This is a genomic window from Novosphingobium profundi, from assembly GCF_018491765.1.
GTDB lineage: Bacteria > Pseudomonadota > Alphaproteobacteria > Sphingomonadales > Sphingomonadaceae > Novosphingobium > Novosphingobium profundi.
In genome coordinates, this window is the sequence record NZ_JABWCU010000016.1 from 56926 (window position 1) to 113113 (window position 56188).

Genomic DNA, 56188 nt, shown 5'->3' on the forward strand with positions numbered 1-56188 from the left:
CCGGGGATTCGATCCCGCCGATCGCCCAGAGAGAGGCATGTGGAGTGAGTAGGATGATCCAATCTTTCGGCCAGACCAAACGGGCGCACCCGGCCGGCGCCTCCTTTGCCCGCATACGCATGGCACTTGCCGCGCTGATGCTGGTGGCGGTCGCGGCCTGCGCCGCCCCGTTCAACGCCGACGTCTCGCGCTTCCAGTCCCAGCTTCCCGCGCCCGCGGGCCAGTCCTTCGCCATCGTCGCCGACGATCCGGAACTGGCCGGTGGCCTTGAATTCGCGCAATACGCCAGCCTCGTCGCCAAGCACATGAACGAGCTGGGCTACACCGCCGCAAGCAGCCCCTCGAACGCCGATCTCATCGTGCGCTTCGACTACGGTGTCGACAATGGGCGCGAACGCATCCAGTCGCGCTCGCCCTACTTCGACCCCTGGTACGGTTATGGCCGCTACGGCCGGTTCGGCGGATTTGGTGGGTTCGGCGGCTACTACGGCGGCCCCTGGCGCTATGGCTTCTACGATCCCTATTTTGCGGGCGGGATCGATTCCTACACCGTTTACACCAGCGGCATCAAACTGAAGATCGACCGCGCCAAGGACGGCCAGCGCCTCTTCGAAGGCAAGGCACAGGCCCTTTCGACCTCCAATCGCCTGCAATATCTGGTTCCCAATCTCGTCGATGCGATGTTTACCGATTTCCCCGGGAACTCGGGCGAGACCGTGCGCATTACAGTGGCACCGGAAGGCAAGTAACACTGCCGAACACCCGATATTGACAGGCTCCCCCTTGAAGAGGGAGACACCGAGGGGCGGGCTCGTCGCAAGGCGGGCTCGCCCTAAGGCTATATGAAATGCCCTGTTATACGAGCGCAACCCTCAGGGCGCACACCCCGCCAGCGCCAGCCTTCGTAATGAGGGGCTTGCCAACTCGACACCGGACGCGGGATACCCCGAGACGATGAACACCTTCATGGCCATCATGTCGCAGCTCTTCTGGGGCGTGACGATCGGCGCGCTCGAGGCGGCCTTCGCCACGGTAGCGCGCGGCGCGATCGCGGCGATCGGCCTTGGTGGCGCGGGGTGGTGGGTGGTCAGGCGCCGCCGCGCCAAGCGCGCCGACAAGGACTGAGGCGCACCTACCAGGGCAGCGGCGCCAGATCCGGCTCCACCCAGGTGCGCCGCGCCGCGACACCGAAGAGGACGTCCCGGCTCCAGTAGGCCAATAGCCAGTCGGCCCGTCCCAATGGCGAGGCCATCAGCCCCTTCAGGATTTCGTCGAGCGACGCACGCTCCCCTGCCACGTCAAGTTGCGCGCGCACCCCGCGCATCGAGGCACGCGTGATCGTATGGTGGTACCCCGAGGTGTCGCTGTTCGCCGTACCCGTCGCCATGTTGTAGCGCGTGATGAGAGCACGCAAGGCATCCGGCGCGGTCAGCTCGTGGCGATGGCGGGCGAGCCACAAGGCCAGGGCGAAATGCGCCTCGTGGGTCCACTGCGCCTTGGGCAAGGTGCACGCGATCATCGCCAGCGCCAGCCGCTCGATCGCCGCCTCGCCGTCCAGTGTCGAGGCCATCGGGCCCGCTCAGTTGCCGAGCGCGGTGACCCCGCCGGTCGAGCCGAAGCCACCTTCCCCGCGCACGGTCTCATCGAGTTCCTCGACCTCGAGCCAGCTGGCCTGGATCACCGGGGCGAGCACGAGCTGCGCAACGCGGTCGCCGCGCACGATCGAGAATGGCTCGCTGCCGTGATTGATAAGAATCACCTTCAGTTCGCCGCGGTAGTCCGAATCGATCGTGCCCGGCGTGTTGGGCACGGTGATCGCGTGCTTGAGCGCGAGGCCCGAACGCGGGCGCACCTGGATCTCGAAGCCTTCGGGGATCGCCATGGCCAGCCCCGTCGCCACCGCGTGGCGCGCGCCCGGCGCGATCGTCACGTCCTCGGCCGAAACCACGTCCATGCCCGCAGCCCCCGCGGTGGCATAGGCGGGTAGCGGAAGGCCCCTGCCGTGGGGCAGGACCTTGAGGGGCACGGGAACGTTAGCTGGCGAATGCATCGATCATCCTTTCCACGAGAAGGTTCGCGACCTCCTCCTTGGGCATTTCGGGTAGCGAGATCACGTCCTCGCCGCGCACGATGTGGACTGCGTTGGCATCGCCGCCCATGACATCGCCCGACACGTCGTTGGCGATGATCCAGTCGGCGCCCTTGCGCTTGCGCTTGTCCTTTGCGTACTTGATCACGTCGTTGGTCTCGGCCGCGAAGCCGATCAGGAGCGGCGGGCGATCGGGGCGCGAGGCGACGGTCGCGAGAATGTCGGGGTTTTCGGTCAGGATCAGCGCGGGCGGGGCCGAACCGCGCTTCTTGAGCTTCTGACCGGCTGCGCTCACCGGGCGCCAGTCGGCCACCGCAGCCACCATCACCCCGATGTCGGCGGGCAGCGCCTGCTTGACCGCCTCGGCCATGTCGAGCGCGCTCTCCACGTCGACCCGGTCGACCCCGATGGGCGTCGGCAGATGGACCGGCCCGGCGACCAGCGTCACGCGCGCGCCCGCGCGCGCAGCCGCGGCAGCGATCGCGAAGCCCTGCTTGCCCGAAGAGCGGTTGGCGATGTAGCGCACCGGGTCGATCGGCTCCCAGGTCGGGCCGGCCGTCACCAGCACGTGACGTCCGGCAAGCGGCCCTTCGCCGGGCATGAATGGCGTATCGAGGGCCGAACCAACGCCCATCGTGGGATGGGCGAAGGGATCCTCACCGGGCAGCGGATCGGGGCGCACGGCATCGCCATGCACCGAAAGAAGATGGTTGATGGCCTCCGGATCGGTCGGCGGGGCTGCGCGCGCACCGCCCTTCTTCGCCATGAGCGAGGTGAGGCCGAGTCCTTCGGCCGCCTTGCCGGGAGCTGTCGGGGCCGCCTCCTCGAAGGCGATCGCCTTCTTCGTGGAGCCACCTGCGCGCAGGATCATCCCCCCCGACAGGCCACCCAGGCCCATGCCGCCCTCGTCCTGCTCCTCGGGTTCGGGATCGCTGAATTCGGGTTGCCAGACGCGCCCGTCCTCACCCGTGGCGGGCGGGAGGCCGGGGTAGCGCGGCTCGGCTTCGAGACCGCCCGGAACCGGCGCAACCTCGACCGGGCCGAGGCCGAGGCCCCAGGCAATCCGCTGCCAGATCGCCACCGGATCCGGCAGGCGTCCCGGGCCGAACTCACCACAGGCCATCGTGCCCTCGTCGGGCTCCATCACGTCGACCCCGGCTTCGCGCAGGATCTGCACGTTGCGCGTGGTCGCCGCGTGCTGCCACATGCGCACATTCATCGCCGGGACCGCCATGACCGGCGCGTCGGTGGCGAGCAGCATGGTGGTGGCGAGGTCATCCGCAATGCCCGAGGCCATCTTGGCCAGCAGGTTCGCGGTCGCCGGGCAGATCACGATCAGGTCCGCCGCGCGGCTGAGCTCGATATGCCCCATCTCGACTTCATCCTTGAGGTCGAAGAGCGAGGTGTAGACCGGATTACCCGAAAGCGCGGCCAGCGCCATGGGCGTGACGAACTGGCTTCCGCCCTCGGTGAGGACGCAAGTGACTTCGCCACCTTCCTTGCGGATGTGGCGGACAAGTTCGCAGGCCTTGTAGGCGGCAATGCCGCCACCGATGACCAGGAGGATACGCGGTCCGTTCATTCTCGGGGCTTGTGCAACAGCGGGCATCACGACGCAATCGGTTTAGAGGGTATCGGTCATGCGCCGCGCGCACCGGCAAGCGGGGCCGAAGCCAACCGGGTTTCGCGTGCCGCGCCGCACAGGCCAGCGAGCGCGCGGGGCGCGAAGACGATCCCGGCGAACATCGCCGGCGCGACCATCGCCCCCCAATAGAAATTGTCCCAGCGCCCCGCAATCATGAAGGCGAAGCCATAGCCCGCGCTGAGCAAGAAGCCGAAGAGGCCCGCGCGGGCGTTCCAGCCCAGCCACCCGAACGTCATCAGGATGACCGCCGGGCCTGCCAGCCAGTGCGGCAGCCAGCGCAAGTTGCTCGCCTGCGCGATGTTGGCGAGCCAGCCCGAGAGCCCGCGCGCGACCAGCCAGGGCGCCGAATGCGGATCGCTGGGCAGGACGTCGCGCGCCACGAGATGCAGGTGCAGCGCGAGCGCGGCGAGGAACACCACGACGAGCGCGATCCAGGCCAGTGCCTCGCGGCCGTTGCGCTGCCACAGCGCGAAGGCGGCCATGAGCAGAACGAAAGGCAGCGTGTGCTCGCGAATCGCGAGCGCCAGCGCGGCGGCACAGAACGCCCCGATCCAGCGGCCACCCTGCCCGTGCCTGCCGATCCGGTGCAAGCCGAAGGACAGCGCGATCAGCCCCCCGGCCCAGAGTTCGTGGAGCGGAAAGTAATGCCGATTAAGCGCGAGCGAGACGCCCACCGCCACCATCGCGCAGGCCAGGCGGCGCTGGCGCGCGATCGCGGGATCTTCGCCCAGCTTGTTCCACCAGGCCACGATCGTCCCCAGCATCAGCGCAAGGGCGGCCACGACCTGCCCCGCCGTGCCGAGATAGGCGTTGATATAGGCGAGCGTGGGCAGGCGCACCGCAAGCCCCGGGTTCACCGGATAGTCGCGCGCGCGCTGCTCGGAGACGATGAAATCGTAATAGTTCTCGCCCGCCGCGATGCGCTTCGAGGCCACCTTGTAGAGCGCGATATCCTGGTCGTAGTCCTCGTCGGCATCAAGCTCTTCGCTCGTCGCCTCGGCAGGCACCGAGGCATCGACCGCCCCCTGCCAGGGCGAACGGCTGCCCGCCGGAAAGGTCGGAACGAACGCGGAAGCGACCAGCAGAAGCGCCAGTGCCGCCAGAGCCATGCGCGCCAGCCAGGCCGGCCAGGCGGCAAAGCGATCCGGAGCCGGCGTCGGGCCCGATATGGCCCCCGGCCCGGTCAGGTCATCAGGTACCAGTACGTCACCGCGCATGCGGCCATGCCCCCCACGATTGCAGAGAGAACATAGCCCCCAAGGTGGTTACCATCGGGTTTACGCTTGCGCTCCCAGATGAGGTCGATCTCGGGCAACGGGGCCTGTTCGGGGGCGCCGCCCTTGGGAGGGAAACGCTCCTCGATGCGGCGTACCAGAGCGGGCAGGCGCGCCAGGGTCGCAAGGTCCTCGCGCAGCCGGTCGGCGATCACCGCCTCGGGGCCGAGTTCGTCGCGAATCCAGTTCTTCACGAAGGGCGCTGCGACGTCCCACATGTTGATCTGCGGATCGAGCGCGGTCGCCAGCCCCTCGACCATGACCATGGTCTTCTGGAGCAGCAGGAGGTGGGGCTGCACCGCCATGTCGAAATCACGGGTGATCGCGAAGAGCCCGTCGAGCATCTGCCCGACCGAGAGCTCGGACACCGGCTTGCCGCGCATCGGCTCGCCGACGGCGCGAAGCGCGGTCGCGAACTCCTCGACCGAATGGTAGCTCGGCACGTATTGCGCCTCGAAGTGGATTTCGGCCACGCGCTTGTAGTTGCCGGTGGTGAGGCCGTAGAGGATCTCCGCCAGCCACAGCCGCGCCTGCCGGTTGATCCGGCCCATGATGCCGAAGTCGATGGCAACGATCGTCGCGTCCTGCGGGCTCCCTTGCACGAAGAGATTGCCCTGGTGCATGTCGGCGTGGAAGAAGCCCGCCGAGATCGCCTGCTTGAGGAAGGTGAGCACGAGCCGGTGCGCCAGTTCGGGCAGGTCGTAGCCCGCCGCGTTGAGCGCCTCGAGGTTGCTCATCTTGATGCCGTCGATCCACTCGAGCGTCAGAACCTGGCCATTGGTGCGGTCCCAGTCGATCGCGGGAATGCGGTAACCGTCGACCGACTTCATCCCGTCGGCCAGTTCCGAGGCCGAAGCCGCCTCGCGGCGCAAGTCGAGCTCACGCACGGTCCAGCGCTTGAGGTTGGCGATCACCGCGCGCGGGCGCAGGCGCGCCGCCTCGCCGCCGAAGGCCTCGAGGTGCGCGGCGGCCCACTCGTAGGTCTCGACGTCGCGGTTGAACTGCTCGCGGATGCCCGGACGCAGCACTTTCACCGCCACCTTGCGCCCGTCGGGCGTCGTCGCCGCGTGGACCTGCGCAATCGAGGCGGCGCCGATCGGCTCGGGATCGAAGCTGGCGAAAACTTCTTCGAGCGGGCGCTCGAAGCTGTCCTCGATGCGCCTTCGGATCAGCGCGAAATCGACCGGCGGCAGGCTGTCCTGCAAGGTCAGCAGGTTCTTCGCAGGGCCCTCGCCGACAAGGTCGGGCCGCGTGGCGAGCGCCTGGCCCAGCTTGATCGCCGCCGGGCCGATCGACTGGAAAGCGCCCGCGTAGTCGGGCTCGTCGCCCTGACGCGCGCCGAAGCGGGCCATGCGGCACAAGCGCTTCACCGGCGCGGGCGCGTTGCGGTCGTTCTCGATCCCACGCAGCGCGCCGTGGCGAGCGAGGACCCGGCCCCATTTGAGGAGCCGTGCGATATGCGTCAGTCGCGAGGTCACGTGTCGGGCCTCAGACCTTCCAGCCCGAGTGGATCGCCACGAGCCCGCCCAGGATCGGTTCGACCTTGGTGTGCTTGAAGCCGGCCGCGCGGATCATGCCCTCGAATTCGGGCATCGGCGGGAAGCGGCGGATCGATTCGATGAGATAGCGGTACGAATCGGCGTCACCCGCGATCATCTGGCCGATCTTGGGGACCAGCTTGTGCGAATAGGCGTCGTAAACTTCCTTGAAGCCCGGCCACTCGGTGGTCGAGAATTCGAGGCAGTAGAAGCGCCCGCCGTACTTGAGCACGCGGTGCGCCTCGGCCAGCGCCTTGTCGATATGGGTGACGTTGCGAATGCCGAAGGCAATCGTGTAGGCGTCGAAATGACGGTCGGGGAAAGCCAGTTCCTCGGCGTTCTGGCGCGACCACACGAGCGTGTCGATACCGCGCTCCATCGCGCGCTCGATGCCCACGTCGAGCATGTCCTGGTTGATGTCCGAAACGGTGACGACGGCGCCCCTGGCTTCCATGCGAAAGGCGATGTCGCCGGTGCCGCCCGCCATGTCGAGGATCTGCTCACCGGGCTGGGGCTTGACCCGCCGCACGAACGTATCCTTCCACACCCGATGCATGCCACCCGACATCGCATCGTTCATGATATCGTACTTGCGCGCGACATTGGAGAAGATGGCGCCGACTTTGCCGGCCTTCTCCTCGGCGGCGACCTCTTCGTATCCGAAGGAAACCGTTTCACTCATGGCCACGTCCTCTAGCCCCGTGCGCTCCGGAGCGCCACTGGTGTTTTCACCCGCGTGCGCAGCGCGAGCGCCGAGAGCACGATCCCGGCCAGGATCAGCCCCATGCCCACAAGATGATAGGCCACCAGCACTTCGCCCAACAGCAAGGTGGACAGAAGCGCCCCGAACAGCGGCATCAAGGTGATCGCCTGGCCCGCACGCATCGGCCCCAGCTCGGCCGTCGCGGCGATGTAGATGAAGAAGGCCAGGACCGAAGGGAACAGGCCGACATAGAGAAAGGCGCCCAGCACCGGCAGCGACCAGTGCACCTGTAACCCTTGCGCCGCCTCCCAGCCCGCGAGCGGGGCCAGCGCGAGCGCGCCCAGCAGGAAGGTCAGGAACACGAAGACCGGGGCATCGACCGCCGGCTTCTTGCGCAAGAGCACGGTGTAGAACGACCAGCACGCGACCCCGCACAGGATCAGCGCGTCGCCCTTGCCGCCGATGCGCAAGGCCAGCACCGCCTGCCAGTCGCCGCGAAACACGATGAAGAGCACGCCCAGCGTCGAGACCGCCACGCCCAACGCCTGGAGCCAGGCCGGGCGCCCGCGGAACAGCACGAACTCGAGAAGCAATACGAACGTCGGGATCCCCGCCTGCAAGAGCAGCGCGTTCGAGGCGCTCGTGAAGTGAAGGCCCGAATAGACGAAGGAGTTGAAGCAGACCACGCCCAGCACCCCCAGCACGACCAGCCAGCCCCACCCCTCGCGTATCTGCGGCCATTGCGCACGAAGACGCGGCCAGGCCAGCGGCAGGACGATCAGCACGGCGATCACCCAGCGCCCGAACGCGAGCGAGAAAGGCGGGATTTCGCTGCGCACCCCGCGCCCGACGATCGAATTGCCGGCCCAGAACAACATGGCGAGGCCGAGCAGCAGCGTGGCGCGCAACGAAGAGGTCGAGTGAGGTCGGGTCATGACCGGGGGGCTTAACGTGCCCGCCGCGCGAAGGCGACGGCAAAGCGCAAGGGGCCCGCGCCACCGGTGCAACCGCGCGCTATTCGCAGGCGATCCCGTCGCCGTCCCGGTCGAGGTCCGCGCGGTAACCTGCCTCGCCGCGCCGCAAGGGCGCACGGCCCGCCGCCCGCACCGCCGTGCAGTTGGGGTAATAAGCCGCCCCATCGGAGCTCGGCCGCGCAGGCGCAGCCAGCGTTCGCGGCGCGGGTGCGCGATGGCAATGGTAAGTGCCCGTGCGGCGCTCGTTGTGGCAACCGCTGCGATCAAGACCTCCCGGATGCGCCTTGGCGGCGCCAGTGCAGGTCAGCGCAGCGGCACCAAAAAGAGCCAGGCCAGGAACGATTCGCTTCATACCCGAAGCCTCGCAGGCAGCACTTACAATTCTGTAATCGTGTGCCGCCCTTTTGCCTGCCCCCTCGCATCGCGGGCGGATCGTACCTACACAAGGCAGACCATGCCCGAACTTCCCGAAGTCGAAACGACCGTGCGCGGCCTTGCGCGCTTTCTCGATGGCGAGCGGATCGCCCGCGTCACGCTCAACCGGCCCGACCTTCGCCGCCCCTTCCCGCCCGACCTGGTGCAGACGCTCACCGGCGCGCGGGTGACCGGCATGGGTCGCCGCGCGAAATACGGTCTTATCCATACCGATCGCGAGCGCACCATGGTCTTTCACCTGGGCATGTCGGGCCGTTGGCGAATCGAACCCGAGCGCCCCGAGAAGCACGATCACCTCGTGCTCGAGACAGGCTCGGGCCACACCCTCGCGCTCAATGATGCACGCCGATTCGGCTCGGTCGATCTGGTGCCGACCGTCGAACTCGAAAGCTGGGGCCCGTTCGCCGAAATGGGTCCCGAACCCCTTGGCGCAGAGCTGACACCCGCGCACCTCGCGGCGGCGTTCAAGGGCCGGATCGCCCCAGTGAAGCTGCTCCTGCTCGACCAGAGCCTCGTCGCGGGCCTTGGCAACATCTATGTCTGCGAGGCGCTGTTTCGCGCCGGGATCCGGCCCGACAAGGCCGCGGGCAAGGTCACCCTGCCCGCGCTGAAGCGTCTGGTGCCCGCGATTCGCGCGGTTCTTACCGAATCGATCGCGGCGGGCGGATCGACGATCCGCGACTACGCACAGCCCTCCGGCGAACTGGGATATTTCGCGACTTCCTGGCAGGTCTATGGACGTGAAGGCCAGCCCTGCCTATGTAGCGCGCCGGTCCTGCGCTTCGTGCAGGGCGGGCGCAGCACGTTCTGGTGCCGGAAATGCCAGAAATGAGCCGTTTCCAGAACCTGCTGCATCTTGACGAAAACGCCTCCCACCGCTAAGGGGCGCGCTTTCCGGCGAGTCCGCTCGCCGAATTTTCGAGATTCGACCAGGCAAGGGGCCGCGTGGCGGCCATACAGAGGAACGTTAATGGCCAATACGCCGCAAGCCCGTAAGCGCATCCGTCGCAATGATCGTCGCGCTCTCATCAACACCAACCGCGTCAGCCGCATCCGCACCTTCGTGAAGAAGGTCGAGGCCGCGATCGCCGGTGGTGACAAGTCGGCCGCCGCCGAAGCCCTCAAGGCTGCCCAGCCCGAGCTGGCTCGTGGCGTTGCCCGCGGCGTGCTCCACAAGAACACCGCCGCGCGCAAGATGTCGCGCCTGACGAAGCGCGTCGCCGCGCTCTGAGCCTTCTCTGATTCGGCCCGGCGGGACCTCCCGTTCGAGGCTGTTTCAGTACGAAAGTGGAACAAAGCCGGGGAGGCGATCCCCGGCTTTGTTGCGTTGTGCGCAGGCGTTTCCTGGGCCCGTGAAGAAAGCCTAGGAAACACCGCGATTCGCTGAGGCAGCTGGCGCAAACCCTTGAAAAACTGCCATAAAACAGTTTTGTTACGGCGTTTCCCGCAGACTTACGTGAGTCAACTGTCTTAAATTTTTTTATTTTGGGATGACCGTATTGCGCCGAGGCCAAAGCCCTCCCTAAAAGGGCGCTCGGCCATTGCGGAACTGGTCGGGGAAATCGCGCTATAGTGGAAACGACGGCTGCAAAGTAGCTTTGCAGCTCGGGGACGTTTTGTCCCTCTCGTTGCCGTTGGCGGCGCTTTCGCGAGTCGGTTCCGCGCGGTGCCATCCAGGTTAGGCGGCGAACCAGGGGAGTTCGGTAAGGTGTCAGTTTCCTCAGCGGGTCAGGGCGCGAACAGCGCAAGCAAGAAGGTCAAGGCAGTCAAAGTGACGACGGAAGAGGAGCGTGAAGCGGTGAACCTGGCAGCGGACTGGGCTGACATCAGCCAGGGTCTGCGCAAGGATCTCGGCCACCAGGCGCACAGCCAGTGGATCAAGCCGATTCAGCCGGGCACGTATTGCAAGGAAACCGGTACGCTCGACTTGTACCTGCCCACCGAATTCTCGGCGAACTGGGTCAACGATCGCTTCGCCGATCGTCTCTCGCTGGCCTGGAAGATCGCGCGCCCCGACGTGCGCCACGTGCGCATTCTCGTGCAGCCGGGTCGCCGCCAGCTTCCCGAACTGCGCCTTGGCAGCGGCGGCCGCCCCAGCCGCGCTCCGGCCAACGATTCGGCCAACGGATCGAGCGATTCGCTTTCGGCCGCGCTTTCGGGCGAAGCCTTCACCGCGCTCGGCCAGGGCCCCGCTGGCATCGACGCCTCGCAGACCTTCTCCTCGTTCGTGACCGGCGAAAGCAATGTCCTTGCCTGCAACGCCGCGCAGCGCATGGCCGCGACCGAAAAGCCGCAGTTCTCGCCGCTCTACCTCAAGGGCTCGACCGGCCAGGGCAAGACCCACCTGCTGCACGCCATCGGCCACGCCTACCTGACCAACCACCCGCACGCCCGGATCTTCTATTGCTCGGCCGAGCGCTTCATGGTCGAATTCGTCCAGGCTCTGCGCCAGAACCAGATGATCGAATTCAAGGCGCGCCTGCGTGGCTTCGACCTCCTGCTGGTCGACGACATTCAGTTCATCATCGGCAAGGCCTCGGCCCAGGAAGAGCTGCTCTACACGATCGACGCGCTCCTCCAGGAAGGCAAGCGCCTCGTCTTCGCCGCCGACCGCGCGCCTCAAGCGCTCGACGGGGTCGAGCCGCGACTGCTCTCGCGCCTGTCGATGGGCCTCGTCGCCGACATCCAGCCCGCCGACATCGAACTGCGCCGCGCGATCCTGGAAAATCGCCTGCAGCGCTTCGCCTCGATCGACGTGCCCGCCGACGTGATCGAGTTCCTTGCCCGCACCATCAACCGCAACGTGCGCGAACTCGTGGGCGGCCTCAACAAGCTGATCGCCTACGCCCAGCTGACCGGCCAGCCAGTCTCGCTCCAGCTCGCCGAGGAACAGCTTACCGACATCCTTTCGGCCAACCGCCGCCGCATCACGATCGACGAGATCCAGCGCACGGTCTGCCAGTTCTACCGCATCGACCGTACCGAGATGAGCTCGAAGCGCCGCGCCCGCGCCGTCGTACGCCCGCGTCAGGTGGCGATGTACCTCGCCAAGGTGCTCACGCCGCGCTCGTACCCGGAAATCGGTCGCAAGTTCGGCGGCCGCGATCACTCGACCGTGATCCACGCCGTGCGCCTCATCGAGGAACTGCGCACGCGCGACGCCGACATGGACGGCGACGTGCGCAGCCTGCTGCGCCAGCTCGAAAGCTGAGCCCGCGCGCCGCGGCCAGGCCGCACGTGCGCGATTCCCAGGCCCCGACATCGTGAAGGGAGGCTTGCGCAACGCTGCGCAAGCCTCCCTTTTTTGCATCGCACGCGCTATAGCCCTCACATTGGACACCAGCCCCACCCCCTTGCGGCCTGCTCCGATCCATTTCGCAGTTAACTATGTGTAAAATCATACATAGAAGTCAATTTTTTATTCATTTCGATTAAAAAACGTACACCTCCCGAGCCTTTTCATTATGCAAGAGGAAAGAAACAGCGCCACATTGCTGTAGAGAGACGCAGGAAGCCCCCGATCATGCGCTTTTACAATGCGACAACATTTCTATTCCGACGGCATTATGAATGGCGAATTCTCTTTATTTGCTTCTTCGCCGTCCACATCCCGCTCCTGACCACGATCGCCTTCCAGGCTCTCTTGGGAAGCTGGTCGCTGGGCACGCTGCTCGTGCTTCTGGGCGCGACGCTTGCCGGAACGATCTTCGGCGTCCTTGCGATCCACGGCCTGCTCTCGCCGATCCGCAAGGCCACGGGGATGTTGCGGGCGATCCAGTCGGGCGAGCGGCCCGAAGCCATTCCGACCGGCGCGGACGATCTGGTGGGGCGCCTGCTCGATGGGGTGCTCACCGCGGCGGAGGAATCCTCGGCGCGCATCGCCCGCCTGGAAGCCCTGAGCGAACACGATCCGCTCACCGGCATCCGCAATCGCCGGGGCTTCATGGCCGCCGCCGAACGCGTCCTGCAGGGGGAGACCAACGCCGCCTTCGCACTGATCGACCTTGACCGCTTCAAGCTGATCAACGATCGCTTCGGCCATGCGGCGGGGGACACGCTGCTCCAGAATGTCGCCAAGGCGCTCGAATCGAACTTGCGCCGCAGCGATGTATGCTGCCGCTGGGGCGGCGAGGAATTCGCCATCCTCTTTCCCGATACCCTGCTCGACGAGGCCCGGCTGGTGATGGAGCGCCTGCGTGCCTCGATCGCGCTCAATTCGGGCCTGCTCGATTCGAGCTGGCCCATCACGCTGTCCTGCGGGATCGCCCCCTTGCGCAACCACGAGGAACTAAGCGAGGCCGCCCGCCGCGCCGATGCCGCGCTCTACGAGGCCAAGGAAGGTGGCCGCAACCGGGTCCGTATCGCCAGCGGCGCCTGAACCCGCACATTCCTGCCCTTCTTCCGCAAGCAGCTTGATTGCCGCCCCCTGCATGATCTAGGGAACCGGCCATGCGTGCCGCCGACCAGACGCCCCTTCCGGGCACTTTCCCCGCAGCCGCCTTGCGCGCCGCACGCGGCCATTGCCCTCGGTGCGGCGAGGCCCGGCTCTTTCGCAAGTGGCTCAAGCCGTGCGACTCGTGCAGCGCCTGCCAGATCGACTGGACACCCCAACGCGCCGACGATTTTCCGGCCTATATCGCGATCATCGTGACCGGCCACCTGCTGGCCCCCCTGATCATCCTCCTCTCCAAGGATTTCGAATTGGAACCGCTGGCCATTTTCGCGCTGGTCGTGCCGCTTGCGCTGGCGATGATGCTGGGGCTGCTGCAGCCGGCCAAGGGCGCAGTGATCGCCGCGCAGTGGTGGTTCGGGCTCAACGGCTTTCGCAAGGAACGGCCGATCCTTGAAGGCGATTCGGCGTGAGCGGGCTTGCCACCGCGCTGCCCCCCGAGCGGATCGCGCGCTTCGCGCGCCATATCGTACTGCCCGAGATCGGCGGCGCGGGCCAGGCCGCACTGGCCTCTTCGCACGCGGTCCTGATCGGCTGCGGCGGCATCGGCAGTCCAGCCCTGCAATACCTTGCCGCAGCCGGTGTAGGACGCCTCACCCTGGTGGACGATGACGTCGTCGACGTCAGCAACCTCCAGCGCCAGACGATTTTCACGCCGTCGGATGTCGGCAAGCCTAAAGCGGAAGCGGCGGCCGAATGGGTGCGGCGGTTTGATCTTGGCCTTGAAGTCGCGGCAGTCGTCGAGCGGGTGGGGGGTGACAACGCTGCCCGGATTCTCCCCGGCGCCCACGTCGTATTGGACGGCTGTGACAATTTCGCGACTCGCCTCACGGTGTCAGATGCCTGTGTCAATTTGGGCATCCCACTGACATCGGCGGCGATCGGACGCTTCCAAGGGCAGGTCGCCAACTTCGCCGGACACTTGCCCGGCCAGCCCTGCTACCGCTGCTTCGTGGGCGATGCCTTCGACGCGCAGGACTGCGACACCTGCGCCGCCGATGGCGTGCTCGGCGCCATGGTCGGCATGATCGGCACTTTCGCCGCGATGCACGCGATCCGCGTGCTGACCCAGGGCCACGCCGCCTTCGGCGAGCCGCAGTACGGCACCCTGCACCTCGTCGACGGGCTCAATCCGGGCATGCGCGCGATGCGCATTGCCAAGGACCCGGCCTGCGCGGCCTGTGGTGGCCGAGGCGCCTCAGCCGCCTGACAGCATTTCCTCGACCCAGGCCGGCACGATCCGCGTCGCCGGACCGTGGCGCGCCTCGTCGAACCAGTCGGTACCCTGCGAGGCCTCGAGATTGAGCTCGAGCGTCCAGGCCCCCAGTTCGGCGGCGGTCCGCACGAAGCCCGCGGCCGGATAGACCGCGCCCGAGGTACCGATCGAGACGAACATGTCGGCTTCATCGATCGCGGTCAGGATCGCCTCCATCCGGTAGGGCATCTCGCCAAACCAGACGATGTCCGGGCGCAGCGCGGGCACCCCGCACGACGGGCAGGCCGGACGGTCGGCGAGCGCCCCTGTCCAGCCTTGGCGCGCATCGCAGGCGGTGCACCACACCGACAGGTGCTCGCCATGCATGTGGATCACGTCGGCGTCCACCACCCCTTCCGCGCGCGCCGCCCGGTCGTGCAAGTCATCGACGTTCTGGGTGACCAGCGTCACGCGCCCCCCGCTCTGGCCCGGCCAGTCACGCTGCAGCCGCGCGAGCGCGAGGTGTGCCGCGTTGGGCGCGCGCGCCTGGATCTGCTCGCGGCGCATGTCGTAGAAGCGGTGAACAAGATCGGGGTCGCGCGCGAAGGCCTCGGGCGTCGCCACGTCCTCGACGCGGTGCTGCTCCCAAAGCCCGCCCGAATCGCGAAAGGTGCCAATGCCGCTCTCGGCGGAGACCCCGGCCCCTGTAAGGATGACGATATTGCGTGGAGGCATCATGCCCCCATGATTGCCGCAAGCGCGCGCCGGCTCAAGCCCCCTCTGCCCCCGCCATCCGCGCTCCGACTTCTCCCCTCACGCGCGGGAACTTGTCAGCCGGCCCGAACAGCCCCTAAGGGAGCCTCACGAAGGACGCGCGCCCCTCCCGCGGCGCGCCCACGAAAGGCAGGACAGTGGCACGGATCGGAATCATCGGCAGCCAGGGGCGCATGGGGCGCGCGATTGCAGAGGCCATCGCGTCCGCGGGCCACGACCTTGCCGGCGGTATCGGCCGGGACGGCGATGCCCACGCGCTTGCGGCGGCGAGCGATGTGCTGATCGACTTTTCCCGCCCGGCCGCGCTCGAAGCCAACCTCGAGGCCGCCGTGGCCGCCAGGGTTCCCATGGTGATCGGCACCACCGGCCTGGAAGAGCGCCACCACTGGCTGATCGACGAGGCCACCGCCACGATCCCCGTGCTCCAGACCGGCAACACCTCGCTCGGGGTCACCCTGCTCGCTCACCTCGTGCGCGAGGCTGCCTCGCGTCTTGGCGAGGACTGGGACATCGAGATCGTCGAGACCCACCACCGCATGAAGGTTGATGCCCCGTCGGGCACCGCGATGCTGCTGGGCGAAGCCGCCGCCAAGGGTCGCGACGTGACGCTGGCGGACGTATCCGACCGGGGCCGCGACGGCATTACCGGCGCGCGCGAGGTCGGCCACATCGGCTTCGCCGCGCTGCGCGGAGGCAGCGTGGCGGGCGACCACACCGTCCACTTCCTCGCCGACAACGAGCGGCTTTCGCTCTCGCACCTTGCCGAGAACCGTGGCATCTTCGCCAAGGGTGCGGTCAAGGCCGCGCTCTGGGTGCTCGCGAAGGACGCCGGCCGCTACACGATGCCCGAGGTGCTCGGGCTCTAACCGGAGACCGCCGCCTTGCGCCGCTACGTCCACGACCAGCTCTTCATCCATTCGGACAGTGCACAGGCGCGCCGGGGGCTGTCGTGGATGAACCGGCTGATGGTCACCACCATCTTCCTCGCCATCATGCTGACCGTACTCGCCAGCGAGAAGACGCTGTTCGAACCGCACCGGCGCCTTTTCATCGCCACCGAAATGGCCTTCGGGGCGATTTTCGGCGTCGAGTACCTCGCGCGCGTCTGGGCGGTGGTGGAGGACGATCCTTCGGCGCCAGCCTGGAAGATGCGGCTGAGGTTCATGGCGACACCCGTCGCGCTGCTCGATCTCGTCGTGGTGATCGCCTCGCTGCTGCCCTTCTTCTTCTCCGACGTGGCGGTGCTGCGCCTCGTGCGCCTGTTGCGCCTTGCCGCGCTGGTCAAGTTCAGCCACTTCTCGATCGCGCTGCGCGAACTGATGCACGCGCTTTCCGACCGGCGCTACGAGTTGCTGGTGACACTGGCGCTCGGCGGGTGCCTGCTGCTGCTCGGCGCCACCGCACTGTACTGGACCGAGCACGAAGTGCAGCCCGAGGCCTTCGGCTCGATCCCGCGCGCGCTGTGGTGGGCGGTGATCACGCTGACGGGCGTAGGCTATGGCGACGTCACGCCGATCACCCCGCTCGGCAAGATGTTCGCCTCGCTCGTCGCGATGTGCGGCATCGGTCTTGTCGCAATGCCCACCGGCATCATGGCCTCGGCCTTCAGCGACGCCATGCAGCGCCGCCGCGCGCTCAACGACCCCACCCTTGGCCCGCTCCCGGGCGATGAAACGGACCTGACGTGAAAAAGGACGACATCTTCGAATTCTTCCGCCGCCTGGCCGAACTCAATCCCGATCCGGTGACCGAGCTGGAGTTCGGCAACGTCTACCAGTTGCTCGTCGCGGTCACGCTTTCGGCACAGGCGACTGACGTCGGGGTCAACAAGGCGACGCGCAAGCTGTTCGCGGAGGTGAAGACGCCGGCGCAGATGGTGGCGCTGGGCGAGGATGGCCTCAAGGAACACATAAAGACGATCGGCCTGTTCAACTCGAAGGCGAAAAACGTCATCGCGCTCTCGCAGATCCTCGTCGACAGATACGGTGGCGAAGTGCCCGCCGACCGCGACGCGCTCGTCGAGCTGCCCGGCGTCGGGCGCAAGACCGCCAACGTCGTCCTCAACTGCGCCTTCGGGGCGGAAACCTTCGCGGTCGACACCCATATCTTCCGCGTTGCCAACCGCACGGGCATGGCCAAGGGCAAGACCCCGCTGGCAGTGGAGAAGGGGCTGGAGAAGAAGGTCCCCAACCCCTTCCGGGTCGGCTCGCACCACTGGATGATCCTGCACGGGCGCTACATCTGCAAGGCGCGCAGCCCCGAGTGCTGGCGCTGTCCGGTGATCGACTTGTGCAGCTTCAAGGACAAGATTCTCGAGAAGGGCGCCAAGCCCGCCACGAAGCCCGCTGGCGCCAAGCCTGCCCGCGGGAAGGCCCCCGCCACGCCCTGAGGTTACGCCACGCGCACAATGTGACATATGCGCGTGAGAGTGGCACACTAATCCGGTTCGGACATATCCAAGCCCGAGACCGGAGAGATGACGATGCCCCGCGCGCCCCAGCCCCTCGCCCTTTCGGCCTTTGCCGCCGTTTTCGCACTTGCGGCCTGTTCGCAAGGCGAGCCGCGCCCCGCTCCGCCGGTCAGTCCGGCCGCGAGGGTCATCGGCGAAGCGAGCGACTGCCTCGCGCTGAACAGCTTCTCGGGGACCCGCATCCGCGACGACTACACGATCGACTTCACCAGTCCCGCAGGCGGCAAGGTCTGGCGGGTGACGCTGCCCCAGCGCTGCCCGGGCCTGCGCAGTGCGGACAGCTTCACGTACGAGACCTCGCTCTCGCAGCTGTGCCGCACCGACATCATCTATCCGCTGATGCGCTACGGCAACCGGTTCGAGCGCGGCCCGGGTTGCGGCCTCGCGCCGTTCGTGCCGGTCACGCTGGAGAAGTGACCCTCCCCCGAAAGGGAGGGCCCCAAACGATCAGCTCTCGTACTGTTCGGGATCGATATTCAGCCCGCGTCGGCCGTCGGCGGCGGTGTGGCTGGGCGCATGCGGCACGTCCGCATCGGGATCCATCAGCGGCTGGAGCATGCCTTCCGAACGGGTGATCACCGCGGTCGCGACCGCGTTGCCCACCACGTTGGTGGCCGAGCGGCCCATGTCGAGGAAGGTGTCGACGCCCAGCAGCAGCGCGATGCCCTCGACCGGCAGGCCGAACTGGGTAAGCGTGGCGGCGATCACCACCAGGCTCGCGCGCGGCACCCCGGCGATGCCCTTGGAGCTGACCATGAGCGTCAGCAGCATGAGAATCTGCGTGAAGAGCGGGACGTGGATGCCATAGGCCTGCGCGATGAACATCGTCGCGAAGGTCATGTAGATCATCGAGCCGTCGAGGTTGAAGCTGTAGCCCAGCGGCAGGATGAAGCCCGAGATGCGGCGCGGCACACCGAAGCGGTCGAGCTGCTCGAACAGCTTGGGCAGGCTCGCTTCCGACGAGGCGGTCGAGAACGAGAGCAGCAGCGGCTCACGGATGTAGCGGAACAGTGTCACCACGCGGCCGCGCAGGAACAGCCCGCCCGCGCAGAACAGGATCACCCAGAGCAGGAACATCGCGAAGTAGAACTCGCTCACCAGCACGCCATAGGTCACGATGATGCCCAGCCCCTGCGTACCGATCACCGCCGCGATCGCGCCGAACACCGCGAAAGGCGCAAAGCGCATCACATAGCCGGTGATCTGCAGCATGAGCTCGGCCAGCGCCTCGGCCCCGCGCACGATCGGCGCGCCCTTCTCGCCGATGGCGGTCAGGCCCACGCCCACGAAGACCGAGAAGACCAGGATCTGGAGGATGTTGTTCTCGGCCATCGCCGCGATCGGGCTTGCCGGGAAGATTTCGAGGATGAAGTGACGCAGCGTCAGCTCGCCCATCTCGAGGTCACCCACGCCCGCGGCGGTGTCGAGCCCGACGCCGACGCCCGGCTGGAACAGATTGACGAGGACAAGGCCGAGCGCGAGCGAAGTGAGGCTGGCGGTGATGAACCAGGCCAGTGCCTTTCCGCCGATGCGCCCCAGCGCCGAGCTGTCGCCCATCCCCGCGATACCGGTCACGATCGTCGCGAAGACCAGCGGCGCGAGAATCATCTTGATGAGCTTGAGGAAGACGTCGGGCAGCAGCCGGAAGTAGTCGGTCCACTGCTTGAGGACCGGGCTGTCACCGGGCAGCGTGGCGTGAAGGATGTAGCCGGCGACGATGCCCAGGACCATGCCGATCAGAATGTAGAGTGTCAGGCGCCTGCCCATTGCGTACCCCTTGATAAATGGTGGCGTCGGAGGAAGCCGCCGACCCTAACAGCCCCTTGGAGCGGGTCAATCCGACGCAGCGCGAACTCCCCGGCGCGGGCCGGCGCGGCGCGCATGCCGCCCCGGCCCCGACAGTTGCCCGCGCTGCGGCGATCAGCGTGCGAAAGCGGCCTCGGTCACCCGGCGATAGATGCGCGCGAGCGCTTCGAGATCGGCGATGGCCACCGCCTCGTCGCGCTTGTGCATCGTCGCGTTGCACAGGCCGAATTCGATGACGGGCGCGATGTCCTTGAGGAAGCGCGCATCCGACGTGCCCCCGCTGGTCGACAGTTCGGGCTCGACACCGGTCTCGGCGCGGATCGCCTCGGCCAGCATCGTCGAGAAGGCGCCCGGCTCGGTCAGGAACGCCTCGCCCGAGATGACGGGACGGGCCATGCCGCCGTGCTTCTGCGCAATCGCGCTTACCCGCGCGCCCAGCTCGGCGCCGGTGTGCAGGTCGTTGAAGCGGATCGAGATGCGCGCCTCGGCCTTGGCCGGGATGACGTTGTGCGCGGGGTTGCCCACCGCAAGGTCGGTAACCTCCAGGTTCGAGGCCTGGAACCAGTCGGTCCCCTCATCGAGCATAAGCGCGTCGAGCTCGGCGAGCATCGCGACCAGCCTGGTGATCGGGTTGTCGGCGAGGTGCGGGTAGGCCACGTGGCCCTGCACGCCCTCGACGCTCAGGAAGATGTTGACCGAACCGCGCCGGCCGATCTTCATCATGTCGCCGAGGCGATGTACCGAGGTGGGTTCGCCCACCAGGATCAGGTCGGGCTTTTCACCGTTCGCGGCCATCCAGTCCATCAGCGCGCGGGTGCCGTACGTCGCCGGGCCTTCCTCGTCCCCGGTGATGATGAAGCTGATCGTGCCCGCCTCGGCCGGAATTTCGGCGGCCGCAGCGACCATCGCCGCGATCGAGCCCTTCATGTCAACCGCGCCGCGCCCGTAAAGCAGCTCGCCGCGCCGTTCGGGCAGGAACGGAGCCGAAGTCCAGCCCTCGCCCGGGGGTACCACGTCGACATGGCCGGCGAAGGAAAAGTGGCGGCTGCCTTCGGGGCCCCGGCGCACCGCATAAAGGTTCTCCACCGGGCCATCGGGCGCCTCTCCGGCGACGAAGCGGTGGACCGAAAAGCCCAGCGGCGCGAGCTGTTCTTCAAGGCAGTCGAACACCATTCCGGTGGCCGGGGTGACGCTGGGGCAGGCAATCAGGGCCTCGGCCCGATCGAGAGCGCTTGCGGTGGTTTGCAGGGTCTGAGACATAGTGCGTCGCCATCGCACAAGCGCCCGGCCTTGACCATAGCCAGTGGAACCACTTCGATGCCCAGAATCGATCTCGACGCCCTCACCGCCTCGAATGCGACCGGATACCCGGCTCCTTTCGACGAAGCCGTGGCGGGCCGCTGGTGGAAGCGTCTCGCACCCGCAGGCGGCCTCACCCACATGAATGCCAGTCATGTGCGGCTCGAGCCCGGCGCGGCCTCGAGCCAGCGTCACTGGCACCACGGCGAGGACGAACTGGTGATCATGCTCGCGGGCGAGGCCACGCTCGTCGAGGACAGCGGGCGCACGCGGATCGTCGCGGGCGACGTCTGCGCCTGGCCAGCGGGCACCGCCAATGGCCATTGCCTCATCAACGAAAGCACCGCCCCGTGCCTCTTCGTCGCCGTGGGCGCGGGTCGCGAAGAAGGCGGGGTCTACTCCGATATCGACATGGCCTGGGGCGAGGACGGCTACATCCACAAGGACGGCACACCCTATTCTGGTGCGCGACCGGCGAGCCACGCCGCGAAGTCCGGCGAGTGACAGCCTGAAATCGAAAGGGCCCGGCGTTGCGAACGCCGGGCCCTTTCTCGTGGTGTCTCAACGTTCAGGCGATCAACGGCACTGGAGATTGCCGCGGTCGATCTCGCGGCCAAGCGCCCCGCCCAGCGTACCGCCAAGCAGCGAGCCGATCGTCTTGTCGCCGTTGCCCGCCAGCGCATTGCCCGCCAGCGCGCCGAGGCCCGCCCCGATCAGGAGGCCCGTCGTGCCGTTGTCGCGGCGGCAGTGATAATGCCCGTCCGAACCGCGCCAGACGTGGCTGTTGCGGTCGATCCGCTGTGGCTCACGGTAGCGCCCATGCTCGTCGTAGCGGTTGTTGTTATGGTGGTTGCCGTTGTCGTGATGCCCCGATGACTTGGGCGGCGGGCCACCGTGATGGCCCTGCGAGTTGCCACCGCCCGGTTTGGGCTTGCCACCACCACCAGGCTTGGGCTTGTTACCACTGGGCTTGCCACCCGTCGGTTTCTTGGCCGGCGGCTTCTTCTGGGGAGCGTGCTGGGGTGGCTTGGGCGGATCGGCGGCAAGCGGAGCTCCGGCCACGAGCAGGCCGGCGCTCAAGGCTGCTATCATCTTGGTGTACAGCATCTTCTCCTCCATCGAATGGATGGGAAAATCCTTACGCCCCTGTGGATCGAGATCAAAGCGGGGTGCCCTGAAAGCGCCCGATCTAGGTAGTTTACCCCTTGCCTTATCAGGCTCTTCCCTGAGCCGGTTGTCCCGAGCCGGTCAGGAGGCGAGCGCGGCGTCGAGCATGTGGGCAAGGCGCAGGCCCGCGCGCTCGATTCGCTCGTCGACGATGGGGATTGCCTGCTCGATCGCCGCGTTGCTCCACACCACGCGCACAGGCTCCTTGGCTGCGCAGGGAAGCGCGCCTCCGAATGCCGCGGGATAAAGGAAATCGCGCGAGACTTCCCAGCTCTCGCGCGCCCAGTCCTCGACCGAACCGGTGGCGAGGCGCGCCTTCTCGGCCGCGCTGTAAGCGCGCACCAGCGGCGGGCGCGCCGAGGTGATCGCCCGCTCGGCCAGCACCCCGTCCCAGATCGAGTGGAGATTGCGCCCCGGGGCATCGCCATAGTCCGCCTTGACCGCGTTGCCGCCCATGTCGTGGTTCTCGCCCACATGGAGCGGCTGGTGCACGTCGCCCACGAAGTGGACCACGAAAGCCAGCGCCTGAAGACGCAGCACGGGGGCGAGCTTGCGGTCGGCGAGCAGCTTTTCGTTGCGCTCGATCTGCGCGGTCACGCAATTGCCGTCGCGGCACTCGTCCTTGAGGTTGAAATCGCCGCAGACCGGCTGGTCGTGGTAATGCCACGAGGAGGCGAAAGCCCAGCGCCAGCGTTCACCCTTGATGCAATCGGGCCAGACCGCGGCGTCCTCGATCGTCTTCATCGCGCATTCGGGCGTGTCGATCTCGCGCTGGTGCGCCAGCAGCCGGGTGATCGCCTGGCGCGTCGTGGGCTTGACGTTGGCCCAGGCGATCGCTCCGACGGTGCGGTGCCCCATCGCGCCCCAGGCCAGGGCGGGGCTCGCGGAAAACGTGAACGCGGCGAGCGCGCAAAGACCCGTCAGGGCTCTCCGGAAACGGTTCATGCTCATCTGACCGGCGTCTCGTACTGCTCAATCACCCATTCCTCGGCTTCGGCCGCCGCGATCCAGGCCTGCATCCAGTCGTGCTCCCACACCGCCTGCATGTAGGCCTGCGCGAAACCGGGGACGCCGATGCCGTAAGTCAGAAAACGGCTGACGACCGGCGCGTAGATCACGTCCGCCGCGCCAAACGTGCCGAACAGGAACGGCCCGCCATGCCCGAAACGCGCGCGCGCCTCGGCCCAGAGCGTGAGGATACGCACGATGTCGGCGCGTACGTCCTCGTTCATCGGCGCATCGGGCACGCGGCGGCGCACGTTCATCGGCAGCGTGCGGCGCAGCGGCATGTAGCTCGAGTGCATTTCGGCGACCATCGAGCGCGCCATCGCGCGCGCGGCCTCGTCCTTGGGCCAGAAGCGGTCACGCCCGACCTTGTCGGCGAGGTAGTCGATGATCGCGAGGCTGTCCCAAACCACGGCCTCGCCGTCCCACAGGATCGGCACCTTGCCGTGGCTGGGGGCGAGCTCGTCGGTGCTCGACTTGATGTGCTCCCAGTCCTCGCCCAGGATCGGCACGGTCAGCTCCTCGAAGTGGAGGCCCGACTGCTTGCACGCCAGCCAGCCGCGCAGCGACCAGCTGGAGTAGTTCTTGTTACCGATGATGAGCTTCACGTGGAGGAGCGCCTTCCTTCTGCCAGTCGCCCGACGGGCCTAGAGACTGGACGCCGCGATGTCGAGGTCTGCACGCGCGTGCAGGCGCGCTCAGAACAGGCGGGTAATGAGGTAGAACAGCGCGCCCACCGCCGCGCTCGCGGGAATGGTGATGAACCAGGCGACGATCACGCGGCTGGCTACCGACCAGCGCACCGCGCTCGCCCGGCGCGCGGCGCCCGTGCCCACCACCGAGCCGGTGATGGCGTGCGTGGTCGAAACCGGAATGCCGAGCGCGCTGGCGCCGAATACCACGATCGAACCCGCGCTCGAAGCGCAGAAGCCCGAGTGGTGGTTGAGCTTGGTGAGCTTGGAGCCCATCGTCTTGATGATCTTCCAGCCCCCCGAAAGCGTGCCGAGCGCGATCGCGGTGTAGCAGGCGAGGACGACCCATTCGGGGACGTGGAAGCCGCCCTGCAGGTGCCCCGTCGAGTAGAGCAGCACCGCGATGATGCCCATGGTCTTCTGCGCGTCGTTGCCGCCGTGGCTGATCGAATAGGCGGCGGCCGAGAACAGGTGCAGCGTCTTGAAGATCGTGGTCGAGCCGCGCGGGCTGGTGCCCTTGAAGAGCCAGCTCGTCACCAGCATCAAGACCATCGCGATGGCGAAGCCGATGAGCGGCGAGAGGAAGATCGCGACCACGGTCTTGGTCGTGCCCGAGCTTTCGACGACGCCGAAACCGCCGTGCATGATCCCTGCGCCGAGGAGGCCCCCGATGAGCGCGTGGCTCGAACTGGAGGGAATCCCCTTGATCCAGGTCAGCACGTTCCAGAACATCGCGCCGACCAGCGCGCCGAACACCACCGAGGGGGTGATCGCGTCGGCCGAGACGATGCCCTTGCCCACGGTCTCGGCCACGTGCAGGCCGACGAACCAGTAGGCGACGAAATTGCCGCCCGCCGCGAAGAGCACCGCCACCACCGGGGAGAGCAAGCGCGTGGCGACGACCGTCGCAATGGCGTTGGCCGCGTCGTGCAGCCCGTTGAGGAAGTCAAAGGCAAGCGCAAGGGCGACGAGGCCGACGAGCAGCGGCAGGGCGAGCGTGTGGTCCATGATGCGTGAGGCGCTGTTCGATCAGGCGTGGTCGATGACGAGACCGTCGATCTCGTTGGCCACGTCCTCGAAGCGGTCGACGACGCGTTCGAGCCGCTTGAACATTTCCTGGCGCACGATGAAGTGCAGCGGATCCTTGCCCGCACTGGCCTTGAACACCCGCTTGAGGCCCGAGGCGTGGATGTCGTCGGCGTGGCCTTCCATGCGCACCAGGCGCTCGGTCAGCTCGTGCAGACGGTGGCCGTTGTCGGCGATCTTGCGCACCAGCGGCATGATCTCGGCGGTGAGGCGCGCGGCATCGACGATGATCGCGCACATGTCGATCATCTCGGGCTCGAACTCGGCCACCTCGTAAAGACTGACCGCGCCGGCCACCTGCTGCATCTCGTCGATGGCATCGTCCATCGTGGTGATCAGGCTGGTGATCGCCGAACGGTCGAAGGGCGTCAGGAAGGTGCGGCGCACGCTTTGCAGCACCTCACGGGTGATCTCGTCGGCGTCGTGCTCGCGCTCCTCGATCTCGCGGATGTGCTGATTGCGGCCCGATCCACCCTGCGCGAGACGCGCGAGGGCATCGGCACCGGCGACGAGCGTCGCGGCCTGCTTCTCGAAAAGGTCGAAGAACTCACCCTGGTGGGGGAGCAGCTTCTGAAACCAGGCGAACATTGCATTGACTCCTGTCCTGTCGGCCACCACGCCCAGCATGCGTGCCGGGCTTGCGGCGGCGCGGAACTCTCGCGCACCGAACGAGCGGATAAGCGCCCTCAAATCGTCTTCGTCGACCGCCTTGGCCGCCTCGGTCAGCGAGAACCAGCGGCGTTCGCGCTGGTGCTGCTCGTCCCAGGTGTCGAGCATCTCCGTGACCGCGAAGGGGAACACGTCGACGTCGGCCCAGACATGCGCGCCCGAGGAGCGCCGCTTGCGATAGCGGTAGGACCCCAGCGGCGTGGGGCAGGCCGCACCCAGCACGCCCGCCTCTTCCTCGGCTTCCTGCGCCGCCGCCGCGTGCGGGCTCAGCCCCTTCATCAACCCGCCCTTGGGGATCACCCAGCGGCGCGTCGCGCGCGAGGTGATCAGCAGGATCTGGATCGGCGAATCGACCGAGGGGCTTTCGGTGCGGTAGGGAAGAACGGCAATCTGGCGCACGTAGTGTCCTTGGCCCCCTGGGCTGGCTGGGGTGACGAGTGGGAGAAAGGCACCGCCGATTCGCGGCAAACCCGGCGCCCGATACCCTCCCAGCGCGCGTCACGCAATCGTCACGCGCCGGTCGCAATCGCACATTCCCGCCCGATCCACCGGCTTGCACTTGGGCAAGCCGGCGTGATCAGAGACGCGAATCGCCCAGTACGGCCGCGCGCAGCTCCTCGATACCAAGGCCTTTTTCCGAGCTTGTGACATGCACCTGCGGGAAGGCTGCCGGGTGCTTGCGCGCCTCGGCGAGCGTCTCGGCGTGGACCTTCTCCAGCTCGCTCGCCTTGATCTTGTCGGCCTTGGTGAGGACGATGCGATAGCCCACGGCGGCTTCGTCGAGCATCTTCATCATCTCGGCATCGACCGGCTTCACGCCGTGGCGCGAATCGACGAGCACCAGCGTGCGCTTGAGCACCACGCGCCCGCGCAGATAGTCGCGCACCAGGCGGCGCCACTTCTCGACCACCGAAAGCGGGGCCTTGGCGAAGCCGTAGCCGGGCATGTCGACCAGCCTGAACTGGAGCGGATCGCCCACTTCGAAGAAGTTGAGCTCCTGCGTGCGCCCCGGGGTCACCGAAGTGCGCGCGATCGCCTTGCGCCCGGTCAACGCATTGAGGAGCGAGGACTTGCCCACGTTCGAACGGCCGGCGAAAGCGACCTCGGGAGCGTTGGGATCGGGCAGGAACTTGAGGTCGGGCGCGCTCTTGAGGAAGGTGACGGGGCCCGAGAAGAGCTTGCGCGCCTCCTCGATCAGCGCCCCGTCGCGCTCTTCCTTGCCGCCAAGGAAATCCTGTGCGTCCACGTCAGGCCTTGCCCTTCTCGCGGGCCTTCGCCCGCTCCGTATCCTCGGCCACCTTGGCCGCCTGCGCCTTGAGCTGCGGATGCCTGGAATACAGGTACTTCTGCTGCGCGATGGTGAGCAGGTTCGAGGTGATCCAGTAGAGCAGCAGACCCGAGGCGAAGGGCGCCATGACGAACATCATGAACCAGGGCATGATCATGAAGATCTGCTGCTGGGCGGGGTCCATCTGCGCCGGATTGAGGCGGAACTGCAGGAACATGGTCACGCCGAGCAGCAGCGCCAGCACGCCGATGCCCAGGAAGCTGGGCGGATCGAAGGGCAGCAGGCCGAACAGGTTCAGGATGTGCAGCGGATCGGGCGCCGAAAGGTCCTTGATCCACAGCACGAAGGGCTGGTGGCGCATCTCGATGGCCAGGATCAGGGTCTTGTAGAGCGCGAAGAACACCGGAATCTGAAGCACCATGGGGAGGCAGCCCGCGAGCGGGTTCACGCCTTCCTCCTTGTAGAGCTTCATGACCTCCTGCTGCTGCTTCTGCTTGTCGTCCTTGTAGCGTTCCTGGATCGCCTTCATCTTGGGCTGGACGGCGCGCATCGCGGCCATCGAGGCGAAGCCGCGCTGGGCGATCGGGAACATCACGCCGCGCACGATGGCGGTAAGCAGGATGATCGCCACGCCAAAGTTGCCGACAAGCTTGAACAGGCTGGTGAGCAGCCAGAAGATCGGCTTCTCGAACCAGCGGAACCAGCCCCAGTCGATCGCGAGGCCAAAATTGGTGATGCCCTGCTTTTCGTAGGCATCGAGCACGGCGTGCTCCTTGGCGCCGGCGAAGAGCTTGGTCGTGCGGCTGAGCTTCTGGCCCGGCTGCAGCGCCTGCTGGTCGTACATCAGGTCGGCGCGGAACAGGTCGTTGCCGAGCGAGCGGTAAGTACCCTCGGCCTTGGCGCCGACGGGGGCCAGCGTCGACATCCAGTAGACGTCGGTGAAGCCGATCCAGTCCGCCTTGCCCGCCGGGTTCACGGTGCCGTCCTCGGCGACGTCCTTGTAGTTGGTGCCGAACGAAACCGAACCGTCGAACGCGCCGACCGGGCCCGAATGGACCTGGAAGCTGTCGAGGCTGGCGGTGAGGTCGGTACGGTTGATGAGCGCGAAGGGCTGCACCACCACCGGCGCCTTGCCGGTGTTGGCGACCGATTGCTCGACCGTCAGCATGTAGTTGTCGTCGACCTTGTAGGTCAGCGCGAAGGTCTGGCCCTGGCCGTTGTTCCAGGTCAGCGTGACCGGGCTCGCCGGGGTCAGCTTGGCGCCGGCGGGTGCGGTCCAGACGGTCTTGCCGTTGGGCGTCGCCGAGCCCTGCCCGACCCAGCCGAACTGGGCGAACTGCTGCGCGGGTGTGCCGGCGGGCGAATAGATGCGGACGGGGCCCGAATCCTTCTTCACCGTCTCGCGGTGGCGATTGAGCACGAGATCGTCGACGAGGCCGCCGGTCAGGTTGATCGAACCCGACACGCCCGGCGCCGCGATGGCGACGCGCGAGCCTCCTGCCAGCGCGGTCTTCAGGTCCTTCTGCTCGAGCGCCATCTCGGCCGCGTCGCGCAAGCCACCTTCACGGGTGGGCTTGGTCGGCTTGGTGGCTTCCTCGGCTCCGCCGGCCTGGACGGTCTGCACCGGGGTCTTGGCCTGGGGGTAGAAGTAGCCGACACCGGCCTCCCACCCGAAAAGGACAAGCGCCGTCAACACGACCGCTAGAATGATATTACGCTGGTTCTGCACGAAGGCTTTCCTGTCGTCGTCTCGTCAGTGGCAACAGCGGTCCGGATGGTCGGTGTCGCTTTTGGATTTCATTTCGGTTCCGGGCACCGGATCGTAGCCGTGCCCGCCCCAAGGGTGGCAGCGCAATAGACGCCATAGCGCGTAGCATCCACCCTTAATCGCACCGTGGGCACGCACCGCCTCGATCGCGTATTGCGAACAGGACGGCGAAAAGCGGCAGGTGGGCGGCATTACCGCCGAGGGACCCAGCTGCCAGGCCCGGGCGATCGCGATCAGGAGCAGCCCGGGAAGGCGCGCCAGCAAGGCGAACAGCCGGCTCATTGCGCCGCCGGTTTCCCCGGAACGCCGCCCGCCTTGCGACGATCGGCGCTCGAGTGCTTGCGCGGGGGACGCTTGCCCTGGCGGGGGCCGCGCGGCGGATCGCCCTTGCCCTCGCGCGCCCGGCCCAGCGCCGCGACCAGTTCCTGGCGCAGCAGAGCGAAGTCGCGCTCGACCCCGTTCTCGCGCCCGATCAAGACGTGGTCGGTGTCGGGCAGGCCATGTTCGGGCAGGAGTTCGCGAAGGAGCGCCCGAAAGCGACGCTTCATGCGGTTGCGCACGACCGCGTTGCCGATTCTCTTGGTGACGGTGATGCCCGCCCGCACCCCCTCGCCCGCGTTGCGATTGGCAAGCAGCACGAAACCCGCGCGCGCCACCCGCGTGCCCTTGTTGGCAGCGAGGAAATCGGCCCTGCGGCTCAGGATCTGGTAGGGAACGGTCATTTCGGGCACGAGCCTAGCGCAAGCCGCGCCAGGGGCAATCGCCCATCCGGCGAATCGCAAACCCGCTTCGACCGGCGCGGCCGGACACGCGAGGCGATTCCCAAACGACGGCGGCCCGCGCAATCGCCAGAACATCCCGAAGGAGGCTCCAGGCGGCCGCGCGGGCCGTGCCGTTCATTTCCGCGACCCCGGCAGGGGCCGGGAGCGCGGGAATGCGGATGTGATCAGGCCGAAAGCTTCTTGCGGCCGCGGGCGCGGCGAGCGCGAAGCACCTTGCGGCCGCCGACGGTCGCCGTGCGTGCGCGGAAGCCGTGACGGCGGGCGCGGACAAGGCGGCTGGGCTGGAAAGTGCGCTTCATGTCAGTCCTCGAATAGTTCAGATGGCCCAGTTCTGGACCGAACAAAAAAGCCGCCTGCAAGCAGACGACCGCAAATCAGAAGCGCGCCGTTACGTGAGACCGCGCCCTGAGTCAAGCTGAGGGGACCGATTCGTTGCTTCCACGGGCCATTTTACGGGCAAGTCTCTTGGCAATTGCAGCATCGCGCAGTCGACCCACGCATCCATCCGGAACGAGCCGCTCGAATCGCATGGGCAAGAGAATCTGGGCGGGAGAATAGAGTCGCCTTCCACGGATGGGAACGTCGCCGGACATCCCATGCCGACAGGCGCAATCAGGAACGGCTGGTGTCGGCCTCGGCGCCGTCGGGGTCGAAGGCGACCCACAAGCTCATCACGCCCGCGCCGAACCAGCGCGCCTTCGAGAACGGGACCGAATTGGTCATCGCGTAGAACGCCTCGGCCTCGATCGGGCTCATGCCCATCTGCCGGTAATAGTCGAGGTAGCGCCGGTTCTCGGGCGCGGAGGCCGAATAGTCGCCTGGCTCGAGACCGGTGTCGTCGATCCACGAGTGGACCGCGAACTCGGCGCCAGGATCGGCCATGCGGCGCGCACCGGCGAGAAACAGCTCGACTCCGCCCGAACGCACCGAACCACCTTGGGGCACGTGCGTGGCGATGCCCCGCTCGCGGATCATGCGCCCCAGGCGCAAGTTCGCGAGGTCGTCGCGGGTGCCGGGACATTCGAGCATCTCGATCACCGCGATGCCGGGATGATCGCGCAGCATCGCCAGAAACTGGCCGGGCGTGCCCACTCCGGTCGCATCGACCAGCGCGGCGTGCGTGGCGTCGAGGACACGGAACGGGCCATAGGCCGGCTCGTGGCCACTCAGAACGGGCGCCGCAGACGCCGGACGGCTCGTAACCGGCACGAGGCGCCGCATGCGCTCGCCACCGCCGGCGACGTAATCGGCATTCACATCGACAGCTTCATAGGCGATCTGCTGCGCCGCCAGGGGGGAAGCGACGCAAAGGCCACCTGCTCCAAGCAGAGCGGCGACGACCGGGACAAAGGCTGCGGTGAACGAGCGCATGCCGGGAAGATGCCTCCAGGGGCCTTACCCAAACCGTGAGAAATCCGGTTAAAATGCTGTAAGGCATGATCTAGGCAACGCCTTGCTTCTCGACAGGCCGCGAACTCCGTGTAAACAGGACGAGAAATACAGATAATTACTTAGACCACTTTAAAAGGGGTCGCCTTTTGGTCGCGATTATTTCGACGGTTGCTTACCTGGGACTGGAAGCCAGATCGGTCGGAGTGCAGTGCCAGATCGCCCCGGGCATGCCCGGATTCGCGCTCGTCGGCCTCCCCGACAAGGCCGTGGGCGAAAGCCGCCAGCGGGTGAGCGCCGCGCTCACCGCAATGGGGCTCGCGCTGCCGCCCAAGCGCATAACCATCAACCTCTCGCCCGCCGACCTGCCCAAGGAAGGGTCGCACTACGACTTGCCGATCGCGCTCGCGCTGCTCACCGCGATGGGGCTGCTCGACGCAGAGCAGATGGCCGAAGTCATCGCGGTGGGCGAACTTGCGCTCGACGGGCGCCTGATCCCCTCCCCCGGCGTCCTGCTTGCCGCGCTCCACGCCGCGAGCTGCGACAAGTCGCTGCTGTGCCCGGCCGCGCAAGGCGCCGAGGCGAGCTGGGCAAGCACGGTCACGGTCACCGCCGCGCCCAACCTCGTCAGCCTGCTCAACCACCTGAAGGGGGTCCAGATTCTGCCCCGCCCCGTGGCCGGAACGGTCGAGGAGCCCCGCACCGGCCCTGATCTCGCCCAGGTCAAGGGCCAGGAAACCGCCCGCCGCGCGCTCGAAATCGCCGCCGCCGGAGGGCACAATCTCCTGATGTGCGGCCCGCCGGGGGCGGGCAAGTCGCTGCTCGCCGCGTGCCTGCCCGGCATCCTGCCCGAACTCGCCCCGGCCGAGGCGCTCGAAGTCTCGATGGTCGCCTCGGTGGCGGGAACGCTCGAAGATGGCAAGATCAGCCGCGCGCGCCCGTTTCGCGCGCCCCACCACTCCGCCTCGATCGCCGCGCTCACCGGAGGGGGCCTGAAAGTGCGCCCCGGCGAAGTCTCGCTCGCGCACCTGGGCGTGCTGTTCCTCGACGAATTGCCCGAATTCCAGCGCACCGTGCTCGATTCGTTGCGCCAGCCGCTCGAAACCGGCGAGGTGACCGTCGCACGCGCCAACGCCCACGTCACTTTTCCCGCGCGCGTCCAGCTCATCGCCGCGATGAACCCCTGCCGCTGCGGGCACCTCGGGGACGCGAGCCTTGCCTGTTCACGCGCGCCCAAGTGCGCGGCCGACTACCAGAGCAAGGTCTCGGGGCCCCTGCTCGACCGCATCGACTTGCACGTCGAGGTCGATCCCGTGCGCGCGATCGATCTCGCCCAGCCCGCGCACGCGGAGGACAGCGCGCAGGTCGCCGCCCGCGTGCGCCGCGCCCGCGCGCTGCAGACCCAGCGCCTCGAAGGCAGCGGCGCGCGCAGCAACGCCGAGCTCGACGGCGAAGCTCTGGAACGCCAGGCGACACCCGACGAGCCAGGCCGCCAGCTGCTGCTCCAGGCGGCCGAGGCCATGCGGCTTACTGCGCGCGGCTATACCCGCATCCTGCGCGTGGCGCGCACGATCGCGGACCTCGCCGGCGCCGAGACGATCGGGCGCGCCCATGTCGCCGAGGCCTTGAGCTACCGCCGCCAACCACCGCGCGCCTGATCGCCGGCCCCGCCAAACGCCCGCTTGCGCGGCGGCACGCGAACGGGCAGAGCGAGCCGGCACGACGACAGGACGCCCCCTTGCCCGACAACCTCCCGCTCGACCGACGCACCCTGCTGGCAGCCGGCGCGGGCGGCGTTGCCGCCGCCTCGCTCGGCGGACTGCTTGCCCCGCGCCCCGCGCGCGCCGAAATCCTGGGCTCAGGCTTCGAGGGCCTTACCGGCACTCGCGCCGAAGTTGCGCTCAACCTCTTGCGCGCCTCGCGCAGCGTCGCCTTCGGCACCGGGCGCGAGGTGTGGATGTGGCTCTCCTCGCTCTGCCCCTATTGCCAGAAGTACTTTCGCGAATTTCCCAAGCTGACGGTCGAGGGCTTTCGGGTCCACTACATCCCCTTCATCCTGGGCGATGCGGAGACGGGCGCCGTCCTCAAAGTGCTCCAGGATCCGACACCTGCCACCTTCCGCGCCTTCATGCGCCGCGAACTGGGCTCGGCCCCGCCGCTTGCCTACGATCCCTATTACTCGGGCCCGCTCGACTACGCGGGATCACCCGCGACATTGCTCGCACGTCACCACGCGCATATCCGGCTGGTTCAGACCGCTTACGACGCCGATGCCGGCTACCCCACCGAGACCGGGCTCAACCGTCCGCTGTCGACGCCGCGCACGTTCTTCGCCACGCAGCGGGGCGCGCTGCTGATGTGGGGCGGTGGCTTCGGGGCCGCGCAGTTCGCGCGCCTGCGCAAGCTGTAAGCCCGCGCGCGTCCCGCCCCGTCATGAACGCTGCCGCATCCGACCCGCACCCCTTTCGCGCGGGGCTGGCCATTCTGGCCGCGCAAGTCTCGGTCAACCTCGGCGCGGCGCTCGCCAAGGACCTCTTCGCCACGGCGGGTCCCGAGATGGTCGCCGCGCTGCGCACCTCGCTTGCCGCGCTCCTCCTCCTCGTACTGGTCCGCCCGCGCCCCGACCGCCTGGCGCCCGCGCTGCTGGGCTGGATCGCGCTCTACGGCCTCGCGCTCGGGGCCATGAACCTGCTCATCTACGAGGCGATCGAACGCCTGCCGATCGGCGTCGCGGTGGGGATCGAGATCTGCGGGCCGCTGGCGGTGGCGCTCGGGGCCTCGCGCAGTGTGCGCGACCTTGTCTGGCCCCTGCTGGCAATCGCGGGCCTCGCCCTCCTGATCCCCTGGCCGGGCCGCGCCCACGCGCTCGATCCAGCGGGCCTTGGTGCCGCGCTCGGGGCCGCGACGTGCTGGGCGCTCTACATCCTGCTCGGGCGCCGAGCCGCGCGCGCTCCGGGCAGCACCGCGGTCTCGCTCGGCATGGTGACGGCCTGCCTTGTCACGCTGCCCGCCGCGCTTGCCAGCGGCGCAAGCCTGCCGCCCGCAGAGGCCTGGGGGGCGGTGCTGGGCATCGCGCTGCTCTCGAGCGTAGTGCCCTACCTTCTGGAAATGCGGGCGATGGCGCGGCTGCCCGCGCGGGTCGTCGGACTCATCAGCAGCGCGGCCCCGGCGATCGCCGCGCTCGTCGGCTATGCCGTGCTCGGCGAGACGCTCACCGTGCTCCAGGCGCTGGCGATCGCCCTCTTGATCGCGGCGGCGGCCGGTTGCTCGCTCCAGGCCCGCGCGCCGATCGCGCGACTGCGCGACGATCCCTTGGTCTAGAACCCCGACCCCTACGCCGAGGTCGGCGCGAGTTCTTCCTCGTGGTCGATCTGGCAAAGAACCTGCGCGATCACGCGCGGGTCACTGGCAAAACCGAGGTGCGAGCAGCGAATGGCGACCGCCCGGTCGCGCTCGTGCGCCCAGCCCTTGGCCGAACGCGGGTGGATCACCCCGTCGCGCGGGCTCCACAAGGCGATCGTGGGCACCGGCGGCTTGAGAGCGAAGGCGCAGTCGATCGGCGGCGCGTCGACCGCGTGGCCGGTGATCACCTGGTAGGCGCGCCAGGCGTTGTTGGCGCGCGGATCGCCCGAGAACGGCGTGCCCATCGTGATCACCTTGGCGACCGCGCCCGGCTGGCGCCGCGCGATCTCACGCGCGAAAAGGCCGCCCAGGCTCCACCCCACGAGCACCACCGGGCGACGCCCCTGCCGCGCCAGGGCGCCGACGCGGTGCATCAGGAAGGCGAAGTTCTGCGGGGTCGGGCCGAAATTGAAGCCGAGCCCCCATTCGTGGACTTCGTGGCCCGCCTGGGTGAGTGCCTCGAACATGGGCCGCATGCGCTTGGGATGCGCGCCGAAACCGGGCAGGAGCATGACGGTCTGGGCCTGGCGCGCGGGCAGGACGGCATCGCCGCGCCCCTGCCCCACGCGCCAGAGCGAGGCGAATTCGCGTGCCAACAGGGCGAGCGGCGGCTTGCGCACGCCCTCGGGATGGGGCTGGCGCGCCAAGGCGGCGCGGTGCAGCACCTGCGCGCGCACCGGCCCCAGCGTATCCCAACTCAACGGCTTCACCTTCTGCGTCTGCCTTCTCGTCTTTCCTGCGTGGTCATCGCCTAAGAGGGACAATCCCCCGTCCTATGCGAGACCACGTGCATGGTCATGTTCATCCGGTCCATCGGCGGCGTCGCCCCGGTCACCTGCATCGTCATGGTGACGTCCGAATCGGTCGGGCTGCCGGTTCCAGTCAGCGTCATGACCGCCGTTCCCTGACTGGGATGTGAGCAGGTCATGCGCGCGTCGATCTTTCCGTCCGAAACCGTGAACGTATCATAACGGCATTTCGAGGCCTGCCCGACATTGTCGAACATGTCGCGAAAGCCCTTTTCCGCTTCGTCCCGGGTCAGGCAGAAGCTCTCGTCCTGATTGCGGGCCATCATGTCCTTCATGTGCCGGGCGGTCTCGGCGGGAAGTCCGGGCATGTCGAACTCCTTGAACTCGACCGTACGGCTGTAGAGGCCAGGTTCGGGACGGATCGCCTGCGCCGCCGCGCGATCGACCTTGGCGGTCGAAACGGGCGCAGCGCCCCCTTCATCGCCCGAGGACGCCGTCTCGCTCGAACCGCAGCCGGCCAATGCAAGGCACGAGACCGCGATCCACCAGCCAGCACGCACCGAATTTCGCGTCGACTCCTTGTAAAGCATTGCTTCCCCTCCTCGCGACGGGACAGGTTCGCCCCTGCCACCTCGATACCATGGACGGGCCCGGAGCCGCTAGCATCCCCGCCCGGCCCGCTCCAAGCATTACAGTTCAATGACACACCGCTGTCAGCAAGTGATTGCGATGGGCTCTGATAGTCCCCATATGTTCTCGCATGGCCGAACTCATCATCCGACGCGGACTCGACGAACCGGACACCACCGGCGCGTTCACCCCCCACAAGCCCCAACGTCCGGAAAAGTCGCTCCCCGGCAAGGCTTTCAAGATCGTTTCGGAGTACGCTCCCGCCGGCGACCAGCCCACCGCGATCGCCGAACTGGTCGAAGGCGCACGCGCCGAGGACAAGACGCAAGTGCTGCTGGGCGTCACCGGCTCGGGCAAGACCTTCACGATGGCCAAGGTCATCGAGGAACTCCAGCGCCCCGCCCTGATCTTGGCGCCCAACAAGATCCTCGCCGCGCAGCTCTATGCCGAGATGAAGGACTTCTTCCCCGAGAACGCGGTGGAATACTTCGTTTCGTACTACGACTACTACCAGCCCGAGGCCTACGTGCCGCGCTCGGACACCTACATCGAGAAGGAAAGCTCGGTGAACGAAGCGATCGACCGCATGCGCCACTCGGCGACGCGCGCGCTGCTGGAACGCGACGACGTGATCATCGTCGCCTCGGTCTCGTGCCTTTACGGCATCGGTTCGGTCGAAACCTATTCGGCGATGATCTTCGACATCGAGGTGGGCAAGGAAGTCGACCAGCGCGAGCTGATCCGCAAGCTCGTCGCGCTCCAGTACAAACGCAACGACGCCGCCTTCTCGCGCGGCACGTTCCGCGTGCGCGGGGACAATCTCGAAATCTTCCCGTCACACTACGAGGACATGGCGTGGCGCGTGTCCTTCTTCGGCGATGAGATCGAGGAGATCGCCGAGTTCGACCCACTCACCGGCAAGAAGGGCACAACTCTCGAAAAGGTACGCGTCTACGCGAACTCGCACTATGTGACGCCCGGCCCGACGATGAAGCAGGCGAGCGAGGCCATCCGCTTCGAACTGACCGAGCGACTCAAGGAACTGGAGACCGAGGGCAAGCTGCTCGAAGCCCAGCGGCTCGAACAGCGCACCAATTTCGACCTCGAGATGATCGCGGCGACGGGCTCGTGCAACGGCATCGAGAACTACTCGCGCTTCCTCACCGGACGCCTGCCGGGCGAGCCGCCGCCGACCTTGTTCGAATATCTGCCCGACAACGCCCTCCTCTTCGTCGACGAGAGCCACCAGACCGTGCCGCAGATCGGCGCGATGGCCAGGGGTGACCACCGGCGCAAGATCACGCTCGCCGAATACGGCTTCCGCCTGCCCTCGTGCATCGACAACCGCCCCTTGCGCTTCAACGAATGGGACGCGATGCGCCCGCAGACTTTCGCGGTTTCGGCGACGCCTGGCGGCTGGGAGATGGAGCAGACCGGCGGCGTCTTTGCCGAGCAGGTCATCCGCCCCACGGGCCTGATCGATCCCCCGGTGGAAATCCGCCCGGTCGAGGACCAGGTCCAGGACTGCATCGTCGAATGCAAGGCCACCGCCGAAAAGGGGTTCCGGACACTCGTCACGACCCTGACCAAACGCATGGCCGAGGACCTCACCGAATTCATGCACGAGGCGGGCGTGCGCGTGCGCTACATGCACTCGGACGTCGAGACGCTGGAGCGCATCGAGTTGATCCGCGATCTGCGCATGGGGGTCTACGACGTGCTGGTGGGGATCAACCTCCTGCGCGAGGGGCTCGACATTCCCGAATGCGGGCTCGTCACCATCCTCGATGCCGACAAGGAAGGCTTCCTGCGCTCGGAAACCTCGCTGATCCAGACCATCGGGCGCGCGGCGCGCAACGCGGAAGGCCGCGTGATCCTCTACGCCGACCGCATGACCGGATCGATGGAGCGCGCGATCGCCGAAACCGACCGCCGCCGCGAAAAGCAGAAGGAATACAACGAAGAGCACGGGATCACCCCGCAGACGATCAAACGGCGCATCGCCGACATCGTCGCCGATACCGCGAGCCGCGATGGCGTCACCGTCGAGATCGAGACCGAGGACGGCGCCAACAACCTCGTTGGCCACAACTTGCGCGCCTATATCGAGGACCTGGAAAAGAAGATGCGCGCCGCTGCGGCCGATCTCGAATTCGAGGAAGCCGGGCGCCTGCGCGACGAGATCCGCCGCCTTGAAGCCACCGAACTGGGCCTGCCCGAAGCCGAGCACAAGGCGCCGCGCGTGGGCCGCTCGAACGAGGGCAAGCCGGGCACGCGCAAGACCCGCTACGGCAAGCAGACGAAGAAGTGGGGCAAGTAAACGCGCCTCGGCGCGCGGCGTGACGGTGCCTCACTCGGGCACGAGGATCACCTTGCCCTGGCGCGCCTCACCCGTGCGCGCCGCGTGCGCGAAGGCCTCGCGAAAGCGGCTGAAGGGGTAGACTCCGGCGATCTCCGCCCGCGTCCTCCCGCTGGCCAATACGTCGAACACGGCGCGCGCCATGCGCGCCTGCCCGTCCTCGCCGACGCGTGCCAGGGCACGGTCGGTCATCATCGCCCGAAGGCGCACGTCGCGGAACATCATGTCGGGGTAGTCGAGCGCGTAAGGCTCATGCGCAAGAAAGCCATAGGCGAGGACGAGTCCGCCATTCGCCGTGCAGGCCCCCAACCGGCGCGTCGCCGCCCCGCCGACCGCGTCGAGCGCGAGACGCGGGGGCGCGAGGCCCAGCCCGGATAGCCGCGCGGGCAGGTCCGGCCCATCGACCAGCACGTGACGGCGCCCCGCCTCGCGCAAGGCGCGCGCGGCCTCTTCACGCCGGACCAGGTCGATCACGGTGAGCCCCTGCGCATCCCCCAGCGCCGCGACATAGCCCGCCACGTTCGCGTTCGCTGCGTTCTGGAGGACCACCTCGCCGGGCCTCATGGTTTCGTATGCATTAAGCAAGAGCCAGGCAGTGGCGAGATTGATCCGCGCGAGCGCGATCTCCTGTGGCGCGACATCCTCCGGTGCGGGCCAGAGCGCATCGGCCGGCAGCGCGCGTCGCTCCTGCAAGGCGCCGTAGGCCATCGGCAGGATCACTCGCTCGCCCACGCGCCAGCGCGTCACGCCCTCACCCAGCGCCACGATTCGGCCCACGCCCTCGAATCCGGGAACCCCGCCGCCTCGCGCGATGAAATCAAGCTCGCCACGCACCGCCAGCAAGTCGGCGATGTGGAGCGGTGCGGCCTCGAGCGCGACGACGACTTCTCCCATCTTCGCCTGCGGTTCGTCGCCGTCGCGAAGGGCGAGGACCGCGCCCGGTTCGCCGTTTCGTTCATAGCCCAGGTATCGCATGCATGGCTCCTTGCCCGATCCAACGCTCTCCAGGATAGCGCTGCGGTGCACGCTGGACATGGCTGCGGACCGGAGCTGTTCGCGGACCGAGGAAACGGGTGCACCGCCACAGGTCGATCGCGCGCGGCCTGCGCGGCGAGTCACGAAAAAATGCCCGAAAGCTTCCTCGGAAGCTTTCGGGCAGTATCAAGGATTGGCCGAAACCAGCCCTCGGGTCGCGCCGATACAATGTATGCAATCGTGAGCACGCGCATGCCACGATCGTGGTATGCAGCGTGTAATCCCTGTCGGTTTTTCTTGCGGACCTTGCCCATTCCCGACAAAATCAGGATGTGGGCAGACATGGGGGCATTGACGGCGAGGCGTTCACGCGTCTGCGCTCCGCGATCGAGCAGGCCCCGTTTGCTGCGGATGGCTGGAACCTGGCCTTGCGTGCCCTTGCCCAGGCCACCGGATCGCGCCATGCCCAGCTCGTCGCCCTGGGCGACAAGCACCTGGCGATGAACTGGCTCAACGACGCGCCCGAGGACTTTCAGGCCGAATCCAGCCGGATCGAGATTTACCGCCCCGATGTGAACTATCGCATCGCGGCGCTGCGCGCGCCCATGGAGATTACCTGGGAGGCGCATTACGACGTCGCGCGCAAGGCGCACACCGACGAGGCTTACCTCGAGCTTGCACGCAAGTATGGGTTTGAACATGGTGCCCAGGTCGTGCTGGCGCAGAAGCCCGGACTTTTCTTCGGGCTGGCGCTCATGCGCAGCCCTAGCGAAGGGCGGACCGGCACGAGCGAGCACGAGACCCTCGCACGCATTGCGCCCGACATCCTATCGGCCATCCGCGTCCAGGAATCGATCGAGCAGGCGGGCGCCAGCCTCCTGCACGGCGCGCTCGAAACGATGGAGACCGCCGCCATCCTCCTCGATTCGCTGGGCCGCGTCACCCACGTCACCCCCGCCGCGCAACGGCTGCTGGGGCCCGAGACGCTGCAGCTCAATGGCCGCGCCGTGCGCTCGAACCGTCCCTACATCGATCGGGCGCTGGGCATCCGCATCGGCCAGGCGCTGAGCGGCGACGACCCCGGCCCCGCCGACTTGTGGATCCGGACAGGAAGCGGACTTCTGCTTGTCGACGTCCGCCCGCTGCCGCGCGGTAACTGGCACCTGGGCACCAACGGGGCCGCGATCGTCACCTTGCGCCCGCTGCTGACGCCGCGTGTGCGAGCCGAAGACGTGGCCGACGAAAAAAACTTCGCGATCATGGCGGGCAAGCTCGCGACGGCCCTGGCACTGACCCACTCCGAAGCCGAAGTCACGACCTTGCTGGCCCACGGACTCTCGCGCAAAGAAATTGCTGCATTGCGTCATGTCAGTCCGCAGACGGTAAACACGCAGCTGCGCATGATTTTCCTCAAGTGCGAGGTCAACCGCGAGAGCGAACTTGTTGCAATTGCACGATCTATTCTGGACGCCATAGGTTCCTGAGGCCGACGGGCCGAACCCCATCGCACGGCCCGGGAAAGTTGCAATCGGCGCAAACGTCCGGCTCCGCTTTTCACTGGTCTTTCCGCGTAGCGGGCGCAAACGGGCGTTCACAGGTGGACTTAGGAGAGGCCATGCGCATCAAGAACAACGCTTTGCGTTCCAAAATCATGTCGGCCCAGGACGCCGCGCGTCTGATCGCCAACGGCGACACCGTGGGCATGAGTGGCTTTACCGGCTCGGGCTACCCCAAGGCCGTACCCCAGGCGCTGGCCGAACGCGCCGGCGCCGAGCACGCCGCGGGCCGCGATTTCAAGATCGATCTGCTGACAGGCGCCTCGACCGGCCCCGAACTCGACGGGATGCTCGCCAAAGCCAAGGCGATCGGCCGGCGCATGCCCTTCAACACCGACCCGATCGCGCGCAATGCCATCAACGCGGGCGAAATCGACTACCTCGACATGCACCTCTCCCAGCTTGCCCCGATCGCCTGGCAGGGCATCCTGGGCAAGATGGATGTTGCCGTGATCGAGGTCAGCGCGATCCACGAGAACGGCAATCTGGTGCCCTCCTCCTCGCTCGGCAACAACAAGGCCTGGCTGGAACTGGCCGACAAGGTCATCCTCGAAGTCAATTCCTGGCAGAGCGTCGATCTCGACGGAATGCATGACGTCTATTACGGCATGGCACTGCCGCCTTACCGCGTGCCGATCCCGCTCGTGCGCGCGGACCAGCGCATCGGGCAGCCCCACATGCGCGTGGATCCGGCCAAGATCGTCGCCATCGTCGAGACCGATGCGCCCGACCGCAACGCGCCCTTCTCGCCTACCGACGACACCGCGCGCGCGATCGCGGGCAACCTGCTCGACTTCCTGGGACACGAAGTGAAGATGGGCCGCCTGCCGGCCTCGCTCCTGCCGCTCCAGTCGGGAGTGGGCAACATCGCCAACGCGGTGCTGACCGGCCTGATCGACGGGCCCTTCCACGACATGATGGCCTATACCGAGGTGATCCAGGACGGCATGGTCGACCTGCTCGATTCCGGGCGCCTGCGCATGGCCAGCGCCACCGCCTTCTCGCTGAGCCCCCAGGGCGCCGAGCGGGTCAATGCGGATATGGCGCGCTACCGCGAGATGATGATCCTGCGCCAGCAGGACATCTCGAACAACCCCGAGGTCGTCCGGCGCCTGGGTTGCATCGCCATGAACGGCATGATCGAGGCCGACATCTTCGGCGCCGTCAATTCGACGCGGGTCATGGGCTCGCGCATGCAGAACGGGATCGGCGGCTCGGGCGACTTCGCCCGCAACAGCTACGTCTCGATCTTCATGAGCCCTTCCACGGCCAAGAACGGCGCGATCAGCGCGATCGTCCCACGCGTCGCCCATGTCGACCACATCGAACAGGACGTGCAGGTCCTGGTGACCGAACGCGGCCTTGCCGACTTGCGCGGCCTCACGCCGCGCCAGCGCGCGCGCGTGGTCATCGAGAACTGCGCGCACCCCGACTACCAACCCATGTTGCGCGATTATCTGGCCCGCGCCGAAGCGACCAGCTTCGGCGGCTACAGCCCGATGATCGCATCCGAAGCCCTCTCGTGGCACCAGCGCTTCATCGAGACCGGCTCGATGTTGCCCTGATGCACCGCTAAAAGGCCCGCAGACCCCCACCCCCCGCGCGGGCCTTGTCGCCACTTGGCGACACGGTAATGTGCCTCGCTTGCCCACCAGACCCCATCCGGCAAGCGAGGTACTTACTTGTTACGTTGTTCAAAACTGGCGCTTGGCCTGCTCCTCGCCACGAGCGCCATCACCCCCGCCGTCCTCCATGCGGATGACGAGGCAAGCGAAGCCAAGGCTTCCAAATCCGCCGACGATGCCCTCCCGCCGCTTCCGGCCGACAAGTCGATCAGCCAGAGCGCGGTGATCGGCGGCAAGAGCGTGAACTATACCGCCACCGTCGGCACGATCCCGGTCAAGGACGCCAAGGGCAAGCTGATCGGCGAAGTCGTCTACACCGCCTATACCGTGCCCGGTAAGCGCGCGGAGAACCGTCCGGTGACCTTCGCCTTCAACGGCGGCCCCGGCGCGGCTTCGGTCTACCTCAACCTGGGCGCGATCGGCCCCAAGCGCGTCGCCTTCGGTGCGCAAGGCGATTCGCCGAGCGACCCGGCAGTGCTGCGCGACAACCCCAATTCCTGGCTCGACTTCACCGACCTCGTCTTCATCGATCCGATCGGCACCGGCTTTTCGCGCACCCGCGCCGACGAGGAGACGACGAAGAAGGAATTCTACGCGGCCGATGCCGACATCCACTACCTCAGCCGCGTGGTCTACGACTGGCTGGTCAAGGAAGGTCGCCTTTCGAGCCCCAAGTACCTGACCGGCGAAAGCTACGGCGGCTACCGCCTGCCGCGCCTCGCCTACTACCTCCAGACCCAGATCGGGGTGGGCATCAGCGGCATGACGCTCGTCTCGCCCTATCTCGACCCGGCCGCGATCGGCGACGAGACCGCACTTTCGCCGCTCCCCTGGATGATCAACCTGCCCGCCATGGCCGCGGGCAATTTCGAGCGCCAGGGCAAGCCTCTCGACGAAACCACCATGGGGCCGGTCGAGCAGTACCTGCGCACGCAATACGTCGCCGACTTCCTGGCAGGCCCCAAGGACAAGGCCGCGACCGATCGCCTCTCGGCCCGGGTCGCGGAACTGACCGGGCTCGATCCGGCGCTCGTGCGCCGCATGAACGGGCGCGTCGACATCGCCACCTACTTGCGCGAAATTCGCCGTTCGCAGGGCCTCGTCGGTTCAGTCTACGATTCCAACTTCACCGCCTACGACCCCTTCCCCGCCAGCGCCGACCAGGAATACAACGATCCGCTACTGACCACGCTGATCGCTCCCACGACTTCGGCCATGGTCGACTTCGTGACGCGTCAGGTCGGCTGGAAGGTGGATGCACGCTACAACGCGCTGTCCTATTCGGTGAACGAGGCCTGGGATCGCGACAACACCGACAGCCCGGTCCAGGACTTGCGCAAGGCGATCTCGATCGATCCCAAGATGACGGTCGACATCGTGCACGGCTGGGACGACTTGTCCTGCCCGTTCTTCGCCTCGCAACTGATCATCGACCAGATGCCCGATTTCGGCAATGCGAACCGGGTCCACCTGCACAAATACCCCGGTGGCCACATGTTCTACGCACGTCAGGACAGTGGTGCTGCGCTGCGTCGCGATGTAATGGCCAGCTACCTAAAGTAATGCAATCGAATATTTCGCGGAATTAGGGGTAAAAACGATCTTTCAGATGGGCGCAAACTGCTGTATATGAATAAAAAACAGCCGCCACGCCCTCGAAGTCGCAAACCAAAAGAAAAACGCAAAATGCGTAAATTAAATTACTGAAAGCACCATCAAATTTCAAAAACAGAAAAAAGGGGGCAAAAGCCCCCTTTTTTTTTTACAAATGGCGATGCCGAAATTTCAGATTTTGCCGAATTCAGACTCATAAGCCCCGGTGTCGCCTGCAGCGAGAAGCCGCGCCTGCTCGACCCACTTGTCCCGGCGCGGGCGCCCGGCGAAGGCGCCGAGCTTGCCATCGAGTTCGTCGAGATCCGCCTCGCTCCAGGCCGCGATCTGCGCGTAGCGGGTGATTTCCAGCGCAACGAGCAGCTTTTGCATCTTGGGGCCGAGACCCTTGATTTTGCGCAAGTCGTCTTCGGGCCCCTCGCTGACGGCAGGTTCGGCCACGACAGGTTCGGCCACGATGGGTTCTGAAGCGAGTTCGGGCGCGGCTTCCGCCGGCTCGGAAGTAGCTTGCGATACGTTCTCGCCACGCTCGTCCAGCGCGCGCGCGGCCTCGGCCTCCTCCTGCGCGGCAACCGCGATCACTTCGCCGATCCCGGCCATCACGCCGGCAGCGGCAGGGGGATCGATATGCACCGGCTCGGGCTCGCGCGTGACGGCCTCGGGCACCGGCAGATCGTACTGCGAGGCCGGACTCGCCGCGTCGATGAGAGCCTGGTTGCGCTGCGCGGGAGCGCTGCCTTCGTCCAGCACGTCGGGACGGTGCGTACGCCCGCGCGGCGATTTCGAGCCGTGCGCGAATATCCAGTAGGCGACCGCGATGCCGATCACCAGGGCGGCGAGGAAGATCAGCCAATTGGCCTCGATCATTTGCACCACGTGATTATCCTTTACGTTTCCAGACGAGCCAGCCGATGCCCAGACCCATAGCATAGGCCAGCAGCACCGAGACGGCCAGTTCAAGCCACATGGGCATCAGCAGTCCTTTCCGTGCATGAATTGCCGTTTCCCGGCGCGGCCCTTAGCAGCGTCGGGCGACGATCCCAATGGCTTTGCGAAAAGCCTGAAACGAGCGTGTAAAAGGCCGACCACGGCCGCGCACGTCGGCATCAGCCCGGTCCCGGCGTGTCGATCGGCGTCGGCTTGACCGGGGCCGAAACGATCACCGAGAATTCGATGCGCCGATTGGCCGGGTCGGTGGGATCCAATCCCGCGATCGGCTTCTCCGCGCCCACGCCGGTCGCCCGCAGGCCGTCGGCCGGGATGCCACGGCCGATCAACGCCCAGCGCACCGCCTCCGCGCGCGCCAGCGACAGAGCCTTGTTCACGTCGGGATTGCCACCCTTGTCGGTATGGCCCGTCACCGCGATGATACTGCCCACACAGGGCTTGAGCGCGCGCGTGACTTCGTCGAGCAGGCGTCCACTCGCCGGGTCGAGGCGCGCACTCGATTCGGTGAAACGGATCGTGCGCGTCTCGAGGATGCGCTCGACGTCGCCCTGGCAATGGAGCGCCTCGGTGGGCCCTGCTCGGGTGCTCGTGCGCGCCCAGCTGATGCCGCCGATGCCCGGGATTGCCGCAATGCGCGCCGCCACCTCCTTGCGGGTCTCGGACGGCAAGGCATCGCCGCCCGAGAGGATAGGGTGCCGCGTCAGCCAGCCGTAGCGATCCTTGAACGCGACGGAGACCGCCTGCCCGCCCACGGCGTCGCGCGCCGCACGGGCCCGTGCCTCGAGCCCCCCGATGAAGACCGGCCCGCGATAGGCCATGGTGGCGGTGGACATGATCAGGCACGCGAAGGCGCCCGCTCCTACTATCAAGGCTTTACGCGGGTTCATGGCCCAAGCCTAGAGCGCGCAGAGCCCCCTGTCAGCCTCTAACCAACCGATTTTCGACGCCTAGCTCGTCTTGGTCTTCTGGAACAGCTTGCGGTCTTCGGGGCCGAAAGCCTTCTTCCAGATGACGAAGAGATAAGCACCCAGGATCGCGGGGATGCCGAAGGCCAGTTCCACCCACTCGGGCAAATATTGGGTGAAGACGAAACCGATCACGATCGCCGGCGCAGCCGCCCACAAGAGTGGCCAGCGCCAGTTGTTGATCGGCTGCCCCAGATACTTGCCCAACATGCGCGCCTTGACCAGCGAAGTGAGCCCCAGCGCGACGAACAGCGCGGCGGCCGCGGCCGCGGCCTGGAACAGCGAGTTATAGCCCAGCCGCTGCATCGCGAGGATGCCCGCGAAGGTCAGCGCCGCCTGAACCGCGATCGTTGCCAGCGAGACCATCAGGTTGCGCAGGCGATGGATGTAGATCAGCGCCGCCTCGCTGACCACGGCGGTGGACGCCACCACTTCGGCCGCGAGCAGCAACGCGAGCGCGCCCGTGCCACCCACGAACTGGCGCCCGATCAGGCCCATCACGCCTTCCCCGGTAATCCCGAGCGCGAGCGCGATGGCCGCCTGTGCGGCGATGATCCAGAAGCCCACCTGGCTGACCTGTCGGGCGACGAGGGCATAGTCCTCGCGCTTGAGCGCACGGGTGATGACCGGACCCAGCACCGGCTCGAAGCTGGTCTTGAGCTTCTGTGGCAGGCTCGCCACCTGTTGCGCGGCGTAATAGACGCCCACGGCCGAGGGCGGCGCGAGGAAACCAAGCAGCAGCACGTCGACGCGGCGCGTGCCCCACTCGATCGTATCGGCCAGCGCGATCGGCATCGAGCGCACCAGCACCCGACGCATGACCGAGTAACGCGGACGCCATCCGCGCGGCAGGCCATAAAGTCGGATGAAGGGCACGAAGGCGGTGATCGCGGCCGCGAAGATCGAGGCGACATAAGCCATCGACAGCCCGCTTTCGGGCGCGACGAAGATCATCACGCCCGCCATGATCGAGATCGTCCAGGGCTCGACGATCGCGCGCGACCAGACCGTGGGACTGATCTTGAGGCGATAGGCGAGCGCGGCCAGCCAGATCTCGGTCAGCGCCAGTGGTGGGATCGCGACCACGATCAGGCGGTCGAGGAACGTGTACTTGCCCCCGGGGAACATCGGGGTCGGAACCAGCCAGAAGAACAGCGCCGCCGCGCAACTCGCAACGAAAGCCAGAACCATGCCGTCGAAGATGGTGTTCGCGGGCGGCTCCTTGCCCTCGTTCTCGGTCAGTCGCTGCGCGAGACCGCGCTTCTCGCCCATCGAGCAGACCATCGCGGTCAGCTCGATGATGACCAGCGCCGAGGCAAAGCGCCCCATTGCGGCCGGACCGTAGGCCGCCGCGCGTCCGGCGATGAAGAGGAACGGGATGCGCGCGGCAAGCCTCAGGAAGAAGCCCAGGAAATTGGTGCGCCCGCCCTTGGCGAGGGCAGCGATGTCGTCGCCATCCTGCTTCTCGCGGGCCGCCTCATCGCGGCTGACGATTTCGCTCACGCCGCCGGCTCCTGTTCGGCCCGCAGCGGGCGCGCGAGAATCCGCGAGACCACGTCGGCTGCGGGCGCCTTGCCCTCGAGCAGCCGACAGACCGCCTCGACGATCGGCATGTCGATACCGTCGCGTCGCGCGAGTTCGGCCAGGATCGGCGCGGTCGCGGCGCCTTCGGCCACCGAATTCTTGCCAGCGAGCGCCTCCTCGGCACTCTGCCCTTGCCCGAGCGCCAGCCCCAGCGAGAAATTGCGGCTCGACGTGGACGAACAGGTAAGCACCAGGTCGCCAAGCCCACACAGGCCCGAAAGCGTGTCCCCGCGTGCCCCGCGCGCGAGGCCGAAGCGCAGCATCTCGGCATAGCCGCGCGCGATCAGCGCCGCGCGGGCGTTCTGGCCCAGGCCCAGGCCATCGGCGACCCCGCAGGCGATCGCCAGCACGTTCTTGATCGCCCCGCCCACTTCGGCGCCGATCACGTCGTCGGAGTAATAAGGTCGGAAGGCCGGGCTTGCGATCAAGGGCGAAAGGCGCTGCCACTGCGCTTCGCCGCCCGAACAGGCGAGCGTCACCGCCGTGGGCAACCCTGCGGCCACCTCGTGCGCGAAAGTCGGCCCCGACAGCACGGCGAGGCGGCTGCCCGGCGCGGCTTCCTCGGCGACTTGCGCCATGAGCCGCCCGCTCGAGGCCTCGATCCCCTTGGCGCATAGCACCAGGTCGCGCCCGCTCGCAGGCAGTTGACCGATCACCGAGGCGAGGAATTGCGCGGGCACCACCGCCAGCAGGACCGGCAGGCTTGCCAGCTCGGCGAGGTCCGAGGTCGCGCGGATCGCCGGTTCGAGTTCGGCGCCCGGCAGGTAGAGATCGTTGCGCCGTGTGGCATTGATGCGCGTCGCCAGCTCGCTCTCGCGCGCCCAGAGCAGGACCTCGCGCTGCTCACCAGCGCCCTCGCGCTCGCCTGCACTCGCGCCCGCGCGCGCCAGCGCCTGCGCCAGAGCGGTGCCCCAGCCCCCCGCGCCGACGACCCCGATCGCGGCCGGTTTCAGGGGTTCGCTCATGCCTTGACCCCCGCACCGCGCACGGCCTCGGCATCAGGATCGAGCGGCCAGCGCGGGCGCGCCGAGACGTCGAGCGGATCGTTCTGGCCCATCGCGTGGCGCTCGACGCCCGCCCAGGCGATCATCGCCGCATTGTCGGTGCACAACGCGAGCGGCGGCGCGATGAAGGGCAGCGAGAACTGCGCCGCCAGCGTCTCGAGCGCGGTGCGGATCGCGGTGTTGGCCGCGACGCCGCCGGCCACCACCAGCGCGCTTACCGGCACGTCTTCGATGCCCTTCAGGGCCCGGCGGGTGCGGTCGATGATGCATTCGATCGCGGCCTGCTGGAACGAGGCCGCGATGTCCGCGGCGCTGTGCTCACCCGACTGGTGCGCGCGCAGAACCGCACTCTTGAGCCCGGCGAAGGAAAAATGCGGTTCCTTGCTGCCCTTGAGCGGACGCGGCAGCGGAACCGCCTTGGCATCGCCCGACGCGGCGAGCCGTTCAAGCGCGGGACCGCCGGGATAGCCCAGCCCCAGCACCTTGGCCGACTTGTCGAAGGCCTCGCCCAGCGCGTCGTCGATGGTCGTCGCCAGGCGGCGGAAACGCCCGACGCCCTCGACCAGCAGGATCTGGCAATGGCCGCCCGAGACGAGCAGCAGGAGATAGGGAAAGGCAAGGCTGGCATCGGCGAGACGCGGCGAAAGCGCATGGCCTTCCAGGTGGTTGACCGCGATCAGCGGCTTGCCGGTCGCCATGGCCAGCGCCTTGGCCGAGACCAGGCCGACCATCACCCCGCCGATGAGCCCCGGGCCCGCGGTCGCGGCAATCGCGTCGACCTCGTCGAGCGTCATCCCCGCATCGGCGAGCGTCCCCTCGATCAGGGGCGCGAGACGCTCGACGTGCGCGCGCGCGGCGATCTCGGGCACGACCCCGCCGAAGGGCTTGTGCTCCTCGTCCTGCGAGGCGATGCGCTGCGCCAGGATCGTGCGGTCCGCCGTCACCAGCGCCGCTGCGGTCTCGTCACACGAGCTTTCGATACCGAGGACAACACTCATCCTCACATTCCCTGAACCACTTTGCCTGAACGACCTTTTCCTTGCCGCGCCCACGCGCTAGCACACTTCACCGATGAGTACCCACACTTCCACGTCGCAAACGCGCTATCGTCTCGGCACACGCCGCTCGCCGCTCGCCATGGCGCAGGCCCACGAGGCCCGCGATCGCCTGGCCCGGGCGCACGGAATCGATCCCGCGCATATAGAGATCGTGGCCGTGACTGCCAGCGGAGATCGCATCCAGGACCGCGCGCTTGCCGAAATCGGTGGGAAAGCGCTGTGGACCAAGGAGCTCGACGCCTGGCTCGCCGCAGACGAGATCGACTTCGCGGTCCATTCGGCCAAGGACGTCGAGACCCTGCGCCCGGAAATCTTCACCATCGGCGCAGTGCTGGAACGCGAGGACGTGCGCGACGTGCTGGTGGGTGCGCAAAGCATCGCCGCGCTGCCGCCCGGCGCCGTGGTCGGCACCAGCGCGCCACGCCGCGCCGCGCAACTGCTCCACGCCCGCCCCGACTGCGAGGTGGTGACCTTCCGCGGCAATGTCGCCACCCGCCTTGCCAAGCTCGCCGCGGGCGAAGCGCAGGCGACCTTCCTCGCGCTGGCCGGGCTCAACCGCCTGGGCGAGACCGGCACCGGCCACCCGCTCGACGCCGAAGACTGGCTGCCGGCCCCGGCACAGGCCGCGATCCTGGTCGAATGCCGTGCCGACGATGCGCGCACCCGCACCTTCCTGTCCGCGATCGACCACATGCCGAGCCGCCGGGCGGTGCTCGCCGAGCGCGCCCTGCTCGAAGGGCTCGGCGGCAATTGCCACAGCCCCATCGCCGTTCTCACCCGCAACGACGACGAGGGGCTGCACATGCGCGCGGCGATCTACGCGCCCGACGGCAGCGAGCGGGTCGAGAGCGAGGCCCGCTTCGCCCACGACGACGCGCAAGGTCCTGGCCGTCTTGCCGCCGACCTGCTCGCCAGGGCCTCGGCACGCGTCGCGATCCACTTTTCCGGTCCGGCCGAGTGACCGCCGGGCCCCCGCCCCGTTCATCGCCTCGTTCACCGCCCCGCACCCCACGCCTGCTCGTCCTGCGCCCCGAACCCGGCGCCCACGCCACGCTCGAGGCGGCGCGCGCACTTGGCCTCGCCGCACAGGCCTATCCGCTGTTCGAAATCCGCCCCCGTGCGTGGCCGGCGCTCGATCCAGCGGACGTCGACGCGCTCCTCATCGGCAGCGCCAATGCCCTGCGCCACGGCGGCGCCGATCTCGATCGCTACCGAGGCAAGCCCGCCTATTGCGTGGGAGCCAAGACCGCCGAAGCCGCGCATGACGCGGGCCTCGACGTCGTGTTTACCGGCAAGGGAGGATTGCAGGCCACGCTCGCGGCCCTGGCCCCCGGCCACGCCCGCCTGCTGCGGCTTGCCGGACGCGAGCGCGTAACGCTCAGCCCTCCTGCGGGCGTCACCATCGCCACGCGCGAAGTCTATGCCAGCGAGGCACTGCCCGCGTGCGAGGGCCTGCACCGCGAACTTCTGCACGCGCAGGAAGGCCTCGTCGCCCTGCTCCATTCGGGCGAGGCCGCCGCGCGTTTAGAAGAGCTATGCCTGGCCTGGGAAATTCCCACGCACTTCGTTCATCTTGCGGCCATCGGTCCGCGCGTATCCTCCCGCCTTCACGCGCGCTGGGGCAGGGTGCAGGATGCGATCGAACCCAGCGACACCGCGTTGCTGGCCTTGGCTGCACAGATGTGCCAAGAGATCGCAACGGGATCGGTACAAGCAGACAATCACACCTGATGCAGGACTTCGAGACACAACCTTTACAGCGCGATACCGCGCACGTGCCGCGCAGCCGTTCGAGCGGCGGCGTGTTCTTCGTCGCGCTCGTCGCCTTCCTGCTCGGGGCCGCGCTGGTGGCCTGGGCCTCCTCGCGCGGGATGCTCGACAAGTTCCTGCCGGTGCCCGACGCCTCCGAGACGCCCCTCGCCGATGCCAGCGACGAAGCGGCCGTGACACCCGTCACCGCCCCCAGCCCCACGAACGATCTCCCGGCCAGCAAACCGACGCCCGAGCAGATGGCCGCGCTGGGCAGCGTCGAAGGCCGGCTCGCCATGATCGAGGACCGCCTCTCGCGCATCGACTACGAGACCGACGCAGCCTCGGGCAACGCCGCGCGCGCCGAAAGCCTGCTGATCGCCTTCGCCGCGCGCCGCATGGTCGATCGCGGCGAACCGCTGAGCTACGTCGCCGACCAGCTCCGGCTGCGCTTCATGGACGCCCAGCCCAACGCCGTCGACACGATCATCGCCTTTTCCAAGGCCCCGGTGACGATCGACGAGCTCAGCGCCCGGCTCGAGGCGCTTTCGCCCGAACTGACGGTCACCAGCCGCGAGGTCAGCTTCTGGGACCGCGCGCGCAACGAGATGAGCTCGCTGTTCACCGTGCGCCGCGATTCGCCCGCGCTCGTCTCACCCAAGGCCCGTATCGAACGCGCCCGCATCATGCTGACCGCACGCCGCATCGACGGCGCGATCAACGAAGTCGAACGCCTGCCGGGCGCGGAAGCCGCCAAGAAATGGATTGCCGACGCACGTCGCTACGAACGCGTGCAGAAGGCACTGAACCTGCTCGAGACGACCGCCATGCTCGAACCGCGCCGGTTGAAGGACGCCGAAGGCCATGCAGTCGACCAACCCAGCCCGCTAGCCGCGCCGGGCGCTTTCTTCGATCCCGGCGAGACACCGGAATCAACGCCAAGCGCCGATTCCGGAGAGGATTGAACGGACGATTAGCCCTGCAGGAGTTCGGGCAGCTTGCCCGACATGCCCCGCGCCTCGTCCATGAAGAAGCGCTTGAGCAGGCCACTGCGCTGCACGCCCGCCATTCCCAGGCGCCGGATCGCGCTCGGGATGCGGCCCGGGATGCCGAACAGGCGTGTCAGCGTGTCGGTCGCGGCCATGACCATGACGCTGTCGAGACTGCGCCACTTCTCGTAGCGGGCAAGCAATTGCGCATCGCCCGGATCGAGGCCGAGGCGCATGCCTTCGGCCAGCACCTCGACGAGCGCGCCGACGTCGCGCAGGCCCAGGTTCAAACCCTGCCCCGCGATCGGGTGCATGCCGTGCGCGGCATCACCGATCACCGCCAGCCGCTCCTCGACGACGTTGACGGCGTGGTGGAAGCGCAAGGGATAGCTCATGCGCGGGGCGGACAGCTTGATCTCGCCCAGCACGCCGTGCATGCGCGCGGCAACCTCGTTGACGAACATCGCATCGCTCATCGCGATGACCCCGGCGGCATCCTTTTCGGCGACGGTCCAGACGAGCGCGCTGCGGTGGCGCCCCTGTTCGTCATCGAGCAGGGGCAGCAAGGCGAAGGGGCCGGCCGGGTAGAAGATTTCCCAGGCCGTGCCGCCATGCGGCTTGGAGTGGTAGAGCCCCGTCACCATCGCGCGGTGCTTGTAGTCCCACTTGGCCATCGAGAAGCCCGCTTCGTCGCGAGTGGGCGACTGGCGCCCCTCGGCCGCGACGAGCAGCGAAGCCTTGAGCACGCGCCCGTCGCTCAGCTCCACCTCCACGCCGTGCGCGCCGCGGTCACGCCGGACGGCCTCGGTCCTGACGTGCCAGGCGATGGCGGGCTCGTCGCGCGCCGCGTCGAACAGCGCGATCCGCAAATCGCGGTTGGCGTACATGCGTCCAAGCGTGCCCTCGTCGGGCTTGGGCTGGAAGTCGATGCGGCCCGGCTTCATCCCGTCGGTTACCGCGATCGAATCGATCGCGCAGCCGAGCGGGGCAAGTCGCTTGCCAAGGCCGATGTTGCAGAACAGGTTCCAACTCGCGGTCGAGACCGCCGAGGCGCGGCCATCGGCGCCCTCGGCCACCAGGTCGGCCGGGTCGGCCCGGTCGACGACGTGGCTGGTGATCCCGGCTTTCGCCGCGGCCAGCGCCAACGTCATGCCGACGAGGCCGCCGCCCAGGATGATGAGATCGCGGCGGGTGTCGTCCGCCTTCGGGGAACCTGTTTGCGAATCGCTCATGACGGGCAGCTATCGGCCCCTGACGCATCAATGTCGAGACATCTTCCGTCCCAGGTGCCGGCAGGCGCGGTCAGCCCCACGCTGGCGGCAAGAGTGGGGGCAATATCAACGGTTTCGACCGGATCGGGCTGCTCGAAGCCCTGCATCCCTGCGCGCCAGAACAGCATCGGCACGCGGCGGTCGTAGTCCCAGGGGCTGCCATGCGAGGCGACCTTGAAGGGTTTGGCCTTCCCCGGCACGACACCGCGCCGGGTCAGCATCTGCACGTCGCCCGAGCGGCCCGGGACGAACGAGGCGCGCACCTTCTGGATCAGGTTCCAGTCCTGCGGGTGGCCTTCGGGCATCGGCTGGGCCAGGATCTCGTCGGCCGAGAAGGCGCCCTCGATCTGTGGATTGGCCTTGAGGATGGCGAGAAGCGCGTCGACGACCTGCTGCTTGCGCGCGCCGGTCAGTTCGGCCGAAAGCCAGACGCTCCCCGATTCCCCGCCGCCATAGAGCATCGGGCCCTGCTGCACCGCGATGCCGGTGCGGCGCGACACCTCCTGCTCCAGCGAAGCGGCGGTGAGCGCGGGATCGATGCGCACCGCGTCGCGGTTGCCGCGCTGATGCTGGCGCTCGGGCGCGTCGAAGCCCCCGTGGTCGGCGCTCAGCACCACCTCGTAGTCGATCCCGCGCGCGTCGAGCGCGTCGAACAGCGTACCCAGCGCGGTGTCGAGCGTGTTCATCTGGATGCACATCTCGACCCCTTCGGTGCCGAAGGCGTGGCCGACCTTGTCTGTGTCCGAGAAGCTGACCGAAAGCACGTCGGGCACCGCGTCCTTGCCCATGCCCAGCTCATCGACGAGACGCACCGCCATTTGCGCGGTGGCAAGGTCGCCACGCGGGCTTTCGCTGAAGGCCCCGAAGTCCCCCTTGGCGAAGGGGAACTTGTAGGTACCGATAGTGAAATCTCCCACCGAAGTCGCGCGGTCGTAAGGCGCGCAGAAGCCGGGCACCGCCATCTCGCCGCCACCGGCCGCGACCAGTCGGCCGAGCTCCGCGTTGTAGGCGTTCACGGCGGGCAAGGCCTTGCGGTCGAGGAAGGTGGTGAAGCCCTGCTTGCCGAACCAGTAGACCGCGTCGGTATCATGGCCGCTCATCATCACCGCCGCACGGTCCTTGACCGAAACCGCCGCGTTGATCGTGCGCGGATCGCGCTTCTTGAGAAGGTCGCCGAGCGTGGGCGCCTTGAGGTGCTTGGGGCTCACCACCGGGTTGTCGGGCGAACTGCGCGGGTCGCTCTCGTCCTCGACGCAATAGACTTCCTTCTCGGCGCGCGCGAGGCCGGGCTCGAACCAGGAATTGGCGGTGATGCCGGTGCGGGCGGGGTGGACCCCGGTCAGCAAGGTGGAGTGGCCGGGGCAAGTCTCGGTCGCCGCGTGCGACTGGAAACCCGAGGGGAACACCGCCCCCTTCAAAAGCCGGGTGAACCCCTTGGAGAAGTGCTGGCGGTACTCGGCGAAGAGGTCGGCCGAAAACTGGTCGACCGAAATCGCGACGATCAGGCGTGGCGGCTCCTGTGTCGAAGCGGCGACTGCCGGTGCATTCGCCGCGTCGCCCGCGAAGGCCGGAGACGCGGCCAGGGCCAGGGCCAGGGCGATCGAGGAGGGCAAGAGGCGCATGGGAGTTCCTTGAATTGTGGGCGCGCACGGGGCACAGGCAGCTAGGACGGGTCCGCGTGTTGGGCGCTCGGCCCGTTTCGCGCAGGGAAACCGTATGAAATCGCGTCGTTATCGCCCGTTTCTGACAGTCGTGTGTCAATTTCTGGCGCTTCTCCTGTGCGCATCCCCGGCGCTGGCGGCGGGCAACCACATCGCCGCGCGCCTGCTGGCCGCTCCCGGCGCCGAGCCCGGCAAGCAAACCACGCTCGCGATCGAGATGCAGCCCGAAAAAGGCTGGCACGGCTACTGGGTCAACCCGGGCGACGCCGGCCTCGGCATGCGCCTCGACTGGTCACTGCCCGAAGGCGCGGAGGCGGGCGAGCCACTCTATCCGGTGCCGCACACGCTGCTTGTCGCCGGGCTGATGAACCACGTCTACGAGAGCACGTATGCGGTACTCGTCCCCCTCACCCTGCCCGCAAGCCTGCGCGCGGGGGACCGCGTGCCGGTGCGCGTGAAGGCGCAGTGGCTGGCCTGCACCGAGGAAATCTGCGTTCCCGAGCGCGCCGAACTCGCCAGCGAAGTCGTCGTCGGACAGGCCGACGCCAAGCTTGCCCGGCAATTCGCCAAGTGGCGGCGCCTGCTGCCCGCCCCGCTCGACGCCAGCGCGAGCCTGGCCCTCGGCGCCAAGGACCTGCGCCTGGCGATCCCGCTTCCCGCCTCGGTCGATCTCGACAACCCGCACGTCTTCATCCGCGAGGACAAGCTCGTCGACTATGCCGGGCAACAGTCCTTCGCGCGCAAGGGCGACACGCTGCTGGTGACGATCCCGCGCGCGCCCTTCGCTGCGCGCGAGGCGACCTCGCTCGAGGGCGTGCTCAAGCTCGACGGCTTCGGCAACGGTCTTTCGTTCTCCGCCCGGCAAGGCACCGTCCCTGGCGGCGGAACCCCGCTGGCGGGCCCCGACAGCAGCGAGCTGCCCGCCCTGCCCTGGCTGCTCCTCGCCGCACTCGCGGGCGGGCTTCTCCTCAACGTGATGCCCTGCGTCTTCCCGATCCTTTCGCTGAAAGCGCTTTCGTTGGCGCGCGCGGGCGAGAGCGAGGCGCATGCCCGGATCGAGGGGCTGGCCTATGCGGCCGGCGTGGTGCTGGCCTGCCTCGCGCTCGGCGGCGTGCTGCTGGCCTTGCGCGCGGGCGGTGAGCAAGTGGGCTGGGCGTTCCAGCTTCAGGAACCCGCGGTTGTCGTCGCCTTGCTCCTGCTGGCCGCGACGATCACCGCCAACCTGCTTGGCCTCTTCGAATTCGCAGTGCCCGGCTTCGCCAGCGAAGGCAGCCCACAGGGCGCCTTTGCCACCGGGCTCCTGGCCGCCTTCGTCGCGACCCCTTGCACCGGTCCGTTCATGGCGAGCGCGATGGGCGCAGCGCTTCTGCTGCCGGTCGTGCCCGCACTCGCACTCTTCGCCACACTGGGTCTTGGCATCGCGCTGCCCTTCCTCGCCGTCGCCTTCGTGCCCGCCCTGCGCACCCGCCTGCCCCGCCCCGGCCGCTGGATGGTCACCTTCCGGCGCTGGATGGCCGTGCCGATGGCGCTGACCGCGCTCGCGCTCGGCTGGCT

General features: G+C 67.5%; 56 protein-coding genes (1 of these 56 cut by a window edge). 24 read left to right on the plus strand and 32 right to left on the minus strand.

Translation table 11 applies throughout. From position 1 onward, the window contains the following. Nucleotides 1–53 precede the first annotated feature (53 nt). Both HT136_RS18345 and HT136_RS18350 read left to right on the plus strand, forming a co-directional pair. Nucleotides 54–749, plus strand: coding sequence for a DUF4136 domain-containing protein (locus HT136_RS18345; RefSeq protein WP_214201275.1), 696 nt, complete (start codon nt 54–56; stop codon nt 747–749). Nucleotides 750–954: 205 nt separating this feature from the next. Then, nucleotides 955–1125 carry a hypothetical protein gene (locus tag HT136_RS18350; RefSeq protein ID WP_214201276.1) on the plus strand — a complete coding sequence of 57 codons (171 nt, stop codon included), beginning with the start codon at nt 955–957 and terminating at the stop codon, nt 1123–1125. Between the two features lie 7 nt (nt 1126–1132). Here the strand turns inward: HT136_RS18350 and HT136_RS18355 are convergent, their stop codons facing one another. The 8 genes from HT136_RS18355 to HT136_RS18390 form a co-directional block, all read right to left on the minus strand. Continuing rightward, complete coding sequence (locus HT136_RS18355) at nt 1133–1570, minus strand: hypothetical protein (RefSeq protein ID WP_214201277.1); 438 nt, start codon at nt 1568–1570, stop codon at nt 1133–1135. A 9-nt stretch (nt 1571–1579) separates the two neighbouring features. Continuing rightward, the gene (dut, locus tag HT136_RS18360) at nt 1580–2050 is read right to left on the minus strand and encodes a dUTP diphosphatase (protein WP_214201278.1); all 471 of its coding nucleotides are present in this window, start codon (nt 2048–2050) and stop codon (nt 1580–1582) included. Next, the gene (locus HT136_RS18365; RefSeq protein WP_214201279.1) at nt 2034–3671 is read right to left on the minus strand and encodes a bifunctional phosphopantothenoylcysteine decarboxylase/phosphopantothenate synthase; all 1638 of its coding nucleotides are present in this window, start codon (nt 3669–3671) and stop codon (nt 2034–2036) included. Before HT136_RS18365 ends, dut begins: the two co-directional genes overlap by 17 nt. Before the next feature lie 56 nt (nt 3672–3727). Further along, complete coding sequence (locus HT136_RS18370) at nt 3728–4951, minus strand: hypothetical protein (RefSeq protein WP_246543889.1); 1224 nt, start codon at nt 4949–4951, stop codon at nt 3728–3730. Further along, entirely contained in the window at nt 4918–6486 is a 1569-nt protein-coding gene (gene ubiB, locus HT136_RS18375) for a 2-polyprenylphenol 6-hydroxylase (protein ID WP_214201280.1), read from the minus strand. The genes HT136_RS18370 and ubiB overlap by 34 nt, the downstream gene beginning before the upstream one ends. 10 nt (nt 6487–6496) lie before the next feature. Beyond that, entirely contained in the window at nt 6497–7228 is a 732-nt protein-coding gene (locus HT136_RS18380; RefSeq protein ID WP_214201281.1) for a class I SAM-dependent methyltransferase, read from the minus strand. Nucleotides 7229–7239: 11 nt separating this feature from the next. Continuing rightward, nucleotides 7240–8184 (minus strand): DMT family transporter, encoded by a 945-nt coding sequence (locus HT136_RS18385; RefSeq protein ID WP_214201282.1) that lies wholly within the window; start codon nt 8182–8184, stop codon nt 7240–7242. Between the two features lie 79 nt (nt 8185–8263). Next, nucleotides 8264–8575, minus strand: coding sequence for an excalibur calcium-binding domain-containing protein (locus tag HT136_RS18390; RefSeq protein WP_214201283.1), 312 nt, complete (start codon nt 8573–8575; stop codon nt 8264–8266). A gap of 102 nt (nt 8576–8677) precedes the next feature. Between HT136_RS18390 and mutM the strand changes: the two genes are divergently transcribed. The 6 genes from mutM to HT136_RS18420 all read left to right on the plus strand — a co-directional run bounded on the left by mutM (nt 8678) and on the right by HT136_RS18420 (nt 14318). Further along, nucleotides 8678–9490, plus strand: a complete 813-nt coding sequence (gene mutM / locus HT136_RS18395) for a bifunctional DNA-formamidopyrimidine glycosylase/DNA-(apurinic or apyrimidinic site) lyase (protein ID WP_214201284.1) — start codon at nt 8678–8680, stop codon at nt 9488–9490. Nucleotides 9491–9628: 138 nt separating this feature from the next. After that, nucleotides 9629–9889 carry a 30S ribosomal protein S20 gene (gene rpsT, locus HT136_RS18400; protein WP_214201285.1) on the plus strand — a complete coding sequence of 87 codons (261 nt, stop codon included), beginning with the start codon at nt 9629–9631 and terminating at the stop codon, nt 9887–9889. Between the two features lie 540 nt (nt 9890–10429). Then, complete coding sequence (gene dnaA, locus HT136_RS18405) at nt 10430–11869, plus strand: chromosomal replication initiator protein DnaA (RefSeq protein WP_214201286.1); 1440 nt, start codon at nt 10430–10432, stop codon at nt 11867–11869. Between the two features lie 312 nt (nt 11870–12181). Continuing rightward, entirely contained in the window at nt 12182–13036 is an 855-nt protein-coding gene (locus HT136_RS18410) for a GGDEF domain-containing protein (RefSeq protein ID WP_214201287.1), read from the plus strand. 71 nt (nt 13037–13107) lie between these two features. Further along, nucleotides 13108–13521 (plus strand): DUF983 domain-containing protein, encoded by a 414-nt coding sequence (locus HT136_RS18415; protein ID WP_214201288.1) that lies wholly within the window; start codon nt 13108–13110, stop codon nt 13519–13521. After that, entirely contained in the window at nt 13518–14318 is an 801-nt protein-coding gene (locus HT136_RS18420) for a HesA/MoeB/ThiF family protein (protein WP_343222236.1), read from the plus strand. Before HT136_RS18415 ends, HT136_RS18420 begins: the two co-directional genes overlap by 4 nt. Here HT136_RS18420 and HT136_RS18425 read toward each other — a convergent pair. Then, entirely contained in the window at nt 14307–15041 is a 735-nt protein-coding gene (locus HT136_RS18425; RefSeq protein ID WP_214201289.1) for an NAD-dependent deacylase, read from the minus strand. The two genes, HT136_RS18420 and HT136_RS18425, sit on opposite strands and share 12 nt — an antisense overlap. A 173-nt stretch (nt 15042–15214) precedes the next feature. On the opposite strand from HT136_RS18425, the gene dapB reads away from it, so the two are divergent. From dapB to HT136_RS18445, 4 genes are all read left to right on the plus strand, one after another. Further along, entirely contained in the window at nt 15215–15943 is a 729-nt protein-coding gene (gene dapB / locus HT136_RS18430; RefSeq protein WP_214201290.1) for a 4-hydroxy-tetrahydrodipicolinate reductase, read from the plus strand. 15 nt (nt 15944–15958) lie between these two features. Then, nucleotides 15959–16765 carry a potassium channel family protein gene (locus tag HT136_RS18435; RefSeq protein WP_214201291.1) on the plus strand — a complete coding sequence of 269 codons (807 nt, stop codon included), beginning with the start codon at nt 15959–15961 and terminating at the stop codon, nt 16763–16765. Further along, nucleotides 16762–17466: an endonuclease III gene (gene nth, locus HT136_RS18440; RefSeq protein ID WP_214201292.1), complete on the plus strand. Its 705-nt coding sequence runs from the start codon at nt 16762–16764 to the stop codon at nt 17464–17466. Before HT136_RS18435 ends, nth begins: the two co-directional genes overlap by 4 nt. A gap of 93 nt (nt 17467–17559) precedes the next feature. Next, nucleotides 17560–17964 (plus strand): hypothetical protein, encoded by a 405-nt coding sequence (locus HT136_RS18445; RefSeq protein ID WP_214201293.1) that lies wholly within the window; start codon nt 17560–17562, stop codon nt 17962–17964. Between the two features lie 30 nt (nt 17965–17994). Here HT136_RS18445 and HT136_RS18450 read toward each other — a convergent pair whose 3' ends face one another. Together HT136_RS18450 and dapE are read right to left on the minus strand one after the other, a co-directional pair. Beyond that, entirely contained in the window at nt 17995–19314 is a 1320-nt protein-coding gene (locus tag HT136_RS18450; protein WP_214201294.1) for a dicarboxylate/amino acid:cation symporter, read from the minus strand. A 153-nt stretch (nt 19315–19467) separates the two neighbouring features. After that, nucleotides 19468–20613 carry a succinyl-diaminopimelate desuccinylase gene (gene dapE, locus HT136_RS18455; protein WP_214201295.1) on the minus strand — a complete coding sequence of 382 codons (1146 nt, stop codon included), beginning with the start codon at nt 20611–20613 and terminating at the stop codon, nt 19468–19470. Between the two features lie 57 nt (nt 20614–20670). On the opposite strand from dapE, the gene HT136_RS18460 reads away from it, so the two are divergent. Beyond that, nucleotides 20671–21156, plus strand: coding sequence for a cupin domain-containing protein (locus HT136_RS18460; protein ID WP_214201296.1), 486 nt, complete (start codon nt 20671–20673; stop codon nt 21154–21156). Nucleotides 21157–21228: 72 nt separating this feature from the next. On the opposite strand, the gene HT136_RS18465 is transcribed toward HT136_RS18460, so the two are convergent. From HT136_RS18465 to HT136_RS18515, 11 genes are all read right to left on the minus strand, one after another. Continuing rightward, nucleotides 21229–21759 (minus strand): glycine zipper 2TM domain-containing protein, encoded by a 531-nt coding sequence (locus HT136_RS18465; RefSeq protein ID WP_246543890.1) that lies wholly within the window; start codon nt 21757–21759, stop codon nt 21229–21231. Between the two features lie 141 nt (nt 21760–21900). After that, a complete protein-coding gene (locus tag HT136_RS18470) occupies nt 21901–22764 on the minus strand; it encodes a S1/P1 nuclease (protein ID WP_214201384.1) in 864 nt (287 codons plus the stop codon). Between the two features lie 2 nt (nt 22765–22766). Then, the gene (locus HT136_RS18475; protein WP_214201297.1) at nt 22767–23432 is read right to left on the minus strand and encodes a glutathione S-transferase family protein; all 666 of its coding nucleotides are present in this window, start codon (nt 23430–23432) and stop codon (nt 22767–22769) included. Between the two features lie 90 nt (nt 23433–23522). After that, nucleotides 23523–24524 (minus strand): inorganic phosphate transporter, encoded by a 1002-nt coding sequence (locus HT136_RS18480; protein WP_214201298.1) that lies wholly within the window; start codon nt 24522–24524, stop codon nt 23523–23525. A 21-nt stretch (nt 24525–24545) separates the two neighbouring features. Beyond that, nucleotides 24546–25670, minus strand: a complete 1125-nt coding sequence (locus HT136_RS18485; protein ID WP_214201299.1) for a DUF47 family protein — start codon at nt 25668–25670, stop codon at nt 24546–24548. Nucleotides 25671–25848: 178 nt separating this feature from the next. After that, complete coding sequence (yihA, locus tag HT136_RS18490; protein WP_343222237.1) at nt 25849–26517, minus strand: ribosome biogenesis GTP-binding protein YihA/YsxC; 669 nt, start codon at nt 26515–26517, stop codon at nt 25849–25851. Nucleotide 26518: 1 nt separating this feature from the next. Continuing rightward, a complete protein-coding gene (gene yidC / locus HT136_RS18495; RefSeq protein ID WP_214201300.1) occupies nt 26519–28288 on the minus strand; it encodes a membrane protein insertase YidC in 1770 nt (589 codons plus the stop codon). Between the two features lie 24 nt (nt 28289–28312). Continuing rightward, entirely contained in the window at nt 28313–28609 is a 297-nt protein-coding gene (gene yidD, locus HT136_RS18500) for a membrane protein insertion efficiency factor YidD (RefSeq protein ID WP_425516904.1), read from the minus strand. Next, nucleotides 28606–29049 (minus strand): ribonuclease P protein component, encoded by a 444-nt coding sequence (gene rnpA / locus HT136_RS18505; protein ID WP_214201301.1) that lies wholly within the window; start codon nt 29047–29049, stop codon nt 28606–28608. Before rnpA ends, yidD begins: the two co-directional genes overlap by 4 nt. Before the next feature lie 224 nt (nt 29050–29273). Further along, a complete protein-coding gene (rpmH, locus tag HT136_RS18510; protein WP_039388288.1) occupies nt 29274–29408 on the minus strand; it encodes a 50S ribosomal protein L34 in 135 nt (44 codons plus the stop codon). 313 nt (nt 29409–29721) lie between these two features. Then, nucleotides 29722–30480 (minus strand): alpha/beta hydrolase, encoded by a 759-nt coding sequence (locus tag HT136_RS18515; protein WP_246543891.1) that lies wholly within the window; start codon nt 30478–30480, stop codon nt 29722–29724. Nucleotides 30481–30647: 167 nt separating this feature from the next. Between HT136_RS18515 and HT136_RS18520 the strand changes: the two genes are divergently transcribed. From HT136_RS18520 to HT136_RS18530, 3 genes are all read left to right on the plus strand, one after another. Then, nucleotides 30648–32156, plus strand: a complete 1509-nt coding sequence (locus tag HT136_RS18520; RefSeq protein ID WP_214201302.1) for a YifB family Mg chelatase-like AAA ATPase — start codon at nt 30648–30650, stop codon at nt 32154–32156. 80 nt (nt 32157–32236) lie between these two features. After that, nucleotides 32237–32908 (plus strand): thioredoxin domain-containing protein, encoded by a 672-nt coding sequence (locus HT136_RS18525; RefSeq protein ID WP_214201303.1) that lies wholly within the window; start codon nt 32237–32239, stop codon nt 32906–32908. A gap of 23 nt (nt 32909–32931) precedes the next feature. Beyond that, nucleotides 32932–33819, plus strand: a complete 888-nt coding sequence (locus HT136_RS18530) for an EamA family transporter (RefSeq protein ID WP_214201304.1) — start codon at nt 32932–32934, stop codon at nt 33817–33819. Between the two features lie 11 nt (nt 33820–33830). Here the strand turns inward: HT136_RS18530 and HT136_RS18535 are convergent, their stop codons facing one another. Beyond that, the gene (locus HT136_RS18535) at nt 33831–34610 is read right to left on the minus strand and encodes an esterase/lipase family protein (RefSeq protein WP_214201305.1); all 780 of its coding nucleotides are present in this window, start codon (nt 34608–34610) and stop codon (nt 33831–33833) included. 41 nt (nt 34611–34651) lie between these two features. Then, nucleotides 34652–35239: a DUF3617 domain-containing protein gene (locus HT136_RS18540; RefSeq protein WP_214201306.1), complete on the minus strand. Its 588-nt coding sequence runs from the start codon at nt 35237–35239 to the stop codon at nt 34652–34654. A gap of 170 nt (nt 35240–35409) precedes the next feature. Between HT136_RS18540 and uvrB the strand changes: the two genes are divergently transcribed. Further along, nucleotides 35410–37599, plus strand: a complete 2190-nt coding sequence (gene uvrB, locus HT136_RS18545) for an excinuclease ABC subunit UvrB (protein WP_214201307.1) — start codon at nt 35410–35412, stop codon at nt 37597–37599. Nucleotides 37600–37629: 30 nt separating this feature from the next. Here the strand turns inward: uvrB and HT136_RS18550 are convergent, their stop codons facing one another. Continuing rightward, nucleotides 37630–38613, minus strand: a complete 984-nt coding sequence (locus HT136_RS18550; protein ID WP_214201308.1) for a zinc-dependent alcohol dehydrogenase family protein — start codon at nt 38611–38613, stop codon at nt 37630–37632. A 332-nt stretch (nt 38614–38945) separates the two neighbouring features. Here HT136_RS18550 and HT136_RS18555 point away from each other — a divergent pair, with 332 nt between their 5' ends. The 3 genes from HT136_RS18555 to HT136_RS18565 all read left to right on the plus strand — a co-directional run bounded on the left by HT136_RS18555 (nt 38946) and on the right by HT136_RS18565 (nt 43357). Further along, nucleotides 38946–40097 carry a helix-turn-helix transcriptional regulator gene (locus HT136_RS18555; protein WP_343222238.1) on the plus strand — a complete coding sequence of 384 codons (1152 nt, stop codon included), beginning with the start codon at nt 38946–38948 and terminating at the stop codon, nt 40095–40097. Between the two features lie 131 nt (nt 40098–40228). Further along, nucleotides 40229–41734, plus strand: coding sequence for a succinyl-CoA:acetate CoA-transferase ScpC (gene scpC / locus HT136_RS18560; protein ID WP_214201309.1), 1506 nt, complete (start codon nt 40229–40231; stop codon nt 41732–41734). A gap of 117 nt (nt 41735–41851) precedes the next feature. Next, nucleotides 41852–43357, plus strand: a complete 1506-nt coding sequence (locus tag HT136_RS18565) for a S10 family peptidase (protein ID WP_246543892.1) — start codon at nt 41852–41854, stop codon at nt 43355–43357. Between the two features lie 222 nt (nt 43358–43579). On the opposite strand, the gene HT136_RS18570 is transcribed toward HT136_RS18565, so the two are convergent. The 5 genes from HT136_RS18570 to tsaD form a co-directional block, all read right to left on the minus strand. After that, nucleotides 43580–44272: a hypothetical protein gene (locus tag HT136_RS18570; protein ID WP_214201390.1), complete on the minus strand. Its 693-nt coding sequence runs from the start codon at nt 44270–44272 to the stop codon at nt 43580–43582. A gap of 239 nt (nt 44273–44511) precedes the next feature. Continuing rightward, nucleotides 44512–45186 carry an OmpA family protein gene (locus tag HT136_RS18575; protein ID WP_246543893.1) on the minus strand — a complete coding sequence of 225 codons (675 nt, stop codon included), beginning with the start codon at nt 45184–45186 and terminating at the stop codon, nt 44512–44514. A gap of 114 nt (nt 45187–45300) precedes the next feature. Then, entirely contained in the window at nt 45301–46821 is a 1521-nt protein-coding gene (locus HT136_RS18580; protein ID WP_214201311.1) for an oligosaccharide flippase family protein, read from the minus strand. Beyond that, nucleotides 46818–47867, minus strand: a complete 1050-nt coding sequence (locus HT136_RS18585; RefSeq protein ID WP_214201312.1) for an NAD(P)H-dependent glycerol-3-phosphate dehydrogenase — start codon at nt 47865–47867, stop codon at nt 46818–46820. Before HT136_RS18585 ends, HT136_RS18580 begins: the two co-directional genes overlap by 4 nt. Next, entirely contained in the window at nt 47864–48904 is a 1041-nt protein-coding gene (tsaD, locus tag HT136_RS18590; protein WP_214201313.1) for a tRNA (adenosine(37)-N6)-threonylcarbamoyltransferase complex transferase subunit TsaD, read from the minus strand. The genes HT136_RS18585 and tsaD overlap by 4 nt, the downstream gene beginning before the upstream one ends. A gap of 73 nt (nt 48905–48977) precedes the next feature. On the opposite strand from tsaD, the gene hemC reads away from it, so the two are divergent. The 3 genes from hemC to HT136_RS18605 are packed head-to-tail and all read left to right on the plus strand — an operon-like array spanning nt 48978 to nt 51678. After that, nucleotides 48978–49925 carry a hydroxymethylbilane synthase gene (hemC, locus tag HT136_RS18595; RefSeq protein WP_214201314.1) on the plus strand — a complete coding sequence of 316 codons (948 nt, stop codon included), beginning with the start codon at nt 48978–48980 and terminating at the stop codon, nt 49923–49925. Next, complete coding sequence (locus HT136_RS18600) at nt 49922–50695, plus strand: uroporphyrinogen-III synthase (RefSeq protein WP_214201315.1); 774 nt, start codon at nt 49922–49924, stop codon at nt 50693–50695. Before hemC ends, HT136_RS18600 begins: the two co-directional genes overlap by 4 nt. Then, nucleotides 50695–51678, plus strand: a complete 984-nt coding sequence (locus HT136_RS18605; RefSeq protein WP_214201316.1) for a hypothetical protein — start codon at nt 50695–50697, stop codon at nt 51676–51678. The genes HT136_RS18600 and HT136_RS18605 overlap by 1 nt, the downstream gene beginning before the upstream one ends. An 8-nt stretch (nt 51679–51686) precedes the next feature. Here the strand turns inward: HT136_RS18605 and HT136_RS18610 are convergent, their stop codons facing one another. Next, on the minus strand, nt 51687–52934 hold the full coding sequence (locus tag HT136_RS18610; RefSeq protein ID WP_214201317.1) for an FAD-dependent monooxygenase: 1248 nt from the start codon (nt 52932–52934) through the stop codon (nt 51687–51689). Then, the gene (locus HT136_RS18615; RefSeq protein WP_214201318.1) at nt 52931–54595 is read right to left on the minus strand and encodes an alkaline phosphatase family protein; all 1665 of its coding nucleotides are present in this window, start codon (nt 54593–54595) and stop codon (nt 52931–52933) included. Before HT136_RS18615 ends, HT136_RS18610 begins: the two co-directional genes overlap by 4 nt. Nucleotides 54596–54689: 94 nt before the next feature. On the opposite strand from HT136_RS18615, the gene HT136_RS18620 reads away from it, so the two are divergent. Continuing rightward, nucleotides 54690–56188, plus strand: partial view of a protein-disulfide reductase DsbD family protein gene (locus HT136_RS18620; protein WP_214201319.1) — the 5' portion only. The gene runs 544 nt beyond the window's last position; the window shows 1499 of its 2043 coding nt (coding positions 1–1499); it begins with the start codon at nt 54690–54692; its stop codon lies off the right edge, out of view.

What these genes read in the sequence shown, in the direction of transcription:
- HT136_RS18480 (WP_214201298.1), bottom strand. Translation starts at nt 24,524, where the DNA reads ATGGACCACACGCTCGCCCTGCCGCTGCTCGTCGGCCTCGTCGCCCTT.
- HT136_RS18610 (WP_214201317.1), bottom strand. Translation starts at nt 52,934, where the DNA reads ATGAGCGATTCGCAAACAGGTTCCCCGAAGGCGGACGACACCCGCCGC.
- HT136_RS18415 (WP_214201288.1), top strand. Translation starts at nt 13,108, where the DNA reads ATGCGTGCCGCCGACCAGACGCCCCTTCCGGGCACTTTCCCCGCAGCC.
- scpC (WP_214201309.1), top strand. Translation starts at nt 40,229, where the DNA reads ATGCGCATCAAGAACAACGCTTTGCGTTCCAAAATCATGTCGGCCCAG.
- HT136_RS18465 (WP_246543890.1), bottom strand. Translation starts at nt 21,759, where the DNA reads ATGCTGTACACCAAGATGATAGCAGCCTTGAGCGCCGGCCTGCTCGTG.
- mutM (WP_214201284.1), top strand. Translation starts at nt 8,678, where the DNA reads ATGCCCGAACTTCCCGAAGTCGAAACGACCGTGCGCGGCCTTGCGCGC.
- HT136_RS18540 (WP_214201306.1), bottom strand. Translation starts at nt 35,239, where the DNA reads ATGCTTTACAAGGAGTCGACGCGAAATTCGGTGCGTGCTGGCTGGTGG.
- HT136_RS18370 (WP_246543889.1), bottom strand. Translation starts at nt 4,951, where the DNA reads ATGCGCGGTGACGTACTGGTACCTGATGACCTGACCGGGCCGGGGGCC.
- HT136_RS18410 (WP_214201287.1), top strand. Translation starts at nt 12,182, where the DNA reads ATGCGCTTTTACAATGCGACAACATTTCTATTCCGACGGCATTATGAA.
- hemC (WP_214201314.1), top strand. Translation starts at nt 48,978, where the DNA reads ATGAGTACCCACACTTCCACGTCGCAAACGCGCTATCGTCTCGGCACA.
- HT136_RS18445 (WP_214201293.1), top strand. Translation starts at nt 17,560, where the DNA reads ATGCCCCGCGCGCCCCAGCCCCTCGCCCTTTCGGCCTTTGCCGCCGTT.
- HT136_RS18550 (WP_214201308.1), bottom strand. Translation starts at nt 38,613, where the DNA reads ATGCGATACCTGGGCTATGAACGAAACGGCGAACCGGGCGCGGTCCTC.
- HT136_RS18385 (WP_214201282.1), bottom strand. Translation starts at nt 8,184, where the DNA reads ATGACCCGACCTCACTCGACCTCTTCGTTGCGCGCCACGCTGCTGCTC.
- HT136_RS18460 (WP_214201296.1), top strand. Translation starts at nt 20,671, where the DNA reads ATGCCCAGAATCGATCTCGACGCCCTCACCGCCTCGAATGCGACCGGA.
- HT136_RS18355 (WP_214201277.1), bottom strand. Translation starts at nt 1,570, where the DNA reads ATGGCCTCGACACTGGACGGCGAGGCGGCGATCGAGCGGCTGGCGCTG.
- HT136_RS18585 (WP_214201312.1), bottom strand. Translation starts at nt 47,867, where the DNA reads ATGAGCGAACCCCTGAAACCGGCCGCGATCGGGGTCGTCGGCGCGGGG.
- rpmH (WP_039388288.1), bottom strand. Translation starts at nt 29,408, where the DNA reads ATGAAGCGCACTTTCCAGCCCAGCCGCCTTGTCCGCGCCCGCCGTCAC.
- HT136_RS18365 (WP_214201279.1), bottom strand. Translation starts at nt 3,671, where the DNA reads ATGAACGGACCGCGTATCCTCCTGGTCATCGGTGGCGGCATTGCCGCC.
- dapE (WP_214201295.1), bottom strand. Translation starts at nt 20,613, where the DNA reads ATGTCTCAGACCCTGCAAACCACCGCAAGCGCTCTCGATCGGGCCGAG.
- HT136_RS18515 (WP_246543891.1), bottom strand. Translation starts at nt 30,480, where the DNA reads ATGCGCTCGTTCACCGCAGCCTTTGTCCCGGTCGTCGCCGCTCTGCTT.
- HT136_RS18615 (WP_214201318.1), bottom strand. Translation starts at nt 54,595, where the DNA reads ATGCGCCTCTTGCCCTCCTCGATCGCCCTGGCCCTGGCCCTGGCCGCG.
- HT136_RS18380 (WP_214201281.1), bottom strand. Translation starts at nt 7,228, where the DNA reads ATGAGTGAAACGGTTTCCTTCGGATACGAAGAGGTCGCCGCCGAGGAG.
- yidD (WP_425516904.1), bottom strand. Translation starts at nt 28,609, where the DNA reads ATGAGCCGGCTGTTCGCCTTGCTGGCGCGCCTTCCCGGGCTGCTCCTG.
- HT136_RS18575 (WP_246543893.1), bottom strand. Translation starts at nt 45,186, where the DNA reads ATGTCCACCGCCACCATGGCCTATCGCGGGCCGGTCTTCATCGGGGGG.
- dut (WP_214201278.1), bottom strand. Translation starts at nt 2,050, where the DNA reads ATGCATTCGCCAGCTAACGTTCCCGTGCCCCTCAAGGTCCTGCCCCAC.
- HT136_RS18605 (WP_214201316.1), top strand. Translation starts at nt 50,695, where the DNA reads ATGCAGGACTTCGAGACACAACCTTTACAGCGCGATACCGCGCACGTG.
- HT136_RS18570 (WP_214201390.1), bottom strand. Translation starts at nt 44,272, where the DNA reads ATGATCGAGGCCAATTGGCTGATCTTCCTCGCCGCCCTGGTGATCGGC.
- HT136_RS18345 (WP_214201275.1), top strand. Translation starts at nt 54, where the DNA reads ATGATCCAATCTTTCGGCCAGACCAAACGGGCGCACCCGGCCGGCGCC.
- rnpA (WP_214201301.1), bottom strand. Translation starts at nt 29,049, where the DNA reads ATGACCGTTCCCTACCAGATCCTGAGCCGCAGGGCCGATTTCCTCGCT.
- HT136_RS18450 (WP_214201294.1), bottom strand. Translation starts at nt 19,314, where the DNA reads ATGGGCAGGCGCCTGACACTCTACATTCTGATCGGCATGGTCCTGGGC.
- HT136_RS18470 (WP_214201384.1), bottom strand. Translation starts at nt 22,764, where the DNA reads ATGAACCGTTTCCGGAGAGCCCTGACGGGTCTTTGCGCGCTCGCCGCG.
- HT136_RS18350 (WP_214201276.1), top strand. Translation starts at nt 955, where the DNA reads ATGAACACCTTCATGGCCATCATGTCGCAGCTCTTCTGGGGCGTGACG.
- rpsT (WP_214201285.1), top strand. Translation starts at nt 9,629, where the DNA reads ATGGCCAATACGCCGCAAGCCCGTAAGCGCATCCGTCGCAATGATCGT.
- HT136_RS18390 (WP_214201283.1), bottom strand. Translation starts at nt 8,575, where the DNA reads ATGAAGCGAATCGTTCCTGGCCTGGCTCTTTTTGGTGCCGCTGCGCTG.
- uvrB (WP_214201307.1), top strand. Translation starts at nt 35,410, where the DNA reads ATGGCCGAACTCATCATCCGACGCGGACTCGACGAACCGGACACCACC.
- HT136_RS18530 (WP_214201304.1), top strand. Translation starts at nt 32,932, where the DNA reads ATGAACGCTGCCGCATCCGACCCGCACCCCTTTCGCGCGGGGCTGGCC.
- tsaD (WP_214201313.1), bottom strand. Translation starts at nt 48,904, where the DNA reads ATGAGTGTTGTCCTCGGTATCGAAAGCTCGTGTGACGAGACCGCAGCG.
- HT136_RS18425 (WP_214201289.1), bottom strand. Translation starts at nt 15,041, where the DNA reads ATGATGCCTCCACGCAATATCGTCATCCTTACAGGGGCCGGGGTCTCC.